This is a genomic window from Micromonospora sp. C41, from assembly GCF_018070485.1.
Taxonomy (GTDB): Bacteria; Actinomycetota; Actinomycetes; order Mycobacteriales; family Micromonosporaceae; genus Micromonospora; species Micromonospora chalcea.
On sequence record NZ_JAGPXP010000004.1, the window covers coordinates 170,082 to 226,408 of the forward strand.

The 56,327-nt window shown below is 73.5% G+C and carries 53 protein-coding genes (2 of these 53 cut by a window edge); 23 read left to right on the forward strand and 30 right to left on the reverse strand.

Annotated elements, in window-relative coordinates:
- A protein-coding gene (locus KBX43_RS06575; RefSeq protein WP_069087963.1) for a phosphatidylserine decarboxylase crosses the window boundary here: on the forward strand, positions 1-457 show its final stretch. The gene continues 791 nt to the left of window position 1, outside the view; 457 of the gene's 1,248 nt are visible here — the last part of the coding sequence; its start codon lies off the left edge, out of view; its stop codon occupies positions 455-457.
- 57 nt (positions 458-514) lie between these two features.
- Here the strand turns inward: KBX43_RS06575 and KBX43_RS06580 are convergent, their stop codons facing one another.
- The 3 genes from KBX43_RS06580 to KBX43_RS06590 all read right to left on the reverse strand — a co-directional run bounded on the left by KBX43_RS06580 (position 515) and on the right by KBX43_RS06590 (position 3,766).
- Entirely contained in the window at positions 515-1,429 is a 915-nt protein-coding gene (locus tag KBX43_RS06580) for a phosphatidylcholine/phosphatidylserine synthase (RefSeq protein WP_043328345.1), read from the reverse strand.
- Between the two features lie 346 nt (positions 1,430-1,775).
- Positions 1,776-2,687, reverse strand: a complete 912-nt coding sequence (locus tag KBX43_RS06585) for an NUDIX hydrolase (RefSeq protein ID WP_113974785.1) — start codon at positions 2,685-2,687, stop codon at positions 1,776-1,778.
- Positions 2,688-2,818: 131 nt separating this feature from the next.
- A complete protein-coding gene (locus tag KBX43_RS06590) occupies positions 2,819-3,766 on the reverse strand; it encodes an NUDIX domain-containing protein (RefSeq protein WP_043328344.1) in 948 nt (315 codons plus the stop codon).
- A 144-nt stretch (positions 3,767-3,910) separates the two neighbouring features.
- On the opposite strand from KBX43_RS06590, the gene KBX43_RS06595 reads away from it, so the two are divergent.
- Entirely contained in the window at positions 3,911-4,222 is a 312-nt protein-coding gene (locus KBX43_RS06595; protein WP_069087932.1) for a PspC domain-containing protein, read from the forward strand.
- A 6-nt stretch (positions 4,223-4,228) separates the two neighbouring features.
- On the opposite strand, the gene guaA is transcribed toward KBX43_RS06595, so the two are convergent.
- Together guaA and KBX43_RS06605 are read right to left on the reverse strand one after the other, a co-directional pair.
- A complete protein-coding gene (guaA, locus tag KBX43_RS06600) occupies positions 4,229-5,785 on the reverse strand; it encodes a glutamine-hydrolyzing GMP synthase (protein WP_043328342.1) in 1,557 nt (518 codons plus the stop codon).
- A 119-nt stretch (positions 5,786-5,904) separates the two neighbouring features.
- Positions 5,905-7,587 carry an FAD-dependent oxidoreductase gene (locus KBX43_RS06605; protein WP_210883754.1) on the reverse strand — a complete coding sequence of 561 codons (1,683 nt, stop codon included), beginning with the start codon at positions 7,585-7,587 and terminating at the stop codon, positions 5,905-5,907.
- Between the two features lie 140 nt (positions 7,588-7,727).
- Between KBX43_RS06605 and KBX43_RS06610 the strand changes: the two genes are divergently transcribed.
- Complete coding sequence (locus tag KBX43_RS06610; protein ID WP_210883756.1) at positions 7,728-8,828, forward strand: LCP family protein; 1,101 nt, start codon at positions 7,728-7,730, stop codon at positions 8,826-8,828.
- A gap of 4 nt (positions 8,829-8,832) precedes the next feature.
- Here the strand turns inward: KBX43_RS06610 and KBX43_RS06615 are convergent, their stop codons facing one another.
- The 4 genes from KBX43_RS06615 to guaB all read right to left on the reverse strand — a co-directional run bounded on the left by KBX43_RS06615 (position 8,833) and on the right by guaB (position 14,584).
- Positions 8,833-10,290, reverse strand: a complete 1,458-nt coding sequence (locus KBX43_RS06615) for a M1 family metallopeptidase (RefSeq protein ID WP_043328339.1) — start codon at positions 10,288-10,290, stop codon at positions 8,833-8,835.
- Between the two features lie 89 nt (positions 10,291-10,379).
- Positions 10,380-11,774 carry a M1 family metallopeptidase gene (locus KBX43_RS06620; protein ID WP_210883758.1) on the reverse strand — a complete coding sequence of 465 codons (1,395 nt, stop codon included), beginning with the start codon at positions 11,772-11,774 and terminating at the stop codon, positions 10,380-10,382.
- Between the two features lie 98 nt (positions 11,775-11,872).
- Positions 11,873-12,991, reverse strand: coding sequence for a GuaB3 family IMP dehydrogenase-related protein (locus KBX43_RS06625; RefSeq protein ID WP_064446575.1), 1,119 nt, complete (start codon positions 12,989-12,991; stop codon positions 11,873-11,875).
- A 30-nt stretch (positions 12,992-13,021) separates the two neighbouring features.
- Positions 13,022-14,584: an IMP dehydrogenase gene (guaB, locus tag KBX43_RS06630; RefSeq protein WP_064446576.1), complete on the reverse strand. Its 1,563-nt coding sequence runs from the start codon at positions 14,582-14,584 to the stop codon at positions 13,022-13,024.
- A 197-nt stretch (positions 14,585-14,781) separates the two neighbouring features.
- Here guaB and KBX43_RS06635 point away from each other — a divergent pair, with 197 nt between their 5' ends.
- Positions 14,782-15,186, forward strand: coding sequence for a DUF5319 domain-containing protein (locus KBX43_RS06635; RefSeq protein WP_043328334.1), 405 nt, complete (start codon positions 14,782-14,784; stop codon positions 15,184-15,186).
- A 12-nt stretch (positions 15,187-15,198) separates the two neighbouring features.
- Here the strand turns inward: KBX43_RS06635 and KBX43_RS06640 are convergent, their stop codons facing one another.
- Complete coding sequence (locus KBX43_RS06640; RefSeq protein WP_210883760.1) at positions 15,199-16,011, reverse strand: response regulator transcription factor; 813 nt, start codon at positions 16,009-16,011, stop codon at positions 15,199-15,201.
- Between the two features lie 252 nt (positions 16,012-16,263).
- On the opposite strand from KBX43_RS06640, the gene KBX43_RS06645 reads away from it, so the two are divergent.
- The gene (locus KBX43_RS06645; protein ID WP_013288543.1) at positions 16,264-16,647 is read left to right on the forward strand and encodes a WhiB family transcriptional regulator; all 384 of its coding nucleotides are present in this window, start codon (positions 16,264-16,266) and stop codon (positions 16,645-16,647) included.
- Positions 16,648-16,994: 347 nt separating this feature from the next.
- Here the strand turns inward: KBX43_RS06645 and KBX43_RS06650 are convergent, their stop codons facing one another.
- The 3 genes from KBX43_RS06650 to groES all read right to left on the reverse strand — a co-directional run bounded on the left by KBX43_RS06650 (position 16,995) and on the right by groES (position 20,778).
- Entirely contained in the window at positions 16,995-18,689 is a 1,695-nt protein-coding gene (locus tag KBX43_RS06650) for a sulfite oxidase (protein WP_247677201.1), read from the reverse strand.
- 60 nt (positions 18,690-18,749) lie between these two features.
- Positions 18,750-20,393, reverse strand: coding sequence for a chaperonin GroEL (gene groL, locus KBX43_RS06655; protein WP_210883763.1), 1,644 nt, complete (start codon positions 20,391-20,393; stop codon positions 18,750-18,752).
- A gap of 70 nt (positions 20,394-20,463) precedes the next feature.
- Positions 20,464-20,778, reverse strand: a complete 315-nt coding sequence (groES, locus tag KBX43_RS06660) for a co-chaperone GroES (protein ID WP_018222648.1) — start codon at positions 20,776-20,778, stop codon at positions 20,464-20,466.
- Between the two features lie 256 nt (positions 20,779-21,034).
- On the opposite strand from groES, the gene KBX43_RS06665 reads away from it, so the two are divergent.
- The 7 genes from KBX43_RS06665 (at position 21,035) to KBX43_RS06695 (ending at position 28,284) form a co-directional block, all read left to right on the forward strand.
- Positions 21,035-22,267: a methyltransferase domain-containing protein gene (locus KBX43_RS06665; protein ID WP_210883765.1), complete on the forward strand. Its 1,233-nt coding sequence runs from the start codon at positions 21,035-21,037 to the stop codon at positions 22,265-22,267.
- 54 nt (positions 22,268-22,321) lie between these two features.
- Positions 22,322-22,801 carry a Cys-tRNA(Pro) deacylase gene (gene ybaK / locus KBX43_RS06670; RefSeq protein ID WP_043328327.1) on the forward strand — a complete coding sequence of 160 codons (480 nt, stop codon included), beginning with the start codon at positions 22,322-22,324 and terminating at the stop codon, positions 22,799-22,801.
- A 204-nt stretch (positions 22,802-23,005) separates the two neighbouring features.
- On the forward strand, positions 23,006-24,109 hold the full coding sequence (locus KBX43_RS06675; protein ID WP_043328325.1) for a sugar ABC transporter substrate-binding protein: 1,104 nt from the start codon (positions 23,006-23,008) through the stop codon (positions 24,107-24,109).
- A gap of 63 nt (positions 24,110-24,172) precedes the next feature.
- Positions 24,173-24,985 carry an ATP-binding cassette domain-containing protein gene (locus tag KBX43_RS06680; protein ID WP_043328323.1) on the forward strand — a complete coding sequence of 271 codons (813 nt, stop codon included), beginning with the start codon at positions 24,173-24,175 and terminating at the stop codon, positions 24,983-24,985.
- Positions 24,982-26,241, forward strand: a complete 1,260-nt coding sequence (locus tag KBX43_RS06685; protein ID WP_043328321.1) for a sugar ABC transporter permease — start codon at positions 24,982-24,984, stop codon at positions 26,239-26,241. The genes KBX43_RS06680 and KBX43_RS06685 overlap by 4 nt, the downstream gene beginning before the upstream one ends.
- Before the next feature lie 31 nt (positions 26,242-26,272).
- Positions 26,273-27,448, forward strand: a complete 1,176-nt coding sequence (locus tag KBX43_RS06690) for an ROK family protein (protein ID WP_030501547.1) — start codon at positions 26,273-26,275, stop codon at positions 27,446-27,448.
- A 98-nt stretch (positions 27,449-27,546) separates the two neighbouring features.
- The gene (locus KBX43_RS06695; RefSeq protein ID WP_043328319.1) at positions 27,547-28,284 is read left to right on the forward strand and encodes a DUF4142 domain-containing protein; all 738 of its coding nucleotides are present in this window, start codon (positions 27,547-27,549) and stop codon (positions 28,282-28,284) included.
- Positions 28,285-28,297: 13 nt separating this feature from the next.
- On the opposite strand, the gene KBX43_RS06700 is transcribed toward KBX43_RS06695, so the two are convergent.
- Genes KBX43_RS06700 through tsaB form a run of 4 tightly spaced genes read right to left on the reverse strand, consistent with a single transcriptional unit; the run spans position 28,298 to position 30,739 of the window.
- Positions 28,298-28,552, reverse strand: coding sequence for a hypothetical protein (locus KBX43_RS06700; RefSeq protein WP_030501549.1), 255 nt, complete (start codon positions 28,550-28,552; stop codon positions 28,298-28,300).
- 17 nt (positions 28,553-28,569) lie between these two features.
- Positions 28,570-29,616, reverse strand: a complete 1,047-nt coding sequence (gene tsaD, locus KBX43_RS06705; RefSeq protein WP_030501550.1) for a tRNA (adenosine(37)-N6)-threonylcarbamoyltransferase complex transferase subunit TsaD — start codon at positions 29,614-29,616, stop codon at positions 28,570-28,572.
- Between the two features lie 5 nt (positions 29,617-29,621).
- Complete coding sequence (rimI, locus tag KBX43_RS06710) at positions 29,622-30,065, reverse strand: ribosomal protein S18-alanine N-acetyltransferase (RefSeq protein ID WP_064446583.1); 444 nt, start codon at positions 30,063-30,065, stop codon at positions 29,622-29,624.
- Complete coding sequence (gene tsaB / locus KBX43_RS06715; protein WP_064446584.1) at positions 30,062-30,739, reverse strand: tRNA (adenosine(37)-N6)-threonylcarbamoyltransferase complex dimerization subunit type 1 TsaB; 678 nt, start codon at positions 30,737-30,739, stop codon at positions 30,062-30,064. Before tsaB ends, rimI begins: the two co-directional genes overlap by 4 nt.
- A 171-nt stretch (positions 30,740-30,910) precedes the next feature.
- Between tsaB and KBX43_RS06720 the strand changes: the two genes are divergently transcribed.
- Positions 30,911-31,636, forward strand: a complete 726-nt coding sequence (locus KBX43_RS06720; RefSeq protein WP_210883767.1) for a helix-turn-helix domain-containing protein — start codon at positions 30,911-30,913, stop codon at positions 31,634-31,636.
- Here the strand turns inward: KBX43_RS06720 and ung are convergent.
- Positions 31,625-32,323: a uracil-DNA glycosylase gene (ung, locus tag KBX43_RS06725; RefSeq protein ID WP_043328313.1), complete on the reverse strand. Its 699-nt coding sequence runs from the start codon at positions 32,321-32,323 to the stop codon at positions 31,625-31,627. The two genes, KBX43_RS06720 and ung, sit on opposite strands and share 12 nt — an antisense overlap.
- Positions 32,324-32,504: 181 nt before the next feature.
- On the opposite strand from ung, the gene KBX43_RS06730 reads away from it, so the two are divergent.
- Entirely contained in the window at positions 32,505-33,875 is a 1,371-nt protein-coding gene (locus KBX43_RS06730) for a lipase family protein (RefSeq protein WP_210883775.1), read from the forward strand.
- A gap of 1 nt (position 33,876) precedes the next feature.
- Here the strand turns inward: KBX43_RS06730 and tsaE are convergent, their stop codons facing one another.
- The 4 genes from tsaE to KBX43_RS06750 all read right to left on the reverse strand — a co-directional run bounded on the left by tsaE (position 33,877) and on the right by KBX43_RS06750 (position 38,111).
- Positions 33,877-34,359, reverse strand: a complete 483-nt coding sequence (tsaE, locus tag KBX43_RS06735; RefSeq protein ID WP_043328309.1) for a tRNA (adenosine(37)-N6)-threonylcarbamoyltransferase complex ATPase subunit type 1 TsaE — start codon at positions 34,357-34,359, stop codon at positions 33,877-33,879.
- Positions 34,356-35,441 carry an alpha/beta fold hydrolase gene (locus KBX43_RS06740; RefSeq protein ID WP_043328307.1) on the reverse strand — a complete coding sequence of 362 codons (1,086 nt, stop codon included), beginning with the start codon at positions 35,439-35,441 and terminating at the stop codon, positions 34,356-34,358. Before KBX43_RS06740 ends, tsaE begins: the two co-directional genes overlap by 4 nt.
- Positions 35,438-36,556, reverse strand: a complete 1,119-nt coding sequence (alr, locus tag KBX43_RS06745; RefSeq protein ID WP_043328305.1) for an alanine racemase — start codon at positions 36,554-36,556, stop codon at positions 35,438-35,440. Before alr ends, KBX43_RS06740 begins: the two co-directional genes overlap by 4 nt.
- A gap of 85 nt (positions 36,557-36,641) precedes the next feature.
- Positions 36,642-38,111, reverse strand: coding sequence for an NAD(P)H-hydrate dehydratase (locus KBX43_RS06750; RefSeq protein WP_210883790.1), 1,470 nt, complete (start codon positions 38,109-38,111; stop codon positions 36,642-36,644).
- 223 nt (positions 38,112-38,334) lie between these two features.
- On the opposite strand from KBX43_RS06750, the gene KBX43_RS06755 reads away from it, so the two are divergent.
- The gene (locus KBX43_RS06755) at positions 38,335-38,634 is read left to right on the forward strand and encodes a type VII secretion target (RefSeq protein WP_307851478.1); all 300 of its coding nucleotides are present in this window, start codon (positions 38,335-38,337) and stop codon (positions 38,632-38,634) included.
- A complete protein-coding gene (locus KBX43_RS32030) occupies positions 38,631-40,283 on the forward strand; it encodes an alpha/beta hydrolase (RefSeq protein ID WP_210883793.1) in 1,653 nt (550 codons plus the stop codon). Before KBX43_RS06755 ends, KBX43_RS32030 begins: the two co-directional genes overlap by 4 nt.
- A gap of 119 nt (positions 40,284-40,402) precedes the next feature.
- Here the strand turns inward: KBX43_RS32030 and glmS are convergent, their stop codons facing one another.
- Positions 40,403-42,316: a glutamine--fructose-6-phosphate transaminase (isomerizing) gene (gene glmS, locus KBX43_RS06765; RefSeq protein WP_064446591.1), complete on the reverse strand. Its 1,914-nt coding sequence runs from the start codon at positions 42,314-42,316 to the stop codon at positions 40,403-40,405.
- A 271-nt stretch (positions 42,317-42,587) separates the two neighbouring features.
- Here glmS and KBX43_RS06770 point away from each other — a divergent pair, with 271 nt between their 5' ends.
- The gene (locus tag KBX43_RS06770) at positions 42,588-43,568 is read left to right on the forward strand and encodes an MmpS family transport accessory protein (RefSeq protein WP_210883796.1); all 981 of its coding nucleotides are present in this window, start codon (positions 42,588-42,590) and stop codon (positions 43,566-43,568) included.
- Between the two features lie 31 nt (positions 43,569-43,599).
- Positions 43,600-44,784, forward strand: coding sequence for a pyridoxal phosphate-dependent aminotransferase (locus tag KBX43_RS06775; RefSeq protein WP_210883798.1), 1,185 nt, complete (start codon positions 43,600-43,602; stop codon positions 44,782-44,784).
- Between the two features lie 41 nt (positions 44,785-44,825).
- Here the strand turns inward: KBX43_RS06775 and glmM are convergent, their stop codons facing one another.
- From glmM to KBX43_RS06805, 6 genes are all read right to left on the reverse strand, one after another.
- A complete protein-coding gene (gene glmM / locus KBX43_RS06780) occupies positions 44,826-46,181 on the reverse strand; it encodes a phosphoglucosamine mutase (RefSeq protein WP_030501566.1) in 1,356 nt (451 codons plus the stop codon).
- Positions 46,182-46,297: 116 nt separating this feature from the next.
- Entirely contained in the window at positions 46,298-46,762 is a 465-nt protein-coding gene (gene rpsI / locus KBX43_RS06785) for a 30S ribosomal protein S9 (protein WP_030501567.1), read from the reverse strand.
- A 20-nt stretch (positions 46,763-46,782) separates the two neighbouring features.
- Entirely contained in the window at positions 46,783-47,226 is a 444-nt protein-coding gene (gene rplM / locus KBX43_RS06790; protein ID WP_013288574.1) for a 50S ribosomal protein L13, read from the reverse strand.
- Positions 47,227-47,435: 209 nt separating this feature from the next.
- Entirely contained in the window at positions 47,436-48,803 is a 1,368-nt protein-coding gene (locus KBX43_RS06795; protein ID WP_210883800.1) for an MFS transporter, read from the reverse strand.
- 122 nt (positions 48,804-48,925) lie between these two features.
- Positions 48,926-49,219: a type II toxin-antitoxin system PemK/MazF family toxin gene (locus tag KBX43_RS06800; RefSeq protein ID WP_043328292.1), complete on the reverse strand. Its 294-nt coding sequence runs from the start codon at positions 49,217-49,219 to the stop codon at positions 48,926-48,928.
- Positions 49,209-49,466, reverse strand: a complete 258-nt coding sequence (locus tag KBX43_RS06805; protein ID WP_030501570.1) for a DUF6364 family protein — start codon at positions 49,464-49,466, stop codon at positions 49,209-49,211. Before KBX43_RS06805 ends, KBX43_RS06800 begins: the two co-directional genes overlap by 11 nt.
- Before the next feature lie 170 nt (positions 49,467-49,636).
- On the opposite strand from KBX43_RS06805, the gene KBX43_RS06810 reads away from it, so the two are divergent.
- Together KBX43_RS06810 and KBX43_RS06815 are read left to right on the forward strand one after the other, a co-directional pair.
- On the forward strand, positions 49,637-50,104 hold the full coding sequence (locus tag KBX43_RS06810) for a helix-turn-helix domain-containing protein (protein WP_043328291.1): 468 nt from the start codon (positions 49,637-49,639) through the stop codon (positions 50,102-50,104).
- A 40-nt stretch (positions 50,105-50,144) separates the two neighbouring features.
- A complete protein-coding gene (locus tag KBX43_RS06815) occupies positions 50,145-50,744 on the forward strand; it encodes a PIN domain-containing protein (RefSeq protein WP_083296964.1) in 600 nt (199 codons plus the stop codon).
- On the opposite strand, the gene KBX43_RS06820 is transcribed toward KBX43_RS06815, so the two are convergent.
- A complete protein-coding gene (locus KBX43_RS06820; protein WP_210883802.1) occupies positions 50,717-51,427 on the reverse strand; it encodes a class I SAM-dependent methyltransferase in 711 nt (236 codons plus the stop codon). The two genes, KBX43_RS06815 and KBX43_RS06820, sit on opposite strands and share 28 nt — an antisense overlap.
- A 147-nt stretch (positions 51,428-51,574) precedes the next feature.
- Here KBX43_RS06820 and KBX43_RS06825 point away from each other — a divergent pair, with 147 nt between their 5' ends.
- The 3 genes in view from KBX43_RS06825 to nirB are tightly spaced (each overlapping or abutting the next) and all read left to right on the forward strand, a layout consistent with a single transcriptional unit that may run on beyond the window.
- The gene (locus tag KBX43_RS06825; RefSeq protein WP_210883804.1) at positions 51,575-53,683 is read left to right on the forward strand and encodes a molybdopterin oxidoreductase family protein; all 2,109 of its coding nucleotides are present in this window, start codon (positions 51,575-51,577) and stop codon (positions 53,681-53,683) included.
- Complete coding sequence (locus tag KBX43_RS06830; RefSeq protein ID WP_210883807.1) at positions 53,680-55,152, forward strand: FAD-dependent oxidoreductase; 1,473 nt, start codon at positions 53,680-53,682, stop codon at positions 55,150-55,152. Before KBX43_RS06825 ends, KBX43_RS06830 begins: the two co-directional genes overlap by 4 nt.
- Positions 55,149-56,327, forward strand: the start of a protein-coding gene (nirB, locus tag KBX43_RS06835; RefSeq protein ID WP_210883809.1) for a nitrite reductase large subunit NirB. It continues 1,329 nt past the right edge of the window; the window shows 1,179 of its 2,508 coding nt (coding positions 1-1,179); it begins with the start codon at positions 55,149-55,151; its stop codon lies beyond the right edge, outside the window. The genes KBX43_RS06830 and nirB overlap by 4 nt, the downstream gene beginning before the upstream one ends.

Sequence of the window (56,327 nt, forward strand, 5' to 3'; positions counted from 1 at the left end):
AGTGGTCGCCTCGGCGGACGGCCAGGTGCTCTCCGTGCAGCGCCTGCAGGACGAGCGCTTCGGCGACGGCGAGTGGCTGCGGATCGCGGTGTTCCTGTCCGTGCTGGACGTGCACGTCAACCGCGCCCCGGTGGCCGGCAAGGTGGTCGACTACTTCGTCGCCGACGGCGGGTTCGTCAACGCCATGAAGCCTGATGCCGAGCACAACGTGGCGGCGTACACGGTGCTGGACACCGACCACGGCACCGTGGTCGTGGCGCAGCGCACCGGGCTGATCGCCCGCCGGATCGTGCAGCGGGCGCCGGTCGGTTCGCTGCTGGCCCGGGGTGAGCGCTTCGGCCTGATCCGGTTCGGTTCGCGTACCGACGTCTACCTGCCGGCCGACGCGGCGGACCCGCTGGTCGGTCCGGGCGACAAGGTGGTCGGCGGCGCGACGGTGATCGCCCGCTGGCGCTGAACGCCGGACACGAAGAAGGGGCGCCGCTGCGGCGGCGCCCCTTCTGTCGTTCTCGGATCAGGCGGTACGGCGCTGGTGCAGCCAGAGCAGCGGCCCGCTGACCAGGTAGCCCACCACCACGAGGGCGAACGTGAGCCGGATGTCGACGAGCGCGCCGATCACCGGGGCCAGCCAGAGCCACGGCGGCAGCTTCAGCAGCCGGGCGAGCTTGGCGTACGGGAAGCTCGACACCATGGCGAAGGCGAGCAGCGCCACGCCGGCCACCATCACCAGGCCGGGGACCGGCACGCCGATGGCCACGGTCAGGGCGAGCACTGCCGCCGCCATGGTGGTCGGCACACCGCAGAAGAAGCGGCCGTCCTTCGGCGAGACGTTGAACCGGGCGAGCCGGATCGCCGCGCAGGCGGCGACGAGCGCGCAGGAGACCGCGGCGGCCGCCGGGGGCACCGAACCGGCCAGCGAGGCGTAGACCACCACCGGCGCGGCGAGGCCGAAGGAGCACATGTCGGCGAGCGAGTCCATCTGCGCGCCGAACGGGCTGGCCACGCCGAGCTTGCGGGCCAGCGCGCCGTCGAGGCCGTCGAACGCGACGCACGCGATCAGGCAGATCGCGGCGATCTGCACGTCACCGCGCATGGCCAGGAAGATGGCCAGCATGCCGAGCATGAGGCTGCTCAGCGTGCACGCGTTGACGAGCGCGAACTTGACCCGGCGGGCGGCGGTGCGCTCACCCGGCAGGAGCGGGATCGACATCGCCGATGACTCGTCGTCGACCGGGGCGGCCGGGGCGAGCGCCGGGCTGACCGGGCGTACCACCTCGATGTCGGTGTCGAGCCGGCCGTAGCGGAGACGCTGGCGGTCTGCGTAACGGTGGTCGGGGGTGACCAGGTCGGTCCCCGGAACGGCCGCGCCGTCCCGGCGGCCCACCCGGACCAGCAGCACCTGGCGGGCGAACGTGCTGCTGCGGCGCAACCGGCCCGCCCAGCGACGCCCTGCGGGGCGCGGACTGTCAGTCGTACGACGCCGGCGCCATGGGGCTCTCGGCACGTTTCCTCCATCACCGGATCGGCTGGCCGCCCTCGACGGGGCGGGTGTCCGGCTGTCTCGTGCCGGACCTTTCGGGTCCGGCAGCCCTTTTGCGGAGTACACCATTGCACAGGGAACAGGGGCTTGGCGATAGCTGCCGGCGGTACTTATATCTCCCTTAACCGCACGAACCGCTCAATCATTCCCATCTCGGGCTTCAACGTCCGTTTTTGTCGGCCAACCCTTCCTTCCGACTGTACCGGAGGTCACCCAGGGCGGCTCGGCGAGCGATTCACCTCACCCGCTGCCCGGTGGCGCGGGCCGCCACGTCGGTCATCGACAGGCCGCCGACCTGCTCCGGCGCGAACCAGGCCGCCCGGGCGGTGGAGCCACCGGCCAGCTCGGTCACCACCGCCTCGGTCGGCGCGTCCACGCGTACCCGGTAGATCACCCGGATGCCGTGCCAGTCCAGCGGCCGGCCCTCCGGGCCGAGCGCGGCCGGGTTGTGCAGGTTGTCCACCGCCATCAGGTCGACCACCCGGCCCAGCTGTCCGGCCTCCTCGACCAGCTCACGCAGCAGCCCGGTGGCCGGCTGCTCGCCGTGGTCGGTGCCGCCGCCGGGCAGGTGCCAGCGGCCCGCGCCCGGGTAGCCGTCGGCGATCATGGTGAGCAGCACCCGGTCGGCCGGATCGGTGACCAGCCCGTACGCGGCGAAGCGCTGCCGTCGGTCGACGGCCGGCCCGGCCGGGTCGACGGGCAGCCCGCGGGGCATGTCGGCCGGCAGCGGAGTCACCGGCAGGCCGAGCAGCTCGGCGGTGAACACCATCAGCGGGAGGCTCGCCGCCTCCTCCGGGGTGAACCAGCCCACCTCGTCGGTGCCGCCGGCGGGCTCGGGTCGCAGCCGCCCGCCGCGCGCCTCGACGTCGAAGATCAACCGGTCGGTGTGCATCGCGACGTTCTCGGCGCGGAACGCGGTCACGTCGGCGACGGCGGCCCGGATCGCGCCGGGCGCGACGGTCAGCCCGGTCTCCTCGGCGAACTCGCGGACCACCGCGTCGGCCGGGTGTTCCGCGTGCTCGACGCCGCCGCCGGGCAGCTGCCACACCCCCGGGTACGGGCACTTCGCCGAGCCACGCGCCAGCAGCACCCGCCCCTCGGAGTCCCGCAGCATCCCGTACGCCCCGACCCGCCGCTGCTGCTCCACCCGCACCACTCCCCCGCACCCGAGCGCCCCACTCCGTCGATCATGAGGTTAGCGGTACCGGGGCGGACATTTCCCGCCGTCAACTTCATGATCGCCGGAGTGGGGCGCGGGTGTGAGCGGGTCGGGTGGGTCTAGAGGAGATGGGCGGCCTGGACCGCCTCGGCGGTCACCTCGGTGAGGCGGTCGGTGGGCAGGGCGCCGAGTTCCTCGCGCCGGAACCAGCGGGCTTCGCAGGTGGAGCCGCCGACGTCGGCCACCGTGGGCGGCGCCGGCTGGTCGACCACAACCCGGTAGAAGGCGCGTACGCCGTGCCAGTCGATCGGGTAGCCCTCCGGGCCGAGCGAGGCGGCGTCCCGGTGGCTGGCCACGCCGAGCAGCTCGACCAGGCGGCCGGTCTGCCCGGTCTCCTCGACCAGCTCCCGGATCAGCGCCGCGCCCGGCTGCTCGCCGTAGTCGGTGCCGCCACCGGGCAGGTGCCAGCAACCGGCGCCCGGGTAGCCGTCGGACACCCGGGTCAGCAGCACGCGCTCCTCCGGGTCGGTCACCACCGCGTACGCGGCGAAGCGCTGCGCCCGGTGCAGCCCGTCCGGGCCGGGCACGGCGTAGAACGAGGGGAACTCGGGCACCTCCTCCGGCACGATGTCGTCGGTGGAGGTGGGCAGGCCCAGCGCACGCGCGGTGAACGACCGCAGCGGCAGCTCCCGGGCCTCGTCGAGGGTGAACCAGCGGGCCAGGTCGGTCGGGCGGTCGATCCGCTCGGTGAGCGTCCCGCCGCGTACCGAGACGGTGTAGAGGAGGCGGTCGGTGTGGATCGTGATGCGCCGCTCGGGCAGGGCCCGCATGTCGGCGAGCACGTCCTGGAGGCCGGCGACGGCGACCGAGAGCCCGGTCTCGGCCGCGGTCTCCCGGACGACTGTGTGCTTGGGGTCCTCACCGTGGTCGACCGCTCCTCCGGGGAGCGACCAGGTGCCGGGGGTGCCGGAGCGCTCCGATGCGCGGACCAGCAACACTCGGCCGTTTGAATCAGCACAAACTGCGTATGCCGCGATCCTGCGGAGCGGCTCCAGCGAGGTGGTCACGGGATCAAATTCTCCCCGGAGCGGGTTACCGGGATCGAAAAGAGTCAGATTCCTGACTCTTCGCTGGCGTCTCAGGGACGCATCAGGGTAGGGCTCCGGGCGGTCACCGAGGTCGCCCGCCGCGGCGCGCGGGACCGTGGAGACATGACCTCTCCGAATCCCTCCCACGCCCCGTACAAGCAGCTCCGCCGCCCGGTCAGCGACCGCATGATCGCCGGCGTGGCGAGCGGCCTCGGCCGCTACTTCGCCGCCGACCCCACACTGATCCGGGTGATCTTCGCGACCGCCACGGTGCTCACCGGCGGGCTCGCCGCGCTCGCGTACCCGATCATGTGGTTCCTGATGCCCGAGGAGCCGGCCGGCGCGCCCGCCTGGCCGCACCCGCCGGGCACCGCGCCCGGGTGGCCGCCGGTCCCGCCGGCCGGGCCGGACGCCGGACCGCCGCCCGCGGCCTGAGCGGCGTCACTCCCACTCGATGGTGCCCGGCGGCTTGCTCGTCACGTCCAGGACCACGCGGTTGACCTCGGCGACCTCGTTCGTGATCCGGGTGGAGATCCGGGCCACCACGTCGTAGGGCAGCCGGGACCAGTCGGCGGTCATCGCGTCCTCGCTGGAGACCGGGCGCAGCACCACCGGGTGACCGTAGGTGCGCCCGTCACCCTGCACCCCGACGCTGCGGACGTCGGCCAGCAGCACCACCGGGAACTGCCAGACGCCCCGGTCCAGGCCGGCAGTGGTCAGCTCCTGCCGGGCGATCAGGTCGGCCTTGCGGAGCACGGCGAGACGCTCCTCGTCGACCGCGCCGATGATCCGGATGGCCAGGCCCGGGCCGGGGAACGGGTGCCGCCAGATCATCGCCTCGGGCAGGCCCAGCTCCAGGCCGATCGTGCGAACCTCGTCCTTGAACAGCGTGCGCAGCGGCTCGACCAGTGAGAACTTCAGGTCCTCGGGGAGGCCGCCGACGTTGTGGTGGCTCTTGATGTTGGCGGTGCCGGTGCCGCCGCCGGACTCCACCACGTCCGGGTAGAGCGTGCCCTGCACCAGGTATTCCACGTCGCCGTGCGCCGCGATCTCCCGGGCGGCGGCCTCGAAGACCCGGATGAACTCCCGGCCGATGATCTTGCGCTTCTGCTCCGGGTCGGTCACCCCGGCCAGCGCGCCGAGGAACCGCTCCCGGGCGTCGACCACCTTCAGCTTGATGCCGGTGGCGGCGACGTAGTCCTTCTCGACCTGCTCGGCCTCACCGGCCCGCAGCAGGCCGTGGTCCACGAACACGCAGGTGAGCTGGTCGCCCACGGCACGGTGCACGAGCGCCGCGGCGACCGCCGAGTCGACGCCGCCGGAGAGGCCGCAGATGACCTCCTTGTCGCCGATCTGCTCGCGGATCCGGGCGACCTGCTCGTCGATGATGTTCGACGGCGTCCACGTCGGTTCGATGCCCGCGATGTCGTACAGGAAGCGGGTGAGCATCTCCTGGCCGTGCGCGGTGTGCCCGACCTCCGGGTGGAACTGCACGCCGGCGCGGCGGCCGGCCAGGTCCTCGAACGCGGCGACCGGGGCGCCCGCCGACTCGGCGGTGACGGTGAAGCCCTCCGGCGCCTCGGTGACGCAGTCGCCGTGGCTCATCCAGACCGGCAGGTCGGCCGGGAGGTCGCGCAGCAGCACGCCGGGCTCGGTCAGGCGCGGGCGCAGCGGGGTGCCGCCGTACTCGCGGTTGCCGGTGCGCGCGACGGTGCCACCGAGCGCCTGGGCCATGGCCTGGAAGCCGTAGCAGATGCCGAAGACCGGCACGTCGGCGGTGAACACGCCGGCGTCGATCTGCGGCGCGTCCGGCGCGTACACGCTGGCCGGACCGCCGGACAGGATGATCGCGGCGGGGTTCTTCGCCAGCATCTCGGACACCGGCATGGAATGCGGGACGATCTCCGAGTAGACCTTCGCCTCGCGGACACGGCGCGCGATGAGCTGGGCGTACTGGGCTCCGAAGTCCACCACGAGGACGGGGCGAGGCGTGCTCATGTGCGCAAAGCCTACCGACAGTCACCGGGCGCGCGGACGCGCCCCGGCGGTGTGGCGGGGTGAATGTGTTAACAGGGGCCCCTTCCTCTACCGGAGGCGTTAAGAAGGGGCCCTTCCTTTCACCGCAGGGCGGCGGGGGCGTGCGTGGGGACGGCGGGCCGCCGCGGCGGGACCGGCGCGACCCGGGTGTACGGCGAGCCGAGCGCCGGGCGCGGGTCCGCCTCGTCCTTGTTCGGCCAGTACGACATGGCCCGCTCGGCCTGCGCGGTGATCGTCAGCGACGGGTTGACGCCCAGGTTCGCCGAGACCGCCGCGCCGTCCACCACGTGCAGCCCCGGGTGGCCGTACACCCGGTGCCAGGGGTCGATGACGCCCTCGTCCGGGGAGGCGCCGATGACCGCGCCGCCGAGGATGTGCGCGGTGACCGGGATGTTGAACGGCTCGGTGACCGCCCCGCCCGGGGTGCCGCCGATCTCCTCGGCGAGCAGCCGGGCCGCCGTGTTGCCAGCCGGGATCCAGGTCGGGTTGGGCGCGCCGTGGCCGGGGCCGGAGACCAGCCGGCCCCGGCGGTAGCGGGTGGTCAGCGAGTTGTCGACCGACTGCATGACGAGCGCGATCACGGTGCGCTCGGACCAGCGGCGTACGGACAGCATCCGCGCCGCCAGCAGGGGCTGCCGGACGATGCTGCCCAGCCAGCGCCGGGCGCGGCGGGGACCGCCGTCGACGAGCAGCGACTGGAGCAGGCCCATCGCGTTGGAGCCCTTGCCGTACCGGACCGGCTCGATGTGGGTCTGCGGGTCGGGGTGGAACGAGCTGGTGATCGCCACCCCCTCGGTGAAGTCGAGGCCGCGCTTCCGGGCCGCGCCGGGCGCCACCGAGGCGCCGAGGATGGCCTCGGAGTTGGTGCGGGTCAGCTCGCCGAGGCGGGGCGAGAGCGCCGGCAGCGCGCCGGTCGCCTTCATCTCGTGCAGCAGCCGCTGGGTGCCGAGCGCGCCGGCCGCGAAGACGACCTGGTCGGCGTGGATCACCTCGCGCCGCTTGCGCAGCCAGGCGCCGGTGCGTTCGGTGTGCACCGCGTAGCCGCCGGCCGGGTCGGGGCGGACGGCGGTCACGGTGGTCAGCGGGTGCACCTGCACGCCGAGCCGCTCGGCCAGCCAGAGGTAGTTCTTCACGAGCGTGTTCTTGGCGCCGTGCCGGCAGCCGGTCATGCACGACCCGCAGTGGCTGCACCCGGTGCGGTCCGGGCCGGCCCCGCCGAAGTACGGGTCGGCCACCCGCTCGCCCGGCCGCCCGATGTGCACGCCGACCGGCGTCGGGTGGTAGGTGTGCGCCACCCCCATCCGCTCGGCCACCGCGCGGACGGCCCGGTCCGCGCGGGTGTCGATCGGGTACGTGGTGACGCCGAGCATCCGCTTCGCCTGGTCGTAGTGGCGGGCCAGTTCGTCGCGCCAGTCGGTGATGTCGCGCCACTGCGGGTCGGCGTAGAACGCGTCGAGCGGCTGGTAGAGCGTGTTCGCGTAGACGAGCGAGCCGCCGCCCACCCCGGCGCCGGAGAGCACGAGCACGCCGCCGCCGGCCTTGCGGTCGGCCGAGCGCAGCAGCGTGATCCGCTGGAGCCCGAAGCAGCCGAGCCGGGGCGCCCAGAGGAACCGTCGCGCCCGCCAGGACGTACGCGGGAACTCGTCGTCGGCGAAGCGCCGCCCGGCCTCCAGGACGCCGACCGAGTAACCCTTCTCGGCCAGCCGCAGCGCGGTGACGCTGCCGCCGAACCCGGACCCGATGACGACCACGTCGTAGCGCATGGACGCATCATTACCGACGAGTAGCTATAGCGCCAACGAGACCTTTTCGCACATCATGCAGAGCGCTCGATCGCCGGGATTCCCACCACTGCAACCTCTGGGCCCTCCTGGCGCGTCGAATCACACGGGGAGGCACGAACGTGACGAGACGACGCCTGCTGGGCCTGGCCGCGCTGGTGGCCGCGCTGCTGGTCGCCACCGGAGCGGTGGTGACCACCCGGCTGGTGGCGAACCGTCCGGCCGCCCCGGCCGCCGCGCCGAGCACCACGCCACCGGCCTCGCCGACGCCCGCCCCGACCACCGCCAGCCCGACGCCGCCGCCCGGCGCCGACCTGAAAGGCCCGCTCAACCTGCTGCTCGTCGGCGTCGACACCCGGGTCAGCATCCCCGGCTGGGAGCCGCACGCCGACGCGGTGCTGCTGCTGCACGTACCCGCCGGGCTGGACCGGGCGTACCTGTTCTCGCTCCCCCGCGACCTGGTGGTGGACATCCCCGCCTACCCGAAGGCGCGCTACCCGGGCGGCCGGACCAAGCTCACCCACGCGATGAGCTACGGCAGCCGGGTGCCGGGCGACAAGGCCAACCCCAGCACCGCCCAGGGGTACGAGCTGCTGCGCACCACCGTCTCCCGCTACACCGGGCTGCGCATCGACGCCGGCGCGGTGATCACGTTCGGCGGCTTCGACAAGCTGGTGGACACGCTCGGCGGGGTGGACCTCTACGTCGACCAGCGGGTCGCCTCCCGGCACCGCCGCCCGGACGGCACCATGCGGACGCTGACCGGCGGCGGCTACACCGGGCCGCAGATGGTCTACGAGAAGGGCACCCGCCACCTGACCGGCTGGCAGGCGCTGGACTACGCGCGGCAGCGCTACACCGCGGGCGGCGACTACACCCGGCAGCGGCACCAGCAGCAACTGCTCCGGGCGCTGGCCCGCAAGATCGTCGACCAGGGCACCGCGCGCGACCCGCAGCGGGTCGAGCAGGTGGTCGCCGCGCTCGGCAAGACCCTGGTGTACGCCGGAGGCGGCCGCAACCTGGTCGACTTCGCATACGCCCTCGGTGGCCTGCCCGCCGACCGGCTCACGCTCGTCGTGCTGCCCGGCGCCGGGGTGAGCAGCGGCGGCGCGTACCGGGGCGAGCAGCTCAAACCGCTGGGCCGCGACTTCCTCACCGCGCTGCGCGACGGGCGGGCCGACGCCTTCCTGACCGCCCACCCGTCGCTGCGCGTCAAGAACTGAGGACCTACAGCGGTTTCGGGGCGGGCGGGCGCTCGGTGCCGTACAGCCACGGGTCGAAGACCTTCGCCAGCTTCTTGCCCGAGACCCGCTCGGCCAGCGCGACGAAGTCGGCGGTGGTGGCGTTGCCGTTCTTCCGCTCCGCCGCCCAGGTACGCAGGACGGTGAAGAACGCGGTGTCGCCCACCGCCACCCGCAGCGCGTGCACAGTCATCCCGCCCCGGTCGTAGACCGAGCGGCTGAACAGGTTCTCCACCCCCGGCTTGCCCGGCGGCGTCCGCCACACCTGCGAGCCGGCGTTCGCGTACTTCTGCTCGAACGTGCGCTGCACTGTGGTCGAGCCGCTGTGCTCGGCCCACAGCCACTCGGCGTACGTGGCCAGCCCCTCGTTGAGCCAGATGTCCTGCCAGCGCTGGATCGACACGCTGTTGCCGTACCACTGGTGGGCCAGCTCGTGCGCGACCACGCCGGTGTTGTCGCCCTGCCGGAAGAAGCTGGCCGAGTAGACCGGACGGCTCTGCGTCTCCAGCGCGTACCGGATCCGGTCGTCGTCGATCACCACGCCGCCGTACGAGTCGAACGGGTACGGCCCGAAGACGCTCTCCAGGTAGTCGGCGACCTCGACGGTACGCGCGATCGACCGGTCCGGGGCGCCCTGGGGCAGCTGGGTGGTGACCGCGCTGTACACCGGCCGCCCCTTGTGCTCGCCGGTGGTGACCCGGAACTTCCCGATCGCCACGGTGGTCAGGTAGCTGGCCGCCGGCGCGCCCTCCGACCATTTCCAGGTGGTCCAGTCGCCGCTTGTCGACTTCCCCTTCGGCACGCCGTTGGAGACCGCCGTCAGTCCCTTCGGGACGGTGATCTCGAAGTCGTAGGTCGCCTTGTCCGACGGGTGGTCGTTCACCGGGAACCAGGTGCTCGCCGACTCCGGCTGACCGAGCGCGATCGCCCCGTCCGAGGTGTGCAGCCAGCCGCCCTCGCCCAGCGACTCGGTACGCAGCGGCTCCGGCCGCCCGTCGTACCGGATCTCGGCGGTGAACCCGTTGCCGGAGGTCAGCCCGGTGGCCGGGGTGACCACCAGTTCGTTGCCGGTACGGCTGTGCCGGGCGGCGGCGCCGTCCACAGTCACCGAGCGGACGGTCAGCCCGGCCAGGTCCAGGTTGAACGCGGACAGGTCGGCGGTCGCGGTGGCCCGCATCGTGGTGGTGCCGCTGAGCTTGTCCGTCTCCGGGTCGTAGCGCACCTTCACCGTGTAGTGCGCGACGTCGTAGCCACCGTTGCCGTAGCTCGGGAAGTAGGGGTCGCCCGCGCCGGCCGCGCCCGCCGCGAAGCTGCGCGTGGCCGCCGGGGCGGCAGTGGTGGGAGACGCCGGTCCCGGGTCCGGCTCGGCCGAGCCGCAGCCGGTTACCAGCAGCGTCGTGCAGGCCAGCAGCCCGAGCCGTCGTCGTCCGCCGCGCCGCGTCATCGCCTCGATCCCTCCGGGGTCCCGAACAGCGGCCCCGCCCACGGGCCGCTCCGCCCGCGGCAGCCTACCCAGCGGCGGTCACGCCCACGTCACGGCAGTCCCGGTGGCGTCGCGCCGACCAGCCAGGCGTCCAGCAGCGTCCGCAACGGCCGCCCCGACGTGCGTTCGGCGTACCCGACGAACTCGGCGGTGGTGACGTTGCCGTTGCGGTGCTGCGCCAGCCAGCCGCGCAGCACCCGGTAGAACGTCTCGTCGCCGACCGCGCGGCGCAGCGCGTGCACCGCGAGCGCGCCCCGCTGGTAGACCGCGTCGCCGAACATCCCGGACCGGCCCGGGTCGACAGTGGGCTTCGACCAGTCGGTGTCCGCGTACCGCTCGGCGACCGTCTGCGCCACCGTCCGGCCGCCGTCGTGCTCGGCCCAGAGCCATTCGGCGTACGTGGCGAAGCCCTCGTTGAGCCAGATGTCGCTCCACCGGGCCACCGAGACGCTGTCGCCGAACCACTGGTGGGCCAGCTCGTGCGCGACCACTTCGGTGTTCGGGCGGTCGCCCCGGAAGAAGCCCGGCCCGTAGACCGGCCGGCTCTGCGTCTCCAGCGCGTACCGGATGCGCTCGTCGGCCACCACGATCCCGCCGTACGCCTCGAACGGGTACGGACCGAAGCGCTCGGCCAGGAAGTCGGCGATCTCGCCGGTGCGGGCCACCGACGCGGCGGCCGGCCCGTCCGCGGGCAGCGCCTCGGCGACGGCGGTGACCAGCGGCTTGCCCGCGTGCGTGCCGGTGCTGACCCGGTAGTCGCCGATCACCAGCGTGCTCAGGTAGCTGGCCATCGGCGCGCGCTCCGACCAGCGCCAGGTGGTCCAGCCGCCGCTTGACGTCTTGCCCTGCGGCACGCCGTTCGCGAGCGCGGCGAGCCCGTCCGGCACGGTGATCGTGAAGTCGTAGGTCGCCTTGTCCGACGGGTGGTCGTTGACCGGGTACCAGGTGCTCGCCGACTCCGGCTGGCCGAGCGCGATCGCGCCGTCCGGTGTGGCGTGGAAGCCGCCGTCGCCGAGTTCGGCGTTCGGCAGCGGTTGCGGCACCCCGCCGTACGTCACCTCGACGGTGAGCCGCTTCCCCGGCGGCAGCCCGCGCGGCGGGGTGACGATCAGCTCGGCGCCGTCGTGGCGGTGCTCGGCCGCCTCCCCGTCCACCCGGACCCGCTCGACGTCCAGCCCGGCCAGGTCGAGCTGGAACCGGGACAGCGCACGGGTGGTGGTGGCGGTCAGCGTGGCGGTGCCGGCGAGCCTGTCGCCGGCCGGGTCGTAGCGCACGTCGAGCGCGTAGTGGCCCACGTCGTAGCCGCCGTTGCCGGCCCCCGGCACGTACGGGTCACCGGCGTCCGCCGCGCCCGGCCGGAACCCGTTGTCGTCGCCGCCCGTGCATCCGCTCACCGCGAGCGCCGCCGCCACCAGCCCTGCCGCCCAGATCCGCCCCCGTCTCACCCGGCGAGCCTAGACGCGCGACGGCGCGGGCGGGGCCGGAACACGTCCGGGCCGCCGCCCGCGCCGTCATGCGGTGCCCAGCCGGTGCTCAGCGGTGCTCAGCGGTCGAGGACCAGCCCGACCTTCTGGAACTCCTTCAGGTCACGGTAGCCGCACTTGGCCATCGCGCGGCGCAGGCCGCCGAAGAGGTTGAGCTGGCCGTCCGGCTCGTCGGCCGGGCCGAACAGCAGCTTCTCCATCGAGCCGAGCGGCTCGCCGGCCACCTCGAACGCGCCCCGGGGCAGCGACGGGTGGCTGGCCGCGGAGTGCCACCAGGCGCCACCGGCCGGGGCCTCCTCGCAGAGCGACAGCGGCTCGCCGAGCATCACCGCGTCCGCGCCGCAGCCGAGTGCCTTGGCGATGTCGCCGGAGGTCTGCATGTCGCCGTCGGCGATCAGGTGCACGTACCGGCCGCCGGTCTCGTCCAGGTAGTCGCGGCGAGCAGCGGCGGCGTCGGCGATCGCGGTGGCCATCGGCACCCGGATGCCGAGCACCGACTCGGTGGTCGACCAGTCGTCGCCGCCGATGCCCACGATCACGCCGGCCGCGCCGGTACGCATCAGGTGCAGCGCGGTCTTGTAGTCGGTGCAGCCGCCGACGATGACCGGCAGGTCGAGGTCGGCGATGAACTCCTTGAGGTTCAGCGGCTCGTCGGTGGTGGAGACGTGCTCGGCCGAGACGAGCGTGCCCTGGATGACCAGGATGTCCACGCCGGCGTCGAGGATCACCGGGGCCAGCGCGAGCGTGTGCTGCGGCGAGACCCGCACCGCCACCGTGCCGCCGCCCTCGCGCAGCTCGCGTACCCGCTCGGCGATCAGGTCGGGCCGGATCGGCTCGGCGTAGACCTCCTGGAGGCGCTTGGTCGCCCGCGCCTCCTCGCCGAGACCGGCCAGCTCCTCCAGCACCTTGGCCGGGTTCTCGTACCGGGTCCAGAGGCCCTCGACGTTGAGCACGCCGAGGCCGCCGAGCTGGCCCAGCCGGACCGCCGAGGCGGGGCTCATGGTCGCGTCCGAGGGGTGGCCGACGCAGGGGATGCCGAACTGGTACGCGTCGAGCTGCCACGCCGTGGAGACGTCGTCGACGTCCCGGGTGCGGCGGCTCGGCACGATGGCGATGTCGTCAAGGTGGTAGCCGCGCTGCGCGGTCTTGCCCAGCCCGATCTCGACCACGTCACGCATGAGGGACTCCAGGTGGTTGGGGGTGGTGGGTCAGCGGGAGTGGTAGTTGGGCGCCTCGACCGTCATCTGGATGTCGTGCGGGTGGCTCTCCTTGAGCCCGGCCGCGGTGATCCGGATGAGCTGGCCACGCCGGTGCAGCTCCGGGATGCTCTCCGCGCCCACGTACCCCATGGCGGCGCGGAGGCCGCCGATGAGCTGGTGGGCGACCGCGGACAGCGGACCCCGGTAGGGCACCTGGCCCTCGACGCCCTCCGGGACCAGCTTGTCCTCGGCGAGCACGTCCTGCTGGAAGTAACGGTCCTTGGAGTAGGACTTGCCCTGGCCACGCGACTGCATCGCGCCGAGCGAGCCCATTCCCCGGTACGCCTTGTACTGCTTGCCGTTGATGAAGATCAGCTCGCCGGGGCTCTCCTCGCAGCCAGCCAGCAGGCTGCCGAGCATCACCGTGTCGGCGCCCGCGACGAGCGCCTTGGCGATGTCGCCGGAGTACTGGATGCCGCCGTCGCCGATCACCGGCACGCCGGCCGGGCGTGCGGCCCGGGCCGCCTCCATGATCGCGGTGATCTGCGGTACGCCGACCCCGGCCACGATCCGGGTGGTGCAGATGGCGCCCGGGCCGACGCCCACCTTCACGCCGTCCGCGCCGGCCTCGACGAGCGCCTTCGCGCCCGCGTACGTGGCGATGTTGCCGCCCACGATGTCGATGCTGACGTCCCGCTTGAGCCGGGCCACCATCTCCAGCACGGCCCGCTGGTGCCCGTGCGCGGTGTCCACGATGACCACGTCCACGCCGGCGTCGACGAGGGCACGGGCCCGCTTGTAGCCGTCCTCGCCCACGCCCACCGCGGCGGCGACCCGGAGCCGGCCCGCGTCGTCCTTGGTCGCGTTCGGGTACTGCTCGCTCTTGGTGAAGTCCTTCACCGTGATCAGGCCGCGCAGCTTGCCGCCCGCGTCCACGATCGGCAGCTTCTCGATCTTGTGCTGGCGCAGCAGGCCGAGCGCGTCGTCCTTGCTCACCCCGACCGGGGCGGTGATCAGCGGGGTGCGCGTCATGATCTCGCGGACCGGCGTGGCCGGGTCGGAGACGAAGCGCATGTCGCGGTTGGTGACGATGCCGACCAGCTGGCCCTGCCCGTCGATCACCGGCACGCCGGAGATGCGGTAGCGACCGCAGAGCGCGTCGACCTCCCGCAGCGTGTCGTCCGGGCTGGCGGTCACCGGGTTGGTGATCATGCCGGACTCGGAGCGCTTCACCAGGTCGACCTGGAGCGCCTGGTCCTCCACCGACAGGTTGCGGTGCAGCACGCCGATGCCGCCCTGGCGGGCCATGGCGATCGCCATCCGCCCCTCGGTGACCGTGTCCATCGCGCTGGACAGCAGCGGCACGGTCAGCTCGATGTTGCGGGTCAGGCGGGTACGGGTGTTCACCCGGCTGGGTACGACGTCCGACTCGCCCGGCTGCAGGAGCACGTCGTCGAAGGTCAACCCGAGCGGTACCACCCGGGCCGAACCGGCCGGCAGCTCGGGCAGATGGCCACCCAGCTCCCCGCCGTCGGTGCCGGCCGGGATCTCGGTGCTGGGCGAATTCTCCACGATTGCTCCCCTGAGCTGGTCGATCGGGCTGCAGCGAGGCGGCGCGCGGGGGCACCGGCAGGCGCCTGGTGACGGCGCGTCGCCTCATCGTACCCACTGGCCCGTTCCCGTCCGGGCAGCGGCGGGCCCGGGGGTAGGCCGGGCCACAGCGCGGCCTGGGGCGGGCTTTCCGGCGGCCCGGGGACTACGGTGAGGGGGTGCACGACGAGCCCATCGACCCGTTCAACGGCGACCCCGCCGATCCGGCTGCCGGTCTGCACGATCCCGGCGACGACGACGCGCTCGACCCGCTGACCGACGTCGAACGCCAGGACGTGCTGGAGGACCTCGCCGATCTGGAGATCTACCAGGCGCTGCTCCAGCCGATCGGGGTGCGCGGCCTGGTGATCGAGTGCGAGGACTGCCGCGAGCCGCACTACTTCGACTGGGACCTGCTGCGCGGAAACCTGCGCCACCTGCTCAACTCGGGGCGCCCCCGGGTGCACGAACCGGCCTACGACCCGGACCCGGACCATTACGTGAGCTGGGACTACGCCCGTGGCTACGCCGACGGCGTGCACGACACGCTCACCGAGGGCACCGACGACTCCGCGTCGGAGTGACTCCGGCCCGGGTCAGGCGACCAGGCCGGCCCGGAATCCGGCCGCCACGGCGTGTGCCCGGTCCCGCGCCCCGAGCTTGCGGAACAACCGTCGGGCGTGCGTCTTGACCGTGTCCTCGGAGACGAACAACTCCCGCCCGATCTCCGCGTTGCTCTTGCCCTCGGCCATGCCGAGCAGCACCTGAAGCTCCCGCTCGGTCAGCCCGATGGCACCGCGCGGCGTCCGGGCCGGCCGCTGACCGGTGCCCGGGCGGGCCGCCTCCGCCGCGTCGGCCGCCGCCGGATCCTCCGCGTCCTCACCCCGCTGCACCGGCACCACCGTGGGCAGGCCGGCCGCGTCCACCGGCGCCGCCGCCGGCCAGCCGGGCCCACCCGGGGTACGCCCCGCCGACCGGGCCGGACCGCCGACCGCTGCCGCGTCCCGGGCGGTGTCCGCCACCCGGTGCCTGTTGCTCCGCCCGGGAGCGGACAGCAGCAGCAGCGCCTTGGCGACCGCGCTGGTCAGATCGTGGTCGGCGTTCTGGATCAGGCCGCGCGCTCCGGCGCTGATGGTGGCCGCCGCCGACTCCGACTCCTCGGCCCCGAGCAGCAGCACCGCCGCCTGCGGCGCGCGGGCCAGCACCCGGCGCACGAAACCGGCGCTGTCCGGCCGGGTCAGCGCGGTGTCGGCGAGCACCACGTCCACCGGGCGCTCCGCGAGCCGCAACATCACCTCCGGATCGGAGACGGCCGTCCGGACGACGCCGGACAGCCCGAGCCGCGCCGCCGCGGAGGTCAGATGCTGGGCCGCCAATGGTGTCCGAACGCACACAAGAACACTACGCACAGTGGTCTCCTCTCCGACTCAGAGCAGACCATGCGGAGGTGGGCTCGGGAGGGGGTTCCGGGCAATCATCCGAACTTTTCCGACAGATGGGGCATATGCCACCGACTGTCCGAGGTTTTCGATCACAGATGTGTGAGGCGCGGACCGCTCGGGTACCGAGGGGTTCATCCGGAACCGGCATCCCGCGCGGACCGCCGCCCGGTAGCTGGCCACGAACATTCTCCGCGGTGCCGCGCGGGAGGAGGGGTGCTGATGTCGAACGTACGTAGGCTGCCTGGACCGATCGACGAGCTCTGGGACTGGCAGCGGCTCGGGGCCTGCCGTGGCCGCGACAGCGCGCAGTTCTTCCACCCGGACGGCGAGCGCGGCTCCTCCCGGCTGCGCCGCGAGATGGGCGCCAAGTCCGTCTGCCGCGCCTGCCCGGTACGCGCCGAGTGCGCCGCCCACGCGCTCTCCGTACGCGAGCCGTACGGCGTCTGGGGCGGGTTCAGCGAGTCCGAGCGGCTGCGTCTGCTCGCGCTCGGCTGGGAGGACCTGGCCGACCGCCGCCAGACCAAGGTGGACATCGCCCGGCTGGAGGCGCGCCTCGGCCGCCCGCACAACACCGCCGTGCCGGACCAGCGCAAGGTCGCCTGACCGGCTTCACGACCCCCGACGCCGCGCCCCGGATCCCGGGGCGCGGCGTCGTGTCGTGGCCCGGGGCATCCGCTGGCCCCCGCACCCCGGCGCGGCGAAGGCCGCCGCTGGGCGACTCGCCTACCGTTTCGAATACCAGGATCGGCGTTCCAGAGGCTAGGACACCACATAGATCTTGGTATGAAACGGCCCTTATAGGGGCCGTTTCATACCAAGATCTCTTTCGTGAGCGCTCGGGAGTCTGGACTCAGGCCGGAGCCAAGCGGCGCGCACCCGATCGGCAGGCACCCGCCAGTGGCACGGGCAGGCCATCTCCCCACCGAGAGCGGTCCTCGCGACGGTGCGGGTCAGGTGACTGTGACCCTTACCGTGTGCCATCCCGTCGCGCCGTCCGGGGCGACCGGGGCGCGCTGTTCCGTCTGGGTCTCGCCGGTGCTGTCGGTCGCCCGGACCTGGAGCGTGTGCTCGCCCGGTGTGGCGTCCCACCGCCACGACCACTGCACCCACGTGTCCGCCGACACTGCCGGGGCCAGCGTCGCCTCCTGCCAGGGGCCGCCGTCCACGCGTACCTCGACACGGCTGATGCCGCGGTGCTGCGCCCACGCCACACCGGCGACGGTCACCGGACCGGCGGCGGGACGGCTGCGGGGCCGGGGCGTGTCGATCCGGGACTGCGTCTTGACCGGGCCCTGCGCTGACCAGCCGCGCGGCACCCAGTACGCGTCGAAGTCGGCGAAGCTGGTCAGCTCCAGCTCGGTGATCCACTTGCACGCGGAGACGTACCCGTAGAGGCCCGGCACCACCATCCGCGCCGGGAAGCCGTGCTGGATCGGCAGCGGCTCGCCGTTCATGCCGACCGCGAGCAGCGCGTCCCGCCCGTCGCGCAGCACCGAGGTGGGCGTGCCGCACGTCCAGCCGTCGACGGCGCGCCCGACCACCTGGTCCGCGCCGTCCTCCGGGTCCGCCTCGTCCAGCAGGTCCCTGATCGGTACGCCGAGCCAGCGCGCGTTGCCGATCAGGTCGCCGCCCACCTCGTTGGAGACGCAGGCGAGCGTCACGTAGCGCTCGACCATAGGGCGGGCGAGCAGGTCGTCGAAGCTCAGCTCGATCGGGTTGCGGACCCGCCCGTGGATGCGCAGCCGCCAGGTGACCGGGTCCACCTGCGGCACCACCAGCGCGGTGTCGATCCGGTAGAACTCCCGGTTCGGCGTGACGTACGGCGCGAGCCGGGACAGCGACAGGTCCGCTCCGGCCGGCACCGGTGGGGCGGGCGCGACCGGGGCGGGCAGCGTCACCGCGTCCCGGGCCGCCGATACGCCGCGCCGGCCGGCCAGCCAGTGCCCGCCCAGCCCGGCCACCGCCGCCGCGCCGGTGAGCAGCCCGGCGCCACGCAGGAACCGCCGCCGCGACTCCGCGTCGTCGTGCCGGACCGGCTCCCAGCCGCCCGGCGTCTCCCTCTCCCGGGCCAGCGCGGCGACCGCCGGAGGCGGCACTGACGGATGCGCGGACGGCGGCGCGGCGCGCGGTACCCGGCACGCCGGGTCGGTGCTCAGCGGGCCGGCCACGAACGCCCACAGCGTCAGCGCGCCCAGTCCGCCGCCGACCAGGGAGGGCAGCGCGTCGAAGGCGTCCGCGCCGGCCCGGGTCAGCGCGGCGGCGGCACCGAGCGCGGCGAACGCGGCGATGCCGGCCAGGCCGATCACCAGCCGCCGGGCCGCTGCCAGGCCCAGCAGCGCGCCGAAGACGGCCAGCAGCAGCGCCGTCCCGATCAGCAGCGCGATCTTGTCGTACGTGCCGAAGACGCTGATGGCGAACTGCTTGAGCGGCTCGGGCACCAGGTCGACGACGAGTCCGCCGACGGCGACGAGCGGAGCCGACCGGGGGCCGGTCAGGACCGCAACGGGTTCGGCGGCGCCGAGCGCCACCACGGCGGCGACGACACCGGCCGACGCCGCCCGGCGGGGGGAGAGGGTGCTCACGGGCTCCAGTCTGGTCGCCCCGCGGGCCCGGCTGCCAATCTCGTCAGCGATCCGTAAGGACATATGCGTCAGGGCACACCACCGGGTCGGCGGTGTGCCCTGACGTCGGGCGTACTCCTCGGGTCAGAAGCCCGGGCCGTGCTGGTGGCCGTGCCCGTGCGAGTGGCCGTGGCCACCGGCGGCCGGCTCCGGCTCGGCCGGCTTCTCCACCACGAGGCTCTCGGTGGTGAGCAGCAGGCCGGCGATCGAGGCGGCGTTGCTGACCGCGTTGCGGGTCACCTTCACCGGGTCGATGATGCCGGACTTGGCCAGGTCGACGTACTCGCCGGTGGCGGCGTCGAGGCCGTGGCCCCAGTCCTTGCCGACGACCTTCTGCACCACCACGTAGCCGTCGTGGCCGGCGTTCTGGGCGATCCAGCGCAGCGGCTCGACGAGCGACTTGCGCACGATCGAGACGCCGACCTTCTCGTCACCGGTGAAGCCCAGGTCGTCGTCGAGCGCCGGCAGGATCTGGGCCAGGGCGGCGCCGCCACCCGGGACCGTGCCCTCCTCGACCGCGGCCTTGGTCGCGGCGATGGCGTCCTCGATGCGGTGCTTGCGCTCCTTCATCTCGACCTCGGTGGCCGCGCCGACCTTGATCACGGCGATGCCGCCGGAGAGCTTCGCCAGCCGCTCGGCCAGCTTCTCCCGGTCCCACTCCGAGTCGGAGGCCTCGATCTCCTTGCGGATCTGGGCGACCCGGTCGACGACCTCGGAGGCCTGCCCGCCACCGTCGACGACAGTGGTGTTCTCCTTGTCGACCACGACGCGGCGGGCGGTGCCGAGCACCTCCAGGCCGACCTGGTCGAGCTTGTAGCCCAGCTCCGGGGCGACCAGCTCGGCGCCGGTCAGGATCGCCATGTCCTGGAGCATCGCCTTGCGGCGGTCGCCGAAGCCGGGGGCCTTGACCGCGCAGACCTTGACGGTCTTGCGCAGCGCGTTGACCACGAGCGTCGACAGGGCCTGGCCCTCGACGTCCTCGGCGACGATGAGCAGCGGCTTGTTGTTCTGGAGAACCTTCTCCAGCAGCGGCAGCAGCTCCTCGATCGCCGAGATCTTCTGCGTGGTGATCAGGATGTACGGGTCCTCCAGGACCGCCTCCTGCGCCTCCAGGTCGGTGACGAAGTTCGGCGAGATGAAGCCCTTGTCGAACTGGAGACCCTCGGTCACCTCCAGCTCGGTGGTGAGCGCGGAGCCCTCCTCGACGGTGATGACGCCGTCGCGGCCGACCTTCTCCATCGCCTCGGCGATCAGCTCACCGATCGCGGCGTCCTGCGCGGAGACGGTCGCGACGTGCGCGATCGACTCCTTGCTGGAGACCTCGACGGCCTTGCCGAGCAGCGCCTCGGAGACCTTGGCGGCCGCCGCGTCGATGCCCCGCTTCAGGCCGGTCGGGTTGGTGCCGGCGGCCACGTTGCGCAGGCCCTCGCGGACCATGGCCTGGGCCAGCACGGTGGCGGTGGTGGTCCCGTCGCCGGCGACGTCGTTGGTCTTGGTCGCCACCTCCTTGACCAGCTGCGCGCCGAGGTTCTCGTACGGGTTGGTGAGCTCGATCTCCTTGGCGATGGTCACGCCGTCGTTGGTGATCGTGGGCGCACCGAACTTCTTGTCCAGGACGACGTTGCGCCCGCGCGGGCCGAGGGTGACCTTGACCGCGTCCGCGAGGGCGTTGACACCGTGCTCGAGCAGGTGCCGGGCGTCGTCCGAGAAGCTGAGGATCTTCGCCATCAGTATCCCTTCGAAGCGACGTTGCCCCGGCCCGGCGAGCCGGACCGGGGCAACGACACTGATCGGTTGCTTACTTCTCGATGACCGCGAGGACGTCGCGGGCGGAGAGCACCAGGTACTCCTCGCCGGCGTACTTGACCTCGGTGCCGCCGTACTTCGAGTAGAGGACGGTGTCGCCGACCTTCACGTCGATCGGCACGCGGTTGCCCTTGTCGTCGATCCGGCCCGGGCCGACAGCGAGGACGGTGCCCTCCTGCGGCTTCTCCTTGGCGGTGTCGGGGATCACGATGCCCGAGGCGGTGGTGGTCTCGGCCTCGTTCGCCTGGACCACGATGCGGTCCTCGAGCGGCTTGATCGCAACCTTGGTCGCGGTAGTCACGGGCATACCCTCCCGGGTACTTGGTGTCGTTGCCGGCCGGCGTGCCGACCAGCGTCAATCTGCCACATGCCACCGGGCGGGGCCGTCGTCGCGGGTGCCGGTCCGCCTGGCGCTCAACCCCCGGGCACGAGGCTCGGGCGTTGGCACCCTCAGGGTGAGAGTGCTAATCGCAGGTTATTCCTCGGCTAGCACTCCGTCAAGGAGAGTGCCAACGCGCGTCGCCCTCCGTGTCGCGCCGGAACCGGCCCGGGAGAATGGGCGCGTGGATCTCGACCTGCTCGCCGTGCTGCGTACCCCCGAGGGGTCGGCGGCGCTCGCCGCGGCCGGGCGGGTGGCCGGCGGCGACCCGCTGGCGGCGGCGGCCGCGCTGCGCTCGGCCGGGATTCCGGGCGACCTCGCCGCCGCCGCGCTGACCCAGGCCGAGCTGCGCCGCCGGGCAGCAGGCAAGTTCGGCGCGGCGGCGGCCGGGATGTTCCTCACCCGGCCCGGGCTGGAGCAGGCCACCCGCGGGGTGGTCGCCGGCCGCCGGGCCGCACGGCTGCGCGCCGCGGGCGTGACCACGCTGGCCGACCTGGGTTGCGGCCTGGGCGCCGACGCGCTCGCCGCTGCCCGCGCCGGCATCCGGGTGTACGCGGTGGAGGCCGACCCGCTGACCGCCGCGATGGCCGCCGCGAACGCCGAGGCGGCCGGGCTCGCCGATCTGGTGACAGTCGAGTGCGGCGACGCCACGGAGTTCGACGTGAGCCGCGTCGACGGCGCGTTCTGCGATCCGGCGCGGCGGCGGGCCGGCACCGGGCGGCGCGTCTTCGACCCGAACTCCTACTCGCCGCCGTGGGACTTCGTCATCGGTCTCGCCGCGCGGGTGCCGCGCACAGTGGTGAAGGTCGCGCCGGGGCTGGACCACGCGCTGATCCCGGCGGGCGCCGAGGCGGAGTGGGTGAGCGTGGACGGCGACCTGGTCGAGGCAGCGCTCTGGTGCGGCGAGCTGGCCGAGGTCCCCCGCCGCGCCACCCTGCTGCGCGAGAAGGAAGGGCCCCTTCTTAACGCCTCCGGTAGTAAAAGGGTCCCTTCCTATCACCTCACCGGCACGGGCGCGCAGGAAGCGGAGGTGGGGCCGGTCCGGCGCTTCCTCTACGACCCGGACCCGGCGGTGGTGCGCGCGCACCTGGTCGCCGAGTTGGCCGCCGACCTCGACGCCACGCTCGCCGACCCGTCGATCGCCTACCTGTACGCCGACGAGGCCCGGCCCACCCCGTTCGCCCGCTGCCTGGAGATCACCGACGTGCTGCCGTTCTCGCTGAAGCGGCTGCGCGCCCTGCTGCGGGAACGCCGGGTCGGCCGGGTGGAGATCCGCAAGCGCGGGTCGGCGCTGGAGCCGGAGAAGCTGCGCCGTGACCTGCGGCTGTCCGGCGAGGCGGCGGCCGACCTGGTGCTGACCCGGGTGGCGGGCGACCCCACGGTGCTCGTGTGCCGGCCGGTTCCGGTCGGCGGCTGACCCGGCTCACGTTTCCAGCTCGCGGTGTCGCGGCGCGCGGGTTAGCTTGAGCCCGTGGCGGGCCCTGGCACTCCGGCGATCGCGTTGCTGAGCAAGCGGAAGATCGCCCACAGCATCCACCCGTACGACGTCTCGCCGGACGCGCCGAACTACGGCGCGCTCGTGGCCGCGGCGCTCGGGGTGGCACCGGACCGGGTGTTCAAGTCGCTGGTCACCGAGGTCGACGGCGGGCTGACCGTGGCGGTGGTGCCGGTGACCGGCGAGCTGGACCTGAAGGCGCTGGCCGCCGCGGTGGGCGGCAAGCGCGCGGTGATGGCGGACCGGGCGGTGGCCGAGCGGGCGACCGGGTACGTGCGGGGCGGCATCAGTCCGCTCGGCCAACGTAAGCGGCTACCGACAGTCGTCGACTCCTCGGCGCTGGCGCACCCGACCGTGTACGTGTCGGCGGGCCGCCGGGGATTGCAGGTGCAGCTCACGCCGACGGATCTGGTGGCGCTCACCGGGGCGGCCACGGCATCGATCGCCGCCACCTGAGCGGGCTCGTGACGGTACGTGTGGGAGCGTTCCCGGAGCGCGCTCTCCCGGCGGTGTCCCGCGGGTGACAACCGCGTTGCTGAATTGTTACCGCCGCCAACAAACTTCTGACCTCGGCAGTCTTGCGGCGCATGGGAGGCGGGGAATACGTTGCCGGACACAACAAAACATCACCACTCCCCCACCTCCGAAAGGACCCTGCACATGCGCAAGGGCTTCCTCACCTTCGCGGCCGTCGGTCTCCTCGCGACCGGCAGCATGGCCGCCTGCGGTGACAACGGCGGTTCTTCCGACGAGGCCGGCGGCTCCAACGCCAAGAAGCCGAAGATCGGCGTGATCCTGCCGGACAGCAAGTCCTCCGCCCGCTGGGAGGGCGCGGACCGCAAGTACCTCAAGGCGGCGTTCGACGCGGCCGGCGTCGACTCCGACATCCAGAACGCGCAGAACGACAAGACCGCGTTCCAGACCATCGCCGACCAGATGATCACCAGCGGCGTCAACGTCCTGATGATCGTCAACCTGGACTCCGGCACCGGCAAGGCCGTGCTCGACAAGGCCAAGTCGCAGGGCGTCGCGACCATCGACTACGACCGGCTGACCCTGGGCGGCTCCGCCCAGTACTACGTCAGCTTCGACAACGAGGCCGTCGGCAAGCTCCAGGGCGAGGGCCTGAGCAAGTGCCTGACCGACAAGGGCGTCAAGAACCCGTCGATCGCGTACCTCAACGGCTCGCCGACCGACAACAACGCCACCCTGTTCAAGAACGGGTACGACTCGGTGCTCAAGCCGAAGTTCGACTCGAAGGAGTACACCAAGGTCGCCGACGACCCGGTGCCGGCCTGGGACAACGCGCAGGCCGCCACGATCTTCGAGCAGCAGATGACCAAGGCCGGCGGCAAGATCGACGGCGTGCTCGCCGCCAACGACGGTCTCGGCAACGCGGCCATCTCGGTGCTGAAGAAGAACAAGCTCAACGGCAAGGTCCCGGTGACCGGTCAGGACGCCACCAAGGAGGGCCTGCAGAACATCCTCGCCGGTGACCAGTGCATGACCGTCTACAAGGCGGTCAAGAAGGAGGCGGACGCCGCCGCCGAGCTGGCCATCGCGCTCGCCAAGGGTGAGCGGAAGGACACCGGCCAGACGGTCAAGGACCCGGAGGGCAACCGGGACGTGCCGGCCGTGCTGCTGGAGCCCAAGGCCATCTTCAAGGACAACGTCAAGGACGTCGTGGCCGACGGCTACGTCACCAAGGAAGAACTCTGCACCGGTGCCTTCGCGAAGCTCTGCACCGACGCCGGCGTGAGCTGACCCACCCGCCTCAGGCGGCGCCGGACGGGATCCGAGACCTCCCTCCGCCCAAAGGAGAACCCCGTGTCCGCAACCCCCCTGCTGGAGCTACGCGGGATCGACAAGAGCTTCGGTCCCGTCCAGGTGCTGCGCGACGTCGCCTTCGCCGCGCACCCCGGCGAGGTGACCGCGCTCGTCGGTGACAACGGCGCCGGCAAGTCGACCCTGGTCAAGTGCATCAGCGGCATCCACCCCACCGACGCCGGCGAGTTCCTCTTCGACGGCCGGCCGGTGACCATCAACAGCCCCCGGGACGCCGCCGCGCTCGGGATCGAGGTCGTCTACCAGGATCTCGCGCTCTGCGACAACCTCGACATCGTGCAGAACATGTTCCTCGGCCGGGAGAAGCGCAGCGGCATCGTGCTCGACGAGCCGACCATGGAGCAGATGGCCGCCGAGACGCTCGCCGGCCTGAGCGTGCGCACCGTGAAGTCGCTGCGCCAGCACGTGGCCAGCCTCTCCGGCGGCCAGCGGCAGACCGTCGCCATCGCCAAGGCCGTGCTCTGGAACAGCCGGCTGGTCATCCTGGACGAGCCGACCGCCGCGCTCGGCGTCGCGCAGACCGCCCAGGTGCTGGAGCTGGTGCGCCGGCTGGCCGACAACGGCCTGGCCGTGGTGCTCATCTCGCACAACATGAACGACGTCTTCGCCGTCTCCGACCGGATCGCCGCGCTCTACCTCGGCCAGATGGTCGCCCAGGTGAAGACCACCGACATCACCCACTCGCAGGTGGTCGAGCTGATCACCGCCGGCCGATCCGGCGGCCTCGGCCTCACCGGCGAGCCGGGCGGCAACGGCGCCGCGCCCGCCGACACCACCCCAGGAGCCATCCGATGACCGCCATCGTCGTGAAGAAGGAAGGCCCGGCCGGCGTCGCGCCGACACCGACCCTGAACAGCCACGTGAACAACTACTGGCGCCGGGTACGCGGCGGCGACATCGGCGCGCTCCCCGCGGTGGTCATGCTCGTGGCGCTGGCGGTGGGCTTCTCGATCGCCCGCCCGTCGTTCTTCACCGCCGGCAACCTGGCGAACCTGTTCACCCAGGGCGCGGCGGTCACGCTCATCGCCATGGGCCTGGTCTTCGTCCTGCTGCTCGGCGAGATCGACCTCTCCGCCGGCTTCGCCAGCGGCGTCTGCGCCGCGATCCTGGCCAACGTGGTCACCGTGCTCGGCTACCCCTGGTACGTGGCGGTGCTCGCCGCCGTCGTCACCGGTCTGGTGATCGGCACCGTGCTGGGCCTGCTGGTCGCCAAGGTCGGCATCCCGTCCTTCGTGGTGACGCTCGCCGGGTTCCTCGCCTTCCAGGGTGTCGTGCTGACGCTGATGGACGAGGGCGCCAACATCGCGATCCGCGACGACGTGCTCGTCGCGATCGCCAACCGCAACCTCTCCCCGGCGCTGGGCTGGGCGCTCGCCGCGGTGGCCGTCGCCGGGTACGCGGCAGTGCAGTTGCTCCGGTACCGCAACCGGGCCGCCCGTGGCCTGCTCACCGACCCGCTCACGGTGGTCGGCGCGCGGATCGCCGGCCTGGCCGTGATCCTCGGCGTGGCGGTCTACGTCCTCAACCTGGAGCGCAGCCGCAACGTGCTGATCACCTCGCTCAAGGGCGTGCCGATCGTGGTGCCGATCATCGCGGTGCTGCTGATCGTCTGGACGTTCGTGCTCCAGCGCACCAGCTACGGGCGGCACATCTACGCGGTCGGCGGCAACGCCGAGGCGGCCCGCCGGGCCGGCATCAACGTCGACCGGATCCGTATCTCCGTCTTCGTCATCTGCTCCTCGATGGCCGCCATCGGTGGCATCGTGGCCGCCAGCAGGGGCAACTCGGTCGACCCCAACACCGGGGGCAGTAACGTACTGCTCTACGCCGTCGGCGCGGCGGTGATCGGTGGCACCAGCCTCTTCGGCGGCAAGGGCCGGGTCCTCGACGCCGTGCTCGGAGGCGCGGTGGTCGCGGTCATCGACAACGGTATGGGACTGATGGGATACAGCTCGGGCGTCAAGTACGTGGTCACCGGCGTGGTGCTGCTCGCCGCGGCGACCATCGACGCGCTCTCGCGTCGGCGGGCCGCCGCGACCGGCAACCGCTGAGCAGGGGTACGGAAACACCATGGCAGTGGCAATGCGCGCGGGCCCCAGTCAGGACGAGATCCGTCGGCAGAACCTGGGCGCATTGCTCCGATACGTGCACGTCCACGGGGCCACCACCCGCGCCGAGCTGACCACCGCGCTCGGACTCAACCGCAGCACCATCGGCGCGCTGACCGCGGACCTGGCCGGCGCCGGTCTGGTCAGCGAGGGGACGCCGAAGGAGACCGGCCGGGCCGGACGACCGTCACTCGTCGTCCGGCCCGAGTCGGGGCGGGTCTACGCGTACGCGTACAGCGTCGAGGTGGACCGGCTGCGGGCCGCGCGGGTCGGACTCGGCGGTGAGGTGCTCGACCGCCGGGAGATGGACCGGCCGCGCAACCTGGTCGCCGGGGAGGCCGCCCCGCTGCTCGCCGGCGCGGTCAAGGAGATGCACCAGTCGGTGCCGCCGGACGCGATCTGCGTCGGCGCCGGCGTGGCGGTGTGCGGCATGGTCCGCCGCGAGGACGGGCTGGTCCGGCTCAGCCCCACCACCGGCTGGGTGGACGAGCCGATCGGTGCGGCGCTCGCCGTCGAGCTGGGGATAGACGTACCGATCACGGTGGGCAACGTGGCCGACGTGGCCGCGTACGCCGAGCACGCCCGGGGCGCGGCGGTCGGCTGCGACAACGTCATCTACATCTACGGCGACGTCGGTGTGGGCGCGGGCATCATCGCGGGAGGGCGGCGGCTGAGGGGGCACGGCGGCTACGGCGGCGAGGTGGGCCACATGGTGGTGGTCCGCGACGGGGTGCGCTGCGACTGCGGCCGGCGCGGCTGCTGGGAGACCGAGATCGGCGAGCACGGGCTGCTGCGCGCCGCCGGCCGGTCCGAGGCGCGCGGCCGGGACGCGCTGCTGGCGGTCTTCGACGCCGCCGACCGGGGCGACGCCCGCGCGCAGACCGCGGTACGGCAGGCCGGCGACTGGCTCGGCTTCGGCGTCGCGAACCTGGTGAACATCTTCAACCCGGAGATGGTCATCTTCGGCGGCACCATGCGTGACCTCTACCTGGCCTCCGCCGCGCAGGTGCGCAGCCGGCTCAACTCCAACGGGCTGCCCGCGTGCCTGGAGCACGTGCGGCTGCGTACCCCGAAGCTGGGCGACGACGCGGCGCTGATCGGCGCCGCCGAGCTGGCGTTCGAACGACTCCTCGCCGATCCGCTGAACTGATCGGCCCGGTGATCCGTACCAGTGTGCGGACGGGCGGCCGGCTTGCGCGGCCGTCCACGACCCCGCGTACCGGTCCGGACCGAGGAGGCACCGCAACCATGGCATCGCTGGAATCCGCACGCCGCAAGCTGGCGCACCGGGTGGTACTGCTGCTCGCCGCGCTGGGCGCGGGGATCGGCGTCGTTCCCGGGACGGCGCAGGCCGCGCCCAACCCCGGCGTGCAGATGAACGCCGCCGACATGACGCTGCTCAACGGCGTACGGCTGGCCGGGCTGTGGGAGATGCCGGCCGGGCAGATGGCGGCCGAGAAGGGCCAGTCCGCCCGGGTACGCGAGGTCGGCGCGGAGATCGCCAAGCAGCACGCGGAGCTGGACCAGCTGGTGGTCGAGGCGGCCAACAAGCTCGGCGCCACCCTGCCGACGGATCCGACGGCAGAGCAGCAGGGGTGGCTGACCGAGATGCGGAACGCCACCGGCGCCCGGTTCGACCAGATCTTCGTCACCCGGCTGCGGGTCGCCCACGGCAAGATCTTCCCGGTGATCGGCGCGGTCCGGGCCAGCACCCGCGACCCGATCGTGCGGAAGCTGGCCGAGGACGCCAACAAGTTCGTCAACGACCACATGACCATGCTGGAGAGCACCGGGCTGGTGCGCTGGCAGCAGTTGCCGCCGGCCGCGCTGCCGCCCGCGCAGAGCGACTCGCTCGTCGCCGCCGCCCAGGCCAACGTGGGCAGCGGCGGTGGGCTCCAGGTCGGCACCGGACTGGTGTGGGCGGTGTTCCTGATCGCGCTCGGCACCGGCGGGTACGCCACCTGGCGGCTGACCCGCCGCTCCTAGCGGGGCGGCGGCGTCAGCGGTCGACCTGGGCGAAGTCCCAGCTGTGCGGCGGGCGGGCGATCAGGCGCGCCGGTGGCTCGGGCAGTTCCCGGGGGTTGTTCCGCCACTTGGAGATGACCACGAGCCGGTGGTCGGTGGAGGAGAACACCTCGCTGGAGACGTGCATCGGGTCGTGCTCGAACTCGGGCAGCGCGGTCTCGCAGACCCAGGTGATCAGGTCGGCGAAGCCGTACGACTCGGCCTTGGCCTCCCACATCCGGACGATCATGTCGGTTTCCTCCCCGCTCACACACTGACCACTGTCAGCGGCATCGCCGAGTCGGCCGGCAGGTCCAGCCGGCTCGGCGCGACGCCCGCGGCGACCAGGTGCGAGCCGAGCGCGGCCACCATCGCGCCGTTGTCCGTGCAGAGCTTCGGCCGGGGCGTACGCACCCGGATGCCGTACTTGCCGGCCCGCTGCTCGGCCATCGCCCGCAGCCGGGAGTTGGCTGCCACTCCGCCGCCGATCACCAGCGTGTCGATGCCGCTGGTGCGGCAGGCGTCGATCGCCTTGCCGACCAGCACGTCGCAGACCGCCTCCTGGAAGGACGCCGCCACGTCGGCGACCGGGACCGGCTCACCGGCCCGCTGCCGCGCCTCCACCCAGCGGGCCACCGCCGTCTTCAGGCCGGAGAAGGAGAAGTCGAACCGGTGTCCGACCAGGTCCTTCGCGGCGGTCAGCCCGCGCGGGAAGGCGATCGCCGCCGGGTCACCGGCACGCGCTTCGCGGTCGATGTACGGTCCGCCCGGGAACGGCAGCCCGAGCAGCCGGGCCACCTTGTCGAACGCCTCGCCGGCCGCGTCGTCGATGGTGGCGCCGAGCGGTACGACGTCGCGGGCCAGGTCGTCGACGCGCAGCAGCGAGGAGTGGCCGCCGGAGACCAGCAGCGCGATGGCGGGCTCGGGCAGCGGGCCGTGTTCGAGCGTGTCCACAGCCACGTGCGCGGCGAGGTGGTTCACCCCGTACACCGGCTTTTCCGCCGCGACCGCGTACCCCTTGGCGGCGGCGACCCCGACGAGCAGCGCGCCGGCCAGGCCAGGCCCGGAGGTCACGGCGATGGCGTCGATGTCGGCGATGGTGACGCCTGCCTCGCGCAGCGCCCGGTCCATGGTCGGCACGATCGCCTCCAGGTGGGCGCGGCTGGCCACCTCGGGCACCACGCCGCCGAACCGGGCGTGCTCCTCGACGCTGGAGGCGAGCGCGTCGGCGAGCAGCGTGTGCCCGCGCACGATGCCCACGCCGGTCTCGTCGCAGGAGGTCTCGATGCCGAGGATCAGTGGTTCGTCAGCCATGCGCGTCAGTCCTCGTTGCGCTGCATGACCAGCGCGTCGGTGTTGCTCGGTTGGTAGTAGCCGCGTCGTACGCCGATCGGCTCGAAGCCGTAGCCGGCGTAGAGCCGCTGCGCCGGGGCGTTGTCCGCGGCGACCTCCAGCAGCGTGCTGCGGACGCCGCGCCGGGCCGCCTCGGCGAGCAGCGCCTCCAGCAGCAGCCGGCCGATGCCCCGCCGCTGCGCGTCCCGGCGGACCGCGACGTTCTGCACCCATGCCTCGTCGGGCGGGTAGACGGCCAGCCCGGCGTAGCCGAGCACGGTGCCGTCGTCGTCGGTGGCGGCGAGATAGAAGTGGCCGTTGGCGAGTTCGTTCCAGAACATCGCCGCCGACCACTGCTCGGCGCCGAACAGGTCCGCCTCGATGGGCAGCACCTCCTCGACGTGCCACCAGCGGAACCGGCCCAGCCTCATGGCAGGACCGGCTTGTGGCCGGTGGCGGCGACCGCGTCCGGGCGGCGCAGGTAGAGCGGGGTGAGCGTCTCACCGGGCGCGCCCGCGCGGATCCGCGGCGCGGCGAGACGCGCCAGCGCCAGCGGGTCCGGGTAGCGCGGCTCGTCCCGCACCGGCAGGCCGAGCACGTCCGCGTACCGGTGCGCGCCGTCGCCGACCGCGACGCTGACCGCCAGGTCGCGCGCCCGCTGCGCGACCACCGCCGGGGCCGCCACCTCCGGGCCGGCCAGGCGCTGACCGGCGCCGTCGTAGACGGCCCAGTAGATCTCCCGCCGCCGCGCGTCGCTCGCCGCAAGCACCGGCTCGCCGGCGGCCGCCGGGTGGCCGAGCCCGTCCAGCGAGCAGACACCGTACGTGGGGACGCCGAGCACCTGACCCATGGTGGCTGCGGTGACCAGCCCGACGCGCAGCCCGGTGAACGGGCCCGGGCCGAGGCCGGCGACGATCGCGGCCAGGTCGGCGGGACGCGCGCCGACGTCCGCCAGCACGGCGTCGACCTGCGGCGCGAGCAGCTCGCCGTGGGCGCGGGCATCGACGGTGCACCGGGACGCGCGAACCGCGACGCCGTCCGCCGAGACCTCGGCCAGCGCCGCGGTCACCGCGGGCGTCGAGGAGTCCACCACGAGTACGAGCACGGTAAGCCAGCCTAGCCGTCCGCCCCGTCCGCCCTCGGCACGCCCTCGCCGCTGACCCGGTCACGGTGCGTAGTGTCCCGCCGGAAGAGGTGACCTGGGAGCGATATACCTCTCGGTCATAAATATGACTCACAGGTATATCGCTCGACGGCGAGTTGCCATCCTCCGGAGATGACGGAGAGTCGCCTGGCCCAGGAGATCGCCCGCGCCCTGCGCCACGAACGGGAACTGGCCGGGCTCACCCAGCAGGCCCTGGCCGCGCGGGTCGGGATCAGCCAGGCCGCCGTCGCCCGGATCGAGCGCGGCGACCGGCTGCCCAGCCTGACCACCGCGGAACGTCTGCTCGCCGCGCTGGATCGGCAACTGCGGATCGAGGTCGAGCCGCTGGACAGTCACCTGGACGCGGCGCTGGACGAGATGGCCGGGACCGCGCTGACCGAGCGGATCGATCATCTCCGGCTCGACCCGATCATGGACGCGCTGGGCGACCTGCCGTACGTGCTGGCGGGCGGCACGGCGGCCCTGTTGCAGGGCGCGCCGCTGCCGGTGGACGCGGTCGAGATCGCGGTGCGGTGGCGGGACTCCCCGCGGTTCACCGCGTTCCTGGAGCGGGGCCGCGCGCAGCGCTGGGATGCCCGATGGCAGGAGTGGGGCGGGGGCCACCCGGAGCCCGAGGAACCGGGCGAGCACCGCTGGCGGACCCGGTTCGGCGAGCTGCGGGCCCGGATGTGCGACGAACTGCCCAAGCCCATCGAGGTCCGCCTCGGTGAACGTACGTACCCGGTGGAGCCGCTGATCGAGGTGGAGGTGACCGACAAGCGCACGGCCGAGCTGCTGTCCCGGTACCGCCGGCGCCTCGCCGCGGCGGGCGAGGCGCCGGACGGGTCAGCCGGCTGAGCGTTCCCAGTCGACGGTGGGCAGCCCCGCGTCGGCGAGCGCCTTGTTTGCCGCGCTGAACGGACGGCTGCCGAGGAAGCCGCGCGGGTTCATCGGGCTCGGGTGCCCGGCCTCCAGCACCACGTGCCGCGGGTTGGTCACCAGCGCCGCCTTCTTGCGGGCGTAGCCGCCCCAGAGCAGGAAGACCACGCGCTGGTCGAGCGCGTCCAGCGCCCGGATCGTGGCGTCGGTGAACTCCTCCCAGCCCTTGTTCGCGTGCGAGCCGGGGGTGGCCTGCCGGACCGTCAGCACCGAGTTGAGCAGCAGCACGCCCTGCGCGGCCCAGCCGTCGAGGTTTCCGCTGCGCGGCTTGGGCACGCCCAGGTCCTCGCTCAGCTCCTTGAAGACGTTGCGCAGCGACGGCGGCACCGCCACCCCCTCGCGCACGCTGAAGCTCAGCCCGTGCGCCTGGCCCGCCTTGTGGTACGGGTCCTGGCCGAGGATGAGCACCCTCGTGTCGGCCGGCGCGCAGTGCCGGTAGGCGGAGAACAGGTCCTCCAGCGGCGGGAAGACCGTGGCGGTCGCGTACTCCCGGGTGACGAACTCGGCCAGCGCGGCGGTGCGGGCCGGGTCGAGGTGGGGGGTGAGCACGGCACGCCAGGCCTCCGGCAACAGCGCCGGCAGGTCCAGGGTGGGGGCGTCGGGCATCGGCAACCTCTCCTAGTCGGTCGCCATCTTCCTACCAGCCGCGACCGACACTCCCGGGCAGCGGCCGGGCCGGGTACTGGACGGGAAAAGTTACCGGAGCGTAACCTACTGGCAAGTTACTTACGCCACACCACCACTGCTAGCTTGCATCCACCACCATCGATGCTCGCTAGGAGTGCCCGTGAGCAGCAGGAACACCCGTCCCCGCACGCCCTCCGCCCGCCGCGCGATCGGCCTCCGGATCCTCGCCGTCGCCGCGGCGGCAGCCACCTACCTGGCCGGATCCGGCGCAGCCGCGGCCGCCGACGACGCCACGCCCGTGGTCTCCCGCGGCGTGACCATCCCCGCCTTCTACCACCCGCCCGCCGACCTGCCCGCCACCAACGGCACGCTGATCCGCACCGAGCCGCTGCCGCTCGGCCTGAGCATTCCCGGGCTCGACGGCCGCGCGATGCCCGGCACCGCCACCCGACTCATGTACCGGTCCACCGACTCCAACGGCCGGCCCGTCGCGGTGACCGGCGCCTACATCGAACCGTCGGCGGCGTGGCGGGGCGCCGGCCCGCGCCCGCTCGTCGCCGTCGCCTCCGGAACCATGGGGCAGGGCGACCAGTGCGCGCCGTCGTTCTCGCTGCAACACCCGCTGACGCTCACCGGCGACACCCTGTCCGTCGGCTACGAGGCCCTGGCGATCTATCGCCTCCTCGCCACCGGCGCGGCGGTCGTCGTCACCGACTACGTCGGTCTGGGCACGACCGACCGGCTGCACACCTACGTCAACCGCCTCGACGGGGGACGCGCCCTGCTCGACGCGGCCCGCGCCGCCCGCGCCGTACCCGGAGCATCGGTCACCGCCCAGTCCCGGGTCGGTCTGTACGGCTACAGCCAGGGCGGGGGCGCCAGCGCCGCGGCCGCCGAACTCCACTCCACCTACGCGCCCGACGTGCCGCTCGCCGGTACCTACGTCGGCGCGCCGCCCGCCGACCTCACCGCGGTCATCGGCGGTATCGACGGCAGCGCGCTGGTGGGGGCGCTGGGGTGGTCGCTGAACGGCTTCGCCCAGTCCGACCCGGCGCTGCGCGACGTCATCGAGGCCGCCGTCAACGACACCGGCCGGGCGGCGCTGAAGGACACCTCGACCATGTGCGTCGGCGACGCGATCCTCCGGTACGCGTTCACCAGGAGCAGCAAGTGGATCACCGGCGGCCGCTCCCTCACCGCCGTCATCGCCGCCTCGCCCGAGGCCCAGGCCGTCCTCGACCGGCAGCGCATCGGCACGCTCAAGCCCACCGGCCCGGTACGTGTGGCAACAGGCATCCAGGACGACATCGTGCCCCACCGGCAGGCCCGTCAACTGGCTGTCGACTGGTGCCGCAGGGGCGGCAACGTGACCTACCAGGCGATCAGCCTGCCCAACCTCGGCGACAAGATCCTCACCAACCACCTGGTGCCGCTCATCACCGACCAGGGCGACGCGGTGGCCTGGATGAGCGACCGGCTCGCGGGGCGGACCGCCTACTCCAACTGCTGGACGATGCCCCTTCAGCCCTGACTCAGGACAGTTCGGCGACCCGGGCGGCCCAGTCGCCACCGACCGGTTCCAGCGTGACCGCCCGGGTGTCGTCGTCGCGGCGGTCGATGCGTACCCGCAGGTGCGCGTCGACCAGCTGCTCGACCATTCCCTCGCCCCACTCCACCACTGTCACCGCCTCGTCCACCGAGGCGTCCAGGTCGAGGTCGTCGATCTCCGCCCGCGGGTCGGCGGCCTCACCCAGGCGGTACGCGTCGGCGTGCACGAGCGTCACCCGGCCGCCCCGATCCGGGTCGGGCCGGTGCACCCGGGCGATGACGAAGGTGGGCGAGGTGATGTCGCCGCGTACGCCCAGGCCGGCGCCGATGCCCTGGGTCAGCGCGGTCTTGCCGGCCCCGAGCGGGCCACTGAGCAGCAGCAGGTCACCCGCGCGCAGCACCCCGGCCAGCCGACGCCCGAACTCGTGGGTGTCGTCGACCGTCTTCAGCTCCACGACCACTGTCATAGCGAATCCAGGAACCTCTCCAGCGCCGCGTTCACCTCGTCGGCGTGCTCCAGCATCACCACGTGCCCGCTGTCGTCGATCTTCACGAACTCGGCGTGCGGCAGCCGCCGGACGATCTCCTCGGAGTGTGTCACCGGCGTGATCATGTCCTTGTCCCCCACGATCACCAGCACCGGCGTGCCGGCCAGCGCGGCCAGCGCCGGGAACCGGGAGTGGGTGGCGATCGTCCGCAGGTAGCGGGTGACCGTGTCGGCCGAGGTGCGCGAGTTCATCATCTCGACGTACGACACCAGGGCCGGGCTCGGCGCCGAGGTGCCGAAGCCGTACTTGCGGGTGAGCAGCCAGGCCACGTTCGAGGTCGACCGGCGCGCCCGGTCGATCACCGTGCCGCCGTACCGGGTGGCGTTGCTCATCATGTAGAGCACCGGCGAGCCGACGCGGCCGAGCAGCGCGGGCGCCACCAGCTTCGTCTCCGCCGCCAGACCGCCCGAGGTCGCCATCAACACGGTGCCGACCACGCGGTCACCGAACATCTCCGGGTACAGCTCGGCCAGCGCCATGATCGTCATGCCGCCCATCGAGTGCCCGACCAGCACCAGCGGCCCCTCCGGGGCCACCTCGTCGAGCACCCGGCGCAGCGTGTGGCCCAGCGCGGTCAGGTCGTACTCGCCGCTCTCCAGCCGGCCGGAACGGCCGTGCCCCGGCTGGTCGTACGCGACCACCCGGTAGTCGCCGCGCTCGGCGAGCCGCTTGCGCTGGAAGTGGAACGTGCCCATGTCCAGGCAGAACCCGTGCACCAGCACCACAGTCGGGTGCCCGGCGACCGGGCGGGTCGGCTCGACCACCTCCACGTGGATGTCGGTGCCGTCCGGCATCTCCAGCCGGTACGCCTGGTCGTAGCGCTGCTCGCCGAAGACCTCGTCGGCGTACCTGTCGGTGGGGTCGTTCTTGAGCCGGCGGACCAGCACCCGCTCGCTGACCACGCCCGCCGCGAGCCCGGCGGCGGCCACCCCGACGGCGGCGCCGACCAGCCCGGCGACCTTGCCGGCGGCGGTACGCGGACGCGGCAACCGGAGACTCATGCGCGCTCGCCGTCGTAGAACCGGGGCACCCGCACGCCGCCGAAACGGGTCACGATCTCGTAGTTGATGGTGCCGACCGCCTCGGCCCAGTCGTCGGCTGTGGGCCCGCCGTCCGCGCCGTCGCCGAACAGCGTCACCATGTCACCGGCGGCCACCTCGTCGTCGCCGCAGTCGACCACGAACTGGTCCATGCAGACCCGGCCGGAAATGTTCCGGCGCTTGCCGGCGAGGTGCACCGGGCCGGTGTTGGAGGCGTGCCGGGGCACACCGTCGGCGTAGCCGAGCGGCACCACCGCCAGGTTGGTCTCCTGCTCGGTGAGGTAGGTGTGCCCGTAGGAGACGCCGGTGCCGGCCGCGACCCGCTTGGTCAGCATCACCCGGGCGCGGGCGGTCATCGCCGGGCGCAGGCCGAACTGCTCGCCCGCGACCGGCGACAGACCGTAGACCGCGATGCCGGGCCGGACCAGGTCGAAGTGCGTGTCCGGCCGGGTCAGCGTGGCGGCCGAGTTGGCCAGGTGGCGGTACCGAGGGCGCAGACCGGCGCGCGTCACCATCTCCAGCCCCTCGTGGAAGACGGCGAGCTGGCGGTCGGTGGTGGGGTGGCCGGGCGAGTCCGCGTACACGAAGTGGCTCCACACGCCGACCACCTCGACCAGGCCGTCGGCCTGGGCCTTCGCGGCGGCCTCCAGCAGCGCCGGCCAGTCGGCGACGGTGGCGCCGCCCCGCGCCAACCCGGTGTCGATCTTGAGGTGCAGCCGGGCCGGGCGGTCCGCCCGGCGGCTCGCCTCGATCATCTCGTCGAGCTGGGTGAGGCTGGCGCAGCCGAGGTCGACGCCGACGGTGATCCCGTCGTGCAGCGGCAGCCCGGGTGTGAGCAGCCAGGCCAGCACCGGCGCGGTGATGCCGTCCTGGCGCAGCCGCAGCGCCTCGTCCAGCGTGCAGACGCCGAGCTGGTCCGCCCCCGCGTCGAGCGCCGCGCGGGCGGCGGGCACCATGCCGTGGCCGTAGCCGTCGCCCTTGACCACCGCCATCAGCTCGGCGCTGGTGCCGGCCTTGAGCCGGGTCACGTTCTCCCGGATCGCGTCCAGGTCGACGCGCACCTCCGACTGCCACATGTCCCCAGCCTACTTCCGTCAGTGATCATCAGCGCCCTGAGCCGTGCGGGCGGTGCCCGTCGCCACCCGGGCGTCGCCGCCCGGATCAGCCCAGCCGGGCCAGTACCGGACGCAACGCCGTCGCCACGTCGGGCGCGGTGACCGGACCGCCGCGCGCCGCCTCCCGGCCGGCCAGCCCGTGCAGGTACGCCGCCGCGGCGGCCGCCCGCTCCGGGGCCAGCCCGGCGGCGAGCAGCGAACCGAGCAACCCGGCCAGCACGTCGCCGGTGCCACCGGTGGCGAGCACCGGCGTGCCGGTCGGGTTCACGTACGCGCGGCCGTCGGGCGTGCCGATGATCGTGTGGTCACCCTTGAGCAGCACCACCGCGTTCATCCAGGCGGCCAGCCGCAGCGCGGCGGCGACCCGGTCCTCCCCCGGCATCTCGCCGCAGAGCCGGGCGTACTCCCGGTCGTGCGGCGTCACCACGATCGGCGCGTCCCGGCCGCGCAGCCGGTCGGCCAGCTTGCCGTCGACGAGCAGCGTCAGCGCGTCCGCGTCGAGCACCACCGGCACCGGCGCGGCAAGCACCGCGCGCAGCTCGGCGGCGGACTCCTCGCCCGTACCGAGGCCGGAGCCGCACACCCACGCCTGCACCCGGCCCGCGTCCGCTACCCGGCCGGTGGCGATCACCGACGGGTGCTGGTGCAGCACCTCGCCCTTGGCGCTCCCGGCGTAGCGGACCAGGCCGGTCGGGCCGGCGAGCGCCCCGGCGACCGAGAGCACCGCGGCGCCGGGGTAGGTGGCCGAGCCGGTGGCCACGCCGACCACACCCCTGGTGTACTTCTCCGACGACGCGCCCAGCTCCGGCCACCAGCCGACCACGTCCGTCTGCTCGATCACCTGGAGCGCCGGGGTGCCGCGCAGCCACGGCGTCAGCCCGATGTCGACCAGCTCGACCTCGCCGGCCAGCTCGGCGGCCGGGCCGACGACCAGCGCCGGTTTGAGCGCGCCGAACGCCACCGTCACGTCGGCGCGGACCGCGCGGGGCCGCCCGGCGTCGGTCAGCGGGACGTGGCCGGTGTCGACAGCGACGCCGCTCGGCACATCGACAGCGACCACCGTGGCGGGCCCACCGTCGCGCCCGCGCTGCCCGGTCAGGCTCGCGGCCAACTGCTCGGCGGTCTCCCGCAGCCCACCGGTGCCGCCGATGCCCACGATCCCGTCGAGCACCAGGTCGGCTCCGGCGGGCGGCCGGTCGACGACGCGCCCGCCGGCGGCACGCAGGGCCGCCAGCCCTTCCGCGTGCGCCCGCCCGGGGCTCAGCAGCAGCGCGGCCACCGCCGCGCCCCGGCGGGCCAGGTGCGCGCCCGCGAAGAGCGCGTCACCGCCGTTGTCGCCGGAGCCGATCAGCAGCAGCACCCGGGCGCCGTAGACCCCGCCCCGGTCACCGAGCAGCAAGGCGCAGCGCCGGGCCAGCCCGGCCGCGGCCCGCTGCATCAGCGCCCCGGGCGGAAGGGTGGCCATCAGGCCCGCCTCCGCCGCGCGAACGTCCGCGACGCGCCATACCGGTCTCATGCCACCCCGTCCCGTTCGTCGCGCCGGCTCAGCGCCCGCCCGCCGCTGTCCCGGTCACGGCCTCACCCTACCGGCGGTACGAACCCGGGACCGGCCGACGGAAACGCCCTGTGGAAAACCCCGGCCGTTGTCCACAGGGGTCGGCGGCCGGGTCGCCGGACGGCCTAGCGTCCCGGTGTCCGGGGCCGGTGGGTGGCGTCGGGCGACGTGGGGAGGTCACGTGGTGAGGAAACCGTTCGACGTCGACCCGGAGCTGCTGCGCGCGGTCGCACGGGAGCTGGCCGACGACGCGTACCGGCTGGCCCGAGGGCCGGGGGCGGCGCCGGAGGCGCTGCTGGTGGCGGCGCCGGACGGCTGGCGGGCCGGGGCGGCGCTGGCCGACCTGGAGTCCGCGGTACGGCGCTGGTCCGGCGCGCTCGGCACCCGGGTGGCCGACACCGCCGGGGCGTTGCGCCGCGGGGCGGACGGCTACGAGGCGGTGGACGAGCGCGCCGCGCGCCGCCTCAGCGGGGTGCTCCGGTGACCGGCGGCGCTCCCGGGCGGCCCGATCCGAGCTCCCGAGGGCCCGGCGAGGGCCCGGCGGACGTCGGGTACGCGCAGCTCTGGCGGGCCGATCCGGCTGCCTGGTCCACCGCGGGGGTGGCCTGGCGAGGGCTCGCCGGGCCGGTGCGCCGTCGCGCCGACGCGCTGACCGCCCGGATCGGCACGCTCCGGCCCGGGTGGTCGGGCGCCGCCTCGGTCGCGGCCCAGCAGCGGATCGGGGACCTGCGCACCGACCTCACCGACGTGCTGCCCGCCCTGTTCGAGGTCGACCAGGTGCTGGCCGAGTTCGGCGCCCGGCTGGGGGCGGCGAAGGCCCGCCTCGGCGCGGAGGTGGCCCGCGCCGAGTCCGGCGGCCTGCTCGTCGACCGTGCCGGCGCGGTGCGGCCCGATCCGGCCCGCCCGGTGTCCCGGGCCGGTCCGGCGGTGGTGGACGCGCGGGCCGGGATCCGGGGCGCGCTGACACTCGCCGGCGCCGCCGACCGGGAGGCTGCTCGCCGCCTGGCGGAGCTGACCACCGCCACGGTGGCCGGCTGGGTCAGCGTCCCGCCCGCGTGGCGGCCGGGCCCCGGCGCCGGGCCGGCCGAGGTGAGCCGCTGGTGGGCCGGGCTGAGCGCGGCCGAGCGGCGCTGGCTGGTCGGGCGGGAACCGGATCGGATCGGCCGCCTCGACGGCGTGCCGGCCGCCGCCCGGGACCAGGCCAACCGGCTGCTGCTCGGCGACCGGCGGGAGCAGTTGCTCGTCCGGCGGCTCGCGCTGCTGCGGCCGCTGCCGGCCGGACCGTTGGAGGCGTCCCGGCGGGTCCGGCTCGCCGGCGTCGAGGCGGCGCTGCGCGGGCTGAACCGGCTGAGCGAGCGGCTCGCCGCGCCCGGGCTGCCGCGGGCGTACCTGCTGGGGCTGGACCCGCGCGGCGACGGGCGCGCGGTGGTGGCGCTCGGCAACCCGGACCGGTCCGCCGCGGTGCTGACCTACGTCCCGGGCATGACCTCGGACCTCGCCGACGCGCCGGACGAGCTGGACCGGGCCGCCCGCGTGCTGCAGCGGTGCGCGGCGCTGGGGCCGGGCGAGGAGGCGGCGGCGGTGCTCTGGCTGGACTACGACGCGCCCGACTTCCTCACCGAGGCGGCCGGCCCCCGGCAGGCCGAGGACGCCGGGCCGGCTCTGCACCGGTTCCAGGAAGGGCTACGCGCCGCACACGAGGGTTCGCCGGCCCGGCAGACGGTGCTCGGGCACAGCTACGGCTCACTGGTGGTCGGCGCCGCCGCCCGGGACCACGGGCTGAGCGCGGACGCGCTGGTATTCGTCGGCTCGCCCGGCGTCGGCGTCGACCACGCCACCGAGCTGCGGATGCGCGCCGGCGAGGTCTGGTCGTCGACCGCGCCGGACGACGTGATCCGGCTGGCGCGTCCGCCGGACGAGCTGGCCCGCCGCGCCCTGCTCGCCGGCACGCCGCTCGGCCCGGCGCTGGCCGTGCTCGACCCGCACGCCGAGCGGCTCTGGTTCGGTGCCGACCCGAGCGCGCCGGGTTTCGGCGGGCGGCGGTTCCCGAGCGCCCCGCACGGTCACACCGGCTACTGGGACCCGGACAACCCGGCGCTGGACGGGATGGCCCGGATCGTGCTGGGCCGATGAGCCGCCCGATGCCGTCCGACGGCCGTCCCAAAGGATCCGGGAGCCGCCCGGGGCGGACCGGAGACGGCGCGGTCCCTCCACCCGGTCGACGGGTGGAGGGACCGCTGACGAAAAGCGGACTACTCGACAGTGACCGACTTGGCCAGGTTCCGGGGCTGGTCCACGTCGTGCCCGCGGGCGGCGGCGATCTCGGCGGCGAGCACCTGCAACGGCACGGTGGTCACCAGCGGCGCCAGCAGTGTCGGCGTACGCGGCACGTAGATCAGGTGATCGGCGTAGCGGACCACCGCCTGGTCGCCCTCCTCCGCGATCACGATCGTGCGGGCGCCCCGGGCGCGTACCTCCTGGATGTTGGAGACGACCTTGTCGTGCAACATGCCCCGGCCGACCGGCGACGGCACGATGCAGATCACCGGGGTGCCCTGGTCGATCAGCGAGATCGGGCCGTGCTTCAGCTCACCGGCGGCGAAGCCCTCGGCGTGCATGTACGCCAGCTCCTTGAGCTTCAGCGCGCCTTCCAGCGCCACCGGGTAGCCCACGTGCCGGCCGATGAACAGCACCGTCGGCTCGGACTTCAGCTCGCGCCCCAGCTCGCGTACCGGCTCGATCCGGTCCAGCAGCTCCCGCAGCTTGCCCGGCATCTCCTGGAGCTGGGCGACCACCGCGCCCACCTCGTCGGCGAACTTGATGCCGCGCACCTGGGCCAGGTGCAGGCCGATCAGGTAGCAGGCGACGACCTGGGTGAGGAACGCCTTGGTGGAGGCGACGGCGATCTCCGGGCCGCCGTGGGTGTAGAGCACGGCGTCGGACTCGCGCGGGATGGTCGAGCCGTTGGTGTTGCAGATGGCCAGCACGCGGGCCTTCTGCTCCTTGGCGTGGCGCAGCGCCATCAGCGTGTCCATCGTCTCGCCGGACTGCGAGATCACCACGATCAGCGTGGACCGGTCCAGCACCGGGTCGCGGTAGCGGAACTCGCTGGCCAGCTCCACCTCGCAGGGGATGCGGGTCCAGTGCTCGATGGCGTACTTGGCGACCAGGCCGGCGTGGTAGGAGGTGCCGCAGGCGACGATGAAGATCTTGTCGACGTCGCGCAGGTCCTGCTCGCTGAGGCGGACCTCGTCGAGGGCGATCTCGCCGGTCTCGGTGAGCCGGCCCAGCAGCGTGTCGGCGATGGCCTGCGGCTGCTCCTCGATCTCCTTGAGCATGAACCAGTCGTAGCCGCCCTTTTCGGCGGCCGACGAGTCCCAGTCGATGTGGAAGTCGGTGCCGCTGGCCGGCTGACCGTGGAAGTCGGTGATGTCGATGCTGTCCGGGGTGATCAGGACGATCTGGTCCTGCCCCAGCTCGACCGCGTCCCGGGTGTGCTCGATGAACGCGGCGACGTCGCTGGCCAGGTAGTTCTCGCCGTCGCCCCGACCGACGACCAGCGGCGAGTTGCGCCGGGCGCCGACCACCGCGCCGGGGATGCCGGCGTCGACGGCGAGCAGCGTGAACGCGCCCTCCAGGCGCCCGCAGACCACGCGCATGGCGGCGGCGAGGAGCTGCGGGCTGTCGGTCTCGCCGGCCGCTCGCAGGTCGGCCAGCGCGCGGGCGATCAGGTGCGCGGCGCACTCGGTGTCGGTGTCGCTGGCGAACTCGACGCCCTCGTCCTCCAGCTCGGCGCGGAGCTTCGCGAAGTTCTCGATGATGCCGTTGTGGATCACCGCGACGCGGCCGTCCGGGGAGAGGTGCGGGTGGGCGTTGCGGTCGGTCGGGCCGCCGTGGGTGGCCCAGCGGGTGTGGCCGATGCCGGTGGTGCCGTCGCCGATGCCGATCGGGCTGGCGGCACAGTCCTCGGGGTTGTCGGCCGCCCGCTCGGAGAGGACCTTCTCCAGGTTCGCGAGCTTGCCGGCCTTCTTCTCGGTCAGCAGCTCGTCCTCGCAGACCACGGCGACACCGGCCGAGTCGTAGCCGCGGTATTCGAGCCGCCGCAGTCCGTCAAGCACGATGCCGAGCGCCGGGCGGGCACCGGCGTAACCCACGATTCCACACATGGTCCGCAGCCTAACCGAGTTTCGCTCATCGCGCGTGCTCGGAAGGCCGGTTAACGATCACTGAATTTGAGCGAACCGAACACCGGGGTTGCTATGTCGGACAACGCACCAGCCGGGCTCATCTGCCGTTTGCGTACCGGTTCGGGACGTGCCGCGCACCGGGCAAACCGGGTCCACGCGGGTGGCCGCCACGGCCTACATTGGGGCCGGGCTCCGCCCCCGGGCCCATCGTTCCGCGGGCGTCCGCGCCGTACCCCTGTGAGCTGAGCCGATGTCCGAGACGACCCCTACCCCCGAGCCGACCTCCGGACCGGTCGACCCGACCGCCGCGCCGGTGACCCCGCAACCCTCCACCTGGACGCCGCCGGACCCGCTGGCCGCTCCGCAGCCGTGGACGCCACCCGAGCCCTGGTCGCCGTCGTCGCCGTCGCCCTGGAGCGCCCCCGGCGCCGGTCACCCCGGTCAGGCGGGCGGCGCCGAGGGGCGGCCGGCGGGCGATCCGGGCCGGGCCGCCCCGGCCGACTCGCCGGGCGCCGGCGACCAGGGACAGCCCGGGACGCCGGGCGGGCCCGCCAACCCGGACGCACCGCAGTGGCCGGCCCAGCCGGGAGCACCGGGCTGGCCGGCGCAGCCGGGCACCCCTGGCTCGTCCCCACCGCCGAGCGCCTACCAGCCCGGCACGTATCCGCCCGGGCCGTACCCGCCCACCGCGTACCCGCCGGGGCCCTACCCGCCGCCGTACGCGTACCCGGGGATGCCGCCGCGCCGCAGCGGCGGCGGTTGGGCGGTCGGGGTGGTGGTCGGCATCGTCACCGTCCTGGCGCTGATCGTCTGCGGCTGCGTCGGGCTGGCCTTCCTCGGCAGCACCATGGACGACGGGACCGCAGCCGGCACCGGGTACGAGGAGCCGATCTACGGCGAGCCCGGCGACTGGACCGACGACCCGAGCGCGCCCCCGGCGAGGCCGGCGACCACCCCGTCCGGCGGCCCCGGCAAGTACACAGTGCTGTACGAGGTGACCGGCTCCGAGGGCGACGCGGAGGTGCAGTACTACGACGCGAACGGCGACTTCCACCAGCTCAACCTGGTGGACTCGTCCTGGCGGCTGAGGTTCACCACGAACAACCGTGAGCGGGTCCAGATCGTCACCATGCCCGGAAGCGCTGCTGGGTTGACCTGCCGGATAACCATCGACGGCAAGGTCGTCTCCCAGAAGTCGGGAAGGTGGGGCGTGACCTGCTTCGGCTGGTGAGCCCGTGGTGGTGGGCCGTAGGCTCGCAGCCGTGACGACGACCGATCCCCTGGTGGCCCGGATGCGGCCGTTCGGCACCACCGTCTTCGCCGAGATGTCCGCGCTGGCCGTGCGTACCGGGGCGGTCAACCTCGGGCAGGGCTTCCCGGACACCGACGGCCCGCCGGAGATGCTCGCCGCCGCCGCCGAGGCGCTGCGTACCGGCCACAACCAGTACCCGCCCGGCCCGGGCATCCCCGCGCTGCGCGCCGCCGTCGCCGCGCACCAGCGCCGGTTCTGGGGCCTGGAGTACGACCCGGACGGCGAGATCGTCGTGACGGCCGGCGCGACCGAGGCGATCGCGGCGAGCATCCTCGCGCTGTGCGAGCCGGGTGACGAGGTGATCTGCTTCGAGCCGTACTACGACTCGTACGCCGCCTCGATCGCGCTCGCCGGAGCGGTGCGCCGCCCGGTGACGCTGCGGCCCGGCGCCGACGGCAGGTACGCGTTCGATCCGGACGAGCTGCGCGCCGCGTTCGGGCCGCGTACCCGGCTGGTGCTGCTGAACTCGCCGCACAACCCGACCGGCAAGGTCTTCACCGCCGACGAGCTGACGACGGTCGCCGAGCTGTGCCGGGAACACGACGTGTACGCGGTCACCGACGAGGTGTACGAGCACCTGGTGTTCACCGACGCCGCCGCGCCGCACGTGCCGCTGGCCACGCTGCCCGGCATGCGGGAGCGGACGCTTCGCATCTCGTCGGCCGGCAAGACGTTCTCCTGCACCGGCTGGAAGGTCGGCTGGGTGAGCGGACCCGCGCCGCTGGTGGCGGCGGTGCTGCGGGTGAAGCAGTTCCTCACGTTCGTCAACGCCGGGCCGCTGCAACCGGCGGTGGCGGTGGCGCTCGGGTTGCCGGACGCCTACTTCACCGGGTTCCGGGACGACATGCAACGCCGGCGGGACCAGCTCGTCGCCGGGCTGGCCGACGCCGGGTTCGGCGTGCTCGCGCCGGAGGGCACCTACTTCGTCACCGCCGACGTCACGCCGCTCGGTGGCCGGGACGGGGTGGAGTTCTGCCGGGCGCTGCCGGAGCGCTGCGGCGTGGTGGCGGTGCCGACGCAGGTGTTCTACGACGACGTGGAGGCCGGCCGCCGGCTGGTCCGGTTCGCGTTCTGCAAGCGGCCGGAGGTGCTGGCCGAGGCGGTGACCCGGCTGCGCGGTCTGCGCGGAAACTGAACCGCCCGCTGGAGGGATCCCCAGCGGGCGGGCGGCGTGGCTCAGGCGACCGGGCTGGCGGTGCGGACCTGTTCGGCGATGCGCTCGGCGACCTCGCGCGCGGTGTCCTCGGTGGCCGCCTCGACCATGACCCGCACCAGCGGTTCGGTGCCCGACGGGCGCAGCAGCACCCGGCCGGTCTCGCCCAGCTCCGCCTCGGCGCGCTCGACCTCGGCCCGGACGGCCGGTGCGGCGGCACCGACGGTACGGTCGCCGACCGGCACGTTGATCAGCACCTGGGGCAGCTTGGTGACCACGGCGGCCAGCTCGGCCAGCGAGGTGCCGGTGGCGGCCATCCGCGCCATCAGGTGCAGGCCGGTCAGCACGCCGTCGCCGGTGGTCGCGTACGCGGGCAGCACGATGTGCCCGCTCTGCTCGCCGCCGAGCGCCAGGCCGGAGGCGCGCAGCTCCTCCAGCACGTACCGGTCGCCGACCTTGGTCTCGACCAGCCGGATGCCGTGCTCGGACATGGCCAGCCGGAGACCGAGGTTGCTCATCACGGTGGCGACCAGGGTGTCCTGGGTCAGCTCGCCGGCGTCCCGCATGGCCAGCGCGAGGATCGCCATGACCTGGTCGCCGTCGACCTCGTCGCCGTCGGCGGTGACCGCGACGCAGCGGTCGGCGTCGCCGTCGTGGGCGATGCCCAGGTGCGCGCCGTGCTCGACCACTGCGGCGCGCAGCGCGTCGATGTGGTTGGAGCCGCACTCGTCGTTGATGTTGAGCCCGTCCGGCTCGGCGTGGATGGCGATGACCTCGGCGCCGGCCTCGCGGTAGGCGACCGGGGCGACGTCGGCCGCCGCGCCGTTGGCGCAGTCGACCACGACCTTGATCCCGTCGAGGCGGTGCGGCACGGTGCCGACCAGGTGCTGCACGTAGTGGTCGGCGCCGTCGAGCAGGTCGTGCACGCGGCCGACGCCGGCGCCGGTGGGGCGCTTCCAGGCGGTGGTGGCGTTCGCCTTCACCGCCTCCTCGATCCGCATCTCGATCTCGTCGGGCAGCTTGTGCCCGCCGGCGGCGAAGAGCTTGATGCCGTTGTCCGGCATCGGGTTGTGCGAGGCGGACAGCATCACGCCCAGGTCGGCCTTGGCCTCGGCGGTGAGGAACGCCACGGCCGGGGTGGGCAGCACGCCGACCCGGACCACGTTGGCGCCGGCGCTGGTGAGCCCGGCGACCACCGCCGCCTCCAGCATCTCGCCGCTGGCCCGGGTGTCCCGGCCGACCACCGCGAGCGGCGGATGGCTCTTGTCGGTCTCGGCCAGCGTGTGGGCCGCGGCCACCGCGACCGCAAGCGCCAACTCCGGGGTGAGATCCGCGTTCGCCCGCCCGCGTACGCCGTCCGTGCCGAACAACCGGCCCATACCCGCCAACCTCCGTGGAACTGCCGATGAGGAGAGAAACGCGGAACGGCCGGTCCGCCTCCCGGGAAGGGGAAGCGGACCGGCCGTCCGTCAGAAGTACAAGGCGCTTGTGGTGATCAGCGCTTCGAGTACTGAGGAGCCTTGCGGGCCTTCTTGAGGCCGTACTTCTTGCTCTCCTTGACCCGGGCGTCACGGGTCAGGAAGCCGGCCTTCTTCAGGGCCGGGCGGTCGTCGGGCTCGCTGACGATCAGCGCCCGGGCGATGGCGAGCCGCAGCGCGCCGGCCTGGCCGGTGGTGCCGCCGCCACGCAGGTTGGCGATCACGTCGAACGCCTCGGCCTTCTCGGCGGTGACCAGCGGGTCCTTGATGAGCTGCTGGTGCACCTTGCTCGGGAAGTAGGCCTCGAGGTCGCGGCCGTTGCAGGTGATCTTGCCGCTGCCCGGGACGATCCGGACCCGGACGATGGCTTCCTTGCGCCGACCCACGGTCTGGATCGGGCGGTCACCACGGGGCGCGCGCGCGACGGGCGCCGGCGCCTCGGTGGCCTCGGGGGCGACCTCGGTGGCGGTGATGTCGGTCATGCTGCTTCCTTCGCCCGCGCTCACTGCGCGATCTGCTTGATCTCGAACGGCACCGGCTGCTGCGCGGTGTGCGGGTGCTCGGCACCGGCGTAGACCTTCAGCTTCTTGAGAAGCTGACGGCCCAGCTTGTTGTGCGGGAGCATGCCCTTCACGGCCAGCTCGATGGCCCGCTCGGGCCGCTTGGTGAGCAGCTCGTCGTAGCCGACCCGCTTCAGACCACCCGGGTAACCGGAGTGGCGGTAAGCGACCTTGGTCTGGCGCTTGTTGCCGGTCAGCGCGACCTTGCCCGCGTTCACGATGACGACGAAGTCGCCCGTGTCGACGTGCGGCGCGAAAGTCGGCTTGTGCTTGCCACGCAGGAGCGTGGCGGCGTGGGTCGCCAGGCGGCCCAGCACGACATCAGAGGCGTCGATGACGTGCCACTGACGCTCGATCTCACCCGGCTTCGGGCTGTACGTACGCACAGGTCTACCTTGTCTCGTCGTCGGTCTGGGGTCGCGCGCCGAGGTGACCGGGAATACCCAGCCGGACCAGCGCGCACGAACGACCAAGCGTACCTGATGCGGCACGCCTAAGAATGTCGTACAACAGCAGGCAACGATACCCGGCCGCCCGGCGGCAGGTCAAAACGGGGTAGTACCCCGCGTGGCCTGCGCGTTCGCCATGGCGCAGCTCACACGCCGACCAGCGTACGCGGCCCGGGACGCAGGTAGACCACCCAGGTCACCAGGAAGCAGAGCGCGTACCAGGCGATGAATGCCAGGTAGGCGGCGTCAGCCGTGCCGGAGGTCAGGAACGACTGCCGGAACGCCACGTTCACCAGCACCCCGCCCGAGGCTCCGACCGCCCCGGCGATGCCGATCACCGCCCCGGACAGGCGCCGGGCCCGCCGCTGCGCCGCCTCCGGGTCGCCGGTCAGCTCGCTCTCCGCGACGGCCCGGGCCCGGAAGATCGCCGGGATCATCTTGTACGTCGAGCCGTTGCCGATGCCGGAGAAGACGAACAGCGCCAGGAACCCGGCCAGGTAGAGCGGGAACGAGCGCTCCCGGGCCGCGTACAGCACCAGCCCGGCGCCGGCGGCCATCGCCACGAAGTTCCAGAACGTGACCCGGGCCCCGCCCAGCCGGTCGGCGAGCTGGCCGCCCACCGGCCGGATGAGCGACCCGATCAGCGGCCCGAGAAAGGTCAGCCAGGCGGCGTCGACGGGCGTCGGGAACCGCTCGTGGAACTGGAGTTGGAGCACCTGGCCGAAGGCGAACCCGAAGCCGATGAACGAGCCGAACGTGCCCACGTAGAGCAGCGACATCACCCAGGTGTGCGGATCGCGGGCCGCCGCGCGCAGCGCGCCCGGCTCGTTGCGCGCCCCCGGAACGTTGTCCAGCCAGCGGGCCGCGGCCAGCGCGGCCAGCACGATCAGCGGCAGGTAGACCGCCGGCACCAGCCGGGGGTACGCGGCGCCGGCCGTCGCCAGCACCGCCAGCCCGACCAGTTGCACGGCAGGTACGCCCAGGTTGCCGCCACCGGCGTTGAGCCCCAGCGCCCGGCCCTTGAGCCGCTCCGGGAAGAACAGGTTGATGTTCGCCATCGACGAGGCGAAGTTGCCGCCGCCGACGCCGGACAGGCAGGCCAGCACCATCAGCGTGGCGTACGACACCCCGGGCTCGATCAGCACCGCCATCGGCACCGCCGGCACGAGCAGCAGCAACGCGCTCACGATGGTCCAGTTCCGGCCGCCGAAGCGGGCCACCGCCAGCGTGTACGGCAGCCGCAGCACCGCCCCCAGCGCGGCCGGTACGGCGGTGAGCAGGAACTTCCCGGCCGGGTCGATGCCGTACTCGGGGCCCAGGAACAACACGGTCACCGACCAGAGGCTCCACACGGAGAAGCCGACGTGCTCGGCGAAGATCGAGACGTACAGGTTGCGCCGGGCGACCCGGGCGCCCCCGGCGGCCCAGAACGCCGGGTCCTCCGGCCGCCATTCGGTGAGCCGTCCGGCGGCGCGGGCCGGCGGCCGGGTCGGTGCGGAAACGAGCGTGCTCACGGGCGACTCCTCCTCGTCGATGACGAGGGGACGCTCTCAGCCGGCGGTTTCCCCGGCGTACCCCGCGCGCGTCGGCGCGGCAACGGAGATCGCACGTCCGCCGGAGGGCGCCGGTGAGGCGGTCACAGCTCCTGGAGGATCCGCAGGGCCCGGCCGACCCGCTGCATGGTCTCGGTGTCGGCCACGTCCACGCACTCGGCGAACCACTTCTTCATCGGTGCGGAGATCCGGTCGGGCATCACCACGTACGGGCCCATCGGCACGGCCAGCGGCGAGTCGCGCAGCAGCGACTCCTCGACCACCTCGGCCACGATCACGATGGGTACCGCAGTGGCGTTGTAGACGTCGGAGCTGATCACCAGACCGAACCGTTCCCGGGCGCCGGAGATGCGCCAGACCTCGCCCCTACGCAGCACGCGGACGCCCGCCGAACAGGGCGTCGTCGACGAGCGCGGCCTCCTGGGCGTCGGCCAGGGCGGCGGCTTCCAGGTCCAGGCCGGCACGGCCGACCGCGTCGGCGTGCGCGGTGAAGACCTCGCGCAGCGCCTTCTCCCGGGCGGCCTGGTCCATCCAGGCGGAGAGGGAGAGCCCTTCCCGCTTGGCGAACCGGCGCGCCTCCTCGATCGTCTCGTCGGAGAACGACAGTGTCACCTTGGCGGTCATGCCGGGAAGACTACCCAGCGGTATGACCAGCAGTCATCCTCGTTCCCGCCGGACGAGGAATCGGACACCAGCAGGTGAAACAAGTGAAGCTGGTTGCGGATATTGCACTTGGACGCGACCATGGAGGAGGTCCGAACGGACGCGAGCCACATCTGCCACAGGGAGCCGCGATGAGCCTCAGCACCGGCATGGCCGCCTCGGTCATGCCCACCGAGGGAGCGGAGCGCCGGAAGGCGGCCGCCATGGAGGAGTTCCTCGTACGGCATCCCCTCGCTGCGGGCGAAGGCGTGGCCCGACTCGTCTCGGCGGACGGCGAAGAGGTCGAGGTTCCCGCCCAGATGTTCGACGTCCTCCATCAGATCTCGGCGATGCTCGCCCGCGGCGACGGCGTCGCGATCAGCGCCATCTCCCGCGAACTGACGACGACCGAGGCGGCGAGGCTGCTGGGCATGTCCCGCCCCACACTCGTCCGTCTCCTGGAGAACGGATCGATCGCCTCCCACCGGGTCGGCAGCCACCGGCGCCTCTTCCTCCGCGACGTCCTCGCATTCCGGCAACGACAAATGGAAGAGCGACGGAAGTCGTACGAGGCCCTGATGTGGGAGTCCGACGCGCTGGGTTTCACCGACGACGTGTAGTTCCGGGCCCGGCCAGTGGGCGCTGGGTAGGGTGTCCACTGTGATCCCCAGCGCCCCACTGGTGTTCCTGGACGCGAACATTCTCTATTCCAGGACCCTTCGCGACTGGATCAGTCTTCTCGCGCTCGAAGGCGACTGCGCCGTCTTCGATCTGCGGTACAGCGAGGACGTTCTGGCGGAATGGATGTATCGCCTGCGCCGTAAGCGGCCCGAGCATTCCGAGCAGGCGATCGGCGGCCAGCGACGCCGCTTCGTCCAGGCGTTCCCGTACGGCCTCGTCACCGGCTATTCGCCGAACGACGTCCCGTGCCCGCCGGACCCGGACGACCGGCACGTGCTGGCCGCCGCCGTGCACAGCCGCGCCGACATCCTGGTGACCGACGACCGGCGCGCCTTTCCGCCGGAATGCGTACGGGAATCGCTGTCGGTCCGCACCGGCGACGAGTTCCTCAACTGGGTGGCCGACCGTTCGATGCCTCTGGTCATGAGGACGTTGGCGCGGCAGATCGACTACTACCGGCGCAGCCTGGTCGCCGAGGACAAGGACGCGGTCGAACTGATCACCCATCTACGGAAGGCCGGCGCGCCCCGTTTCGCCGATCGGCTCGAGAATCACCTCGCCGAACCGTCCGGCCGCTGACCGCCGAAGACTCCGAAACGCCATTCCTTGAAGAAGCAGTCCACGTCCACCAGACCCGCCTCGGTCAGCCACCGGCACTGGTCTGCCACCGTGGCCGGCCGGTCGTGCCGCATCCGCTGCCGGGCGCCGGCGATCTCCTCGGCGTCCGAGCCCAGCTCGGTGATCCGCGCCGTCCACACCTCGTCGTAGCGGCGGTCCAGCGCCGGCGTCGGCCCGGCCACCTGCTCGGCGTTGACGAACACGCCGCCCGGCGCCAGCGCGCCCGCGGCCCGCTTGTACAGCGCCCGTTTGCCCTCGTCGTCGAGGTGGTGGATGGCCAGCGCGGAGACCACCGCGTCGTACCGGCCGGCGGGCAGCGGGTCGGCCAGGTCGGCGTGCACAGTGCGGTGCGCCACGCCGCGTTCTGTCAGGTGTCCGGCGGCCACCGCGAGCATGCCGGGGGCGCCGTCCACGAGCGTCAGGCGGACGCCGGGCACGGCCGCGGTCAGCAGCAGGGACAGCAGGCCGGTGCCCGCGCCCAGGTCCAGCACCTCGGGGGTACGCCCGGCGGCGAGCGCGGCACGCAGCGGCGGCGCGGCCACCTCGACGGCGGTGCCGTAGAAGGCGTCGAAGCAGGGCACCAGGCGGCGTCGGGCCTGGTCGTAGCTGCCGGCCACCGCGTCGAACGCGTCCGCCACGCCCATCAGAGCCTCCCGTTATTTGAGACCAATTTCCCACATTGTAAACCCCGCCGGGGACGACGTCACCTACGTGCGGTGTGAAGCGCTCGTGACAGGACCGAAACAGAGCAGACCCGGACCGGAAACCGCCCGACGGCACGCTTTTCCGACATGACAGACGGTGCACGCACGGCGACGCGAACGGGTTCAGGCCCCGCGCAGGCCGCCACGCACTGCCCGTACTGCGCCCTGCAGTGCGGCATGGTGCTGCGCGCCACCGGCGACGGCGTCGAGGTCGGCGCCCGGGACTTCCCGACCAACCGGGGCGGGCTGTGCCAGAAGGGCTGGACCGCCGCCGACCTGCTCGACCACCCGGACCGGCTCACCACCCCGCTGCTGCGCGACCGGCCCGGCAGCGAGCTGCGCCCGGCGACCTGGGACGAGGCGCTCCACCGGATCGCCGCCGGGGTGCGGGACGTGCAGCAGCGCCACGGGCCGGACGCGGTAGCGGTCTTCGGCGGTGGCGGCCTCACCAACGAGAAGGCGTACGCGCTGGGCCGCTTCGCCCGGGTGACGCTGCGGACCCGGCACATCGACTACAACGGACGCTGGTGCATGTCCTCGGCCGCCGCGGCCGGCAACCGGGCGTTCGGGATCGACAGGGGGCTGCCGTTCCCGCTGGCGGACCTCGGCCACGCGGACACGCTGCTGCTGGTCGGCGCGAACCCGGCCGAGACCATGCCGCCGCTGATGCGGCACGTCACCGACCTGCGGGAACGCGGCGGCCGGCTGATCGTGGTCGACCCGCGCGCCACGGCCACCGCCCGCCAAGCCGACCTGCACCTGCAACCGCTGCCCGGCACCGACCTCGCGGTGGCGAACGCGCTGCTGCACATCGCGCTCACCGAGGGCTGGCTGGACCGGGCGTACGTGGCGGAGCGGACCACCGGCTTCGACGAGGTCCGGCGGACGGTGGCCGGCTACTGGCCGGCGGAGGTGGAGCGGCTCTCCGGCGTGCCGGTGGCCGACCTGCACGCGACCGCCCGCGCGCTGGCCACAGTGGACCGGGCGATCATTCTCACCGCGCGGGGCGCCGAGCAGCACGCCAAGGGCGTGGACACGGTCACCGCCCTCATCAACCTGGCGCTCGCCCTGGGCCTGCCCGGCCGCCCCGGCTCGGGTTACGGCTGCCTGACCGGGCAGGGCAACGGGCAGGGCGGCCGGGAACACGGGCAGAAGGCCGACCAGCTCCCCGGCTACCGGCGTATCGACGACCCGGCGGCCCGCGCGCACGTCGCCGGGGTGTGGGGCGTCGACCCGGACTCGCTGCCCGGGCCGGGGGTGCCCGCGTACCAACTCCTGGACGCGCTGGGCACGCCGTCGGGCGCGCGGGCGCTGCTGGTGTTCGGCTCCAATCCGGTCGTGTCCGCGCCCCGCGCCGCGCGGGTCGAGTCCCGGCTGCGCGCCCTGGACCTGCTCGTGGTGGCGGACTTCGTCCGCTCCGAGACGGCCGAGCTGGCCGACGTGGTGCTGCCGGTCGCCCAGTGGGCCGAGGAGGACGGCACGATGACCAATCTGGAGGGCCGGGTGCTGCGCCGCCGGGCGCTTCGTGAGCCACCCGCCGGGGTCCGTACCGAGCTGGAGATCCTCGCCGCGCTCGCCGGGCGGCTGACCGACGGCGCGCCACTGCCGAGCGACCCGCGCGAGGTGTTCGCGGAGCTGGGCCGGGCCTCGGCCGGCGGGCCGGCCGACTACGCCGGGATCACCTGGGACCGGATCGACGCCGACACCGGCGTGTTCTGGCCCTGCCCGGACCGGGACGGCCCGGACACGCCCCGGCTGTTCGCCGACCGCTTCCCCACCCCGGACGGCCGGGCCCGGTTCCACGCCGTGACCCACCGGCCGGCCGCCGAGCCGGTGTGCGCCGACTACCCGCTGCACTTCACCACCGGCCGGGTGCTCGCGCAGTACCAGTCCGGCGCGCAGACCCGGCGGGTCGCCGCGTTGCGCCGGGCCGCGCCGGGCGGCTTCGTCGAGCTGCACCCGGACCTGGCGGCACGGCTCGGCGTGACCGAGGGAGCGCCGGTACGTGTGGTCTCCCGCCGGGGTGAGCTACGGGCGCCGGCCCGGCTCAGCACCGCGATCCGGCCGGACACCGTCTTCGCCCCGTTCCACTGGCCCGGCGCGCAACGCGCCAACTCGGTCACCAACGACGCGCTCGACCCGGTCTCCGGGATGCCCGAGTTCAAGATCTGCGCGGTCCGGGTGGAGCCGGCATGAACGAGCGCATCGTCGTCGTCGGCCACGGCATGGCCGGCGCCCGGCTCGCCGCCGAGCTGCACGCACGCGGCGGGGACCACTCGATCACCGTGCTCGGGGCGGAGCCGCACCGCGCGTACAACCGGATCATGCTCTCCACGCTGCTCGCCGGACGCATCGGCGAGCCGGACGTGGAGCTGGTCGAAGCGGTGGGGCCGGGCGTCGAGGTGCACACCGGCGCGGCGGTCACCGCCGTGGACCGCGCCGCCGGCGAGGTGGTCACCGACGACGGCGAGCGACACGGGTACGACCACCTGGTGCTCGCCACCGGCAGCCGGGCCGTGGTGCCGCCGCTGCCGGGCCTCGCGCCGATGCCCGAGCGGGTCGTCCCGTTCCGCACGCTCGGCGACTGCCGGCGGATCCTCGCCGCCGCCGAGGGCGCGCGCCGCGTCGTCGTGCTCGGCGGCGGGCTGCTGGGCCTGGAGGCGGCCCGCGGGCTGGCCGCGCGGGGTCTCGACGTGACAGTGGTCCACCCGGTCGGGCACCTGATGGAACGTCAGCTCGACCCACCGGCCGGCGCGGTCCTCGCGGGCACGCTCGCCGGCCTGGGCGTCCGGTCCCGGCTCGGCGCGGCGGCCACCGCCGTGACCGCCGACGCCGACGGCGTCCGCCTGCACCTGGGCGACGCCGGGACGCTCGACGCCGACCTGCTGGTGCTCTGCTGCGGGGTACGCCCCGACACCGCGCTGGCCGCGTCCGCCGGGCTCGCCGTCGAGCGGGGCGTGGTGGTGGACGACCGGATGCGGACCAGTGACCGGCGGATCTCCGCGATCGGCGACTGCGCGCAGCACGACGGCACGCTGACCGGGCTGGTGGCGCCGGCCTGGGCGCAGGCCCGGGTGGTGGCCGACGTGCTGACCGGCGCGGACCCGCTGGCCCGCTACCGGCCCCGCCCGGCGGTGACCCGGCTCAAGGCTGCCGGCATCGATCTGGCCGCGATGGGCGACGTGGCCGGAACCGGCGACGGGGACGGGCCGGTCGAGGAGCTGACCTTCGCCGACCCGGCCCGGGGCACGTACGCCCGGCTGCGCATCCGGGACGAGCGGCTGACCGGCGCGATCCTGCTCGGCGACAACCCGGCGGTCGGCACTGTGGTGCAGCTGTTCGACAGGGGCGCGCCGGTGCCGGCGGACCGGCGTTCGCTGCTGCTCGGCCGCGCGTTCGGCGAGGCGCCGGCCGGGCCGGCCGCGTCCCCGGCGCTGATGCCGGACGCCGCGACCGTGTGCCGGTGCAACGACGTGAGCAAGGGCGCGCTGGTGGCGTGCTGGCGGGCGGGCGCCCGGACGGCGGCGGCGTTGTCCGCGTCGACCCGGGCCGGCACCGGCTGCGGCAGTTGCCGGGACGCGGTGGCCGGCATCGCCGCCTGGCTCGCCGAGGCCGACCCGCAGGCGACCGACGCGGTACGCGAGACGGTGGAGGTGGCGTCATGAGTGAGCTGATTGTCGTCGGGAACGGCATGGTCGGGCAGCGCTTCGTCGAGGCGCTGCGGGCCCGGGACACCGGCGGGCGGTGGCGGGTCACGGTGCTGGCCGAGGAGCGGCGTCCGGCGTACGACCGGGTGCGGCTCTCGGCCGTCTTCGACGGGGTGGACGCCGACGAGCTGACTGTGCACACCCCCGACGCCGGAGTGGACCTGCGCCTGGGTGAACCGGTCACCGGCGTCGACCGGGCACGGCGCGTGGTGACCACGGCGGCCGGCGAGTACCCGTACGACGCGCTGGTGCTCGCCACCGGCTCGTACGCGTTCGTGCCGCCGGTCGACGGCACCGATCTGCCGGGCGTCTTCGTCTACCGGACGCTGGACGACCTGGCCGCGATCCGGGATCACGCCCGGGGCCGCCGCACCGGCGTGGTGATCGGTGGCGGGCTGCTCGGGCTGGAGGCGGCGAACGCGCTGCGGCTGCTCGGGCTCACCACGAGCGTGGTCGAGTTCGCGCCCCGGCTGATGCCGGTGCAGGTGGACGAGGCGGGCGGGTCGATGCTGCGCCGCTACGTCGAGGAGCTGGGCGTCACGCCGTACCTCGGGGTGGCCACCACGGCGCTGCGTCCCGGGCCGGACGGCACGGTGGCCGCGCTCGACCTCGCAGACGGGCGCACGCTGGACGCGGAGCTGGTGGTGGTGGCCGCCGGGATCCGGCCGCGCGACGAGCTGGCCCGGGCGGCCGGGCTGCCGCTCGGCCCGCGCGGCGGCGTGCTGGTGGACGCCTCCTGCCGTACCGCCGACGAGCGGATCTGGGCGGTCGGTGAGTGCGCCGCGGTGGACGGGGTCTGCCACGGGCTGGTCGCGCCCGGGTACGCCACCGCCGAGGTGGTCGCGGACCGGCTGCTCGGCGGCGCGGCCACGTTCCCCGGCGCGGACACCGCGACGAAGCTGAAGCTGCTCGGCGTGGACGTGGCCTCGTTCGGCGACGCGCACGGCGTCACCCCGGGCTGCCTGGACGTGACGTTCACCGATCCGGCCACCCGCGCGTACGCGAAGCTGGTCCTGTCCGACGACGCGCGGACGCTGCTGGGCGGCGTGCTGGTCGGGGACGCGAGCGCGTACCCGGCGTTGCGGGCCAGTGTCGGCGGGCCGCTGCCCGCTCCCCCGCTGGCGTTGCTGGCG

What these genes read in the sequence shown, in the direction of transcription:
- KBX43_RS06595 (WP_069087932.1), top strand. Translation starts at nt 3,911, where the DNA reads ATGACCTCTCCGAATCCCTCCCACGCCCCGTACAAGCAGCTCCGCCGC.
- guaA (WP_043328342.1), bottom strand. Translation starts at nt 5,785, where the DNA reads ATGAGCACGCCTCGCCCCGTCCTCGTGGTGGACTTCGGAGCCCAGTAC.
- KBX43_RS06605 (WP_210883754.1), bottom strand. Translation starts at nt 7,587, where the DNA reads ATGCGCTACGACGTGGTCGTCATCGGGTCCGGGTTCGGCGGCAGCGTC.
- KBX43_RS06615 (WP_043328339.1), bottom strand. Translation starts at nt 10,290, where the DNA reads ATGACGCGGCGCGGCGGACGACGACGGCTCGGGCTGCTGGCCTGCACG.
- KBX43_RS06625 (WP_064446575.1), bottom strand. Translation starts at nt 12,991, where the DNA reads ATGCGTGACGTGGTCGAGATCGGGCTGGGCAAGACCGCGCAGCGCGGC.
- KBX43_RS06645 (WP_013288543.1), top strand. Translation starts at nt 16,264, where the DNA reads ATGTCGAACGTACGTAGGCTGCCTGGACCGATCGACGAGCTCTGGGAC.
- KBX43_RS06650 (WP_247677201.1), bottom strand. Translation starts at nt 18,689, where the DNA reads ATGTCCTTACGGATCGCTGACGAGATTGGCAGCCGGGCCCGCGGGGCG.
- groL (WP_210883763.1), bottom strand. Translation starts at nt 20,393, where the DNA reads ATGGCGAAGATCCTCAGCTTCTCGGACGACGCCCGGCACCTGCTCGAG.
- groES (WP_018222648.1), bottom strand. Translation starts at nt 20,778, where the DNA reads ATGCCCGTGACTACCGCGACCAAGGTTGCGATCAAGCCGCTCGAGGAC.
- KBX43_RS06675 (WP_043328325.1), top strand. Translation starts at nt 23,006, where the DNA reads ATGCGCAAGGGCTTCCTCACCTTCGCGGCCGTCGGTCTCCTCGCGACC.
- KBX43_RS06685 (WP_043328321.1), top strand. Translation starts at nt 24,982, where the DNA reads ATGACCGCCATCGTCGTGAAGAAGGAAGGCCCGGCCGGCGTCGCGCCG.
- KBX43_RS06690 (WP_030501547.1), top strand. Translation starts at nt 26,273, where the DNA reads ATGCGCGCGGGCCCCAGTCAGGACGAGATCCGTCGGCAGAACCTGGGC.
- KBX43_RS06695 (WP_043328319.1), top strand. Translation starts at nt 27,547, where the DNA reads ATGGCATCGCTGGAATCCGCACGCCGCAAGCTGGCGCACCGGGTGGTA.
- KBX43_RS06700 (WP_030501549.1), bottom strand. Translation starts at nt 28,552, where the DNA reads ATGATCGTCCGGATGTGGGAGGCCAAGGCCGAGTCGTACGGCTTCGCC.
- tsaD (WP_030501550.1), bottom strand. Translation starts at nt 29,616, where the DNA reads ATGGCTGACGAACCACTGATCCTCGGCATCGAGACCTCCTGCGACGAG.
- rimI (WP_064446583.1), bottom strand. Translation starts at nt 30,065, where the DNA reads ATGAGGCTGGGCCGGTTCCGCTGGTGGCACGTCGAGGAGGTGCTGCCC.
- KBX43_RS06720 (WP_210883767.1), top strand. Translation starts at nt 30,911, where the DNA reads ATGACGGAGAGTCGCCTGGCCCAGGAGATCGCCCGCGCCCTGCGCCAC.
- ung (WP_043328313.1), bottom strand. Translation starts at nt 32,323, where the DNA reads ATGCCCGACGCCCCCACCCTGGACCTGCCGGCGCTGTTGCCGGAGGCC.
- tsaE (WP_043328309.1), bottom strand. Translation starts at nt 34,359, where the DNA reads ATGACAGTGGTCGTGGAGCTGAAGACGGTCGACGACACCCACGAGTTC.
- KBX43_RS06740 (WP_043328307.1), bottom strand. Translation starts at nt 35,441, where the DNA reads ATGAGTCTCCGGTTGCCGCGTCCGCGTACCGCCGCCGGCAAGGTCGCC.
- alr (WP_043328305.1), bottom strand. Translation starts at nt 36,556, where the DNA reads ATGTGGCAGTCGGAGGTGCGCGTCGACCTGGACGCGATCCGGGAGAAC.
- KBX43_RS06750 (WP_210883790.1), bottom strand. Translation starts at nt 38,111, where the DNA reads ATGAGACCGGTATGGCGCGTCGCGGACGTTCGCGCGGCGGAGGCGGGC.
- glmS (WP_064446591.1), bottom strand. Translation starts at nt 42,316, where the DNA reads ATGTGTGGAATCGTGGGTTACGCCGGTGCCCGCCCGGCGCTCGGCATC.
- KBX43_RS06770 (WP_210883796.1), top strand. Translation starts at nt 42,588, where the DNA reads ATGTCCGAGACGACCCCTACCCCCGAGCCGACCTCCGGACCGGTCGAC.
- glmM (WP_030501566.1), bottom strand. Translation starts at nt 46,181, where the DNA reads ATGGGCCGGTTGTTCGGCACGGACGGCGTACGCGGGCGGGCGAACGCG.
- rpsI (WP_030501567.1), bottom strand. Translation starts at nt 46,762, where the DNA reads ATGACCGACATCACCGCCACCGAGGTCGCCCCCGAGGCCACCGAGGCG.
- KBX43_RS06805 (WP_030501570.1), bottom strand. Translation starts at nt 49,466, where the DNA reads ATGACCGCCAAGGTGACACTGTCGTTCTCCGACGAGACGATCGAGGAG.
- KBX43_RS06810 (WP_043328291.1), top strand. Translation starts at nt 49,637, where the DNA reads ATGAGCCTCAGCACCGGCATGGCCGCCTCGGTCATGCCCACCGAGGGA.
- KBX43_RS06820 (WP_210883802.1), bottom strand. Translation starts at nt 51,427, where the DNA reads ATGGGCGTGGCGGACGCGTTCGACGCGGTGGCCGGCAGCTACGACCAG.
- KBX43_RS06825 (WP_210883804.1), top strand. Translation starts at nt 51,575, where the DNA reads ATGACAGACGGTGCACGCACGGCGACGCGAACGGGTTCAGGCCCCGCG.
- KBX43_RS06830 (WP_210883807.1), top strand. Translation starts at nt 53,680, where the DNA reads ATGAACGAGCGCATCGTCGTCGTCGGCCACGGCATGGCCGGCGCCCGG.